Below are 57,671 nucleotides of genomic sequence, written 5' to 3'. Positions count from 1 at the left end.
GCTGAGACAGGCCGGGCGCATGCTGCTGGCATTCCTGATCCTGAGTCTGCTGGCCTTGCCTGCGGCGGCAAGCGCCGCCCAAGGGGAGACGACGATCACGATCGTCCACGTGAACGATGTCCATTCCCGGGTTGAGCAGACGGATGCGAACATCGGCTATGCGAAGCTGGCCGCTTTCGTGAAGCAACTGAAAGCCGAGAACCCGAACACGCTGCTGCTCGATGCGGGCGATTCGCTGCACGGGCAGACGATCGCGAATCTGGAGCGCGGCGGCAGCATCGTCCGCATGATGAACGCCGTCGGCTTCGACGCGATGGCGACGGGCAATCACGATTACAACTACGGTTACGGCCGGCTGCTCGAACTGGCCGGCGAAGCGTCATTCCCGATGCTCGCGGCCAACGTATACAAGCCGGACGGGACGAGGCTGCTCGAGCCGTACGTCGTGCTGGATGCCGGCGGCGTGCGGGTCGCCGTCTTCGGGCTCGCGACGCCCGAGACGACCTACAAGACGCACCCGGACAATGTCGCGGGGCTGACCTTCGCCGATCCGGTCGAGGAAGCGAAACGGGTCGTCGCGGAGCTTGAGGGCAAGGCGGATGCCGTCATTGCACTGGCCCATCTCGGCCTGGACGAAGCGAGCACCGACACCAGCCGGAAACTTGCCGAAGAAGTGCCGGGCATTGATCTCATTGTCGACGGACACAGCCACACGGCGCTGCCCGAAGGCCTGGAGGCCGGCGGCACGCTGATCGTGCAGGCCGGGGAATACGGCGAGCATGTCGGCGTCGTCGAACTGACCGTCGGACCGGCGGGCGTGAAAGCGCGGAATGCCCGGCTCATCCCGGCCGAAGAGACAACCGGCATCGAACCGGACCCGGGCGTGCTCGCCGTGATTGAAGAAGTGAAGGCGAATCAGGAGCCCCTGCTGTCCGAGATCGTCGGCAAGAGCCTCGTCGATCTCGACGGCGAGCGCGAGCATGTGCGGGCGGGTGAGACGAATCTCGGCAATCTGATCGCCGACGCCATGCTGTTCGAGACCGGCGCGGACGTTGCGCTGACGAACGGCGGCGGCATCCGTGCGTCCATCCCGGCCGGAGACATCACGAAGGGTCAAGTGATCACCGTGCTGCCGTTCGGCAACTACATCCAGACGAAGGAGGTCACCGGAGTCCAGCTGCTGGCGGCGCTTGAACACGGCGTGTCCGCGTACCCCGAACCGCTGGGCGGGTTCCCGCACGTCGCCGGGATGACATTCAAAATCGATCCCGGCAAACCGGCGGGAGAGCGGGTTTACGACGTCCGGGTGGGCGGCAAACCGCTCAACCTTCAGGCGGTGTACACGCTGGCGACGAACGATTTCCTCGCCGCCGGCGGCGATCAGTATGCCATGTTAGCGGAACAGCCGGTGACCGGTGATTTCGCTTCGCTGGAGGAAGCGGTCATCCGCTACTTGCAGGCAGAGGGCGAAGTCGCGCCCAAGGCGGAAGGACGCATCCGCGTTGAGCCTGCCGTAGCTCCCGGCACGATTCCGGAAGGCGCGCCATCGCCGCAGCAACCGGCGCCGGCACCGCAACAGCCCGCTCCTGCACCGCAGCAGCCCGCACCGGCTCCGCAGCCGGCGCCTGCGCCGCAGCAGCAGCCGTCATCCGAGCAGCGCGTGTACATCGTGAAACGGGGCGATACGCTCTGGGCCATTGCCCGCAAATACGGCACCACCTGGCAGAAGCTGGCCGAGCTGAACCGACTGGAGAACCCCGACCTCATCTTCCCCGGTCAGCGCATCCTGCTGCCCTGAAGCATGACAGAACCCCGCACACGGAACGCATCGCTCCGCCGTGCGGGGTTCTCTGTCATTCTTTTATTCCTGGAACAACTCGATGATCTCGCCGTCCGGCCCCTTGAAGAACGCGATCCGCGCCGGCACCGTTCCGAGCGAGACATCCTTCGGCTCGACCGTCACTTCCATGCCGGCTGCGCGCGCAACCTCAATCGCCTTGTCGACATTGTCGGTGCGAAGCGCCAGATGCAGGAACGCCCCTTCCGGCTTCGGGCCGGGCGCGCCTCCCGCAAAGATTTCAAGGTAATTGCCGTCTCCGGTATCGAGCAGGATGCCCCGCCCGTTCCCTTCGCCCCACCGCACGCGCTCGGTGAACCCGAGCACCTCGGTGTAAAACTTCACGGACGCGTCAAAATCGTGCACCCGAATCGCCACGTGATGAAATCCGCCGCCGCCGATCACCCGATTGTTGCCCATGACTTGTCTCTCCTCTCCGGCATCTGTTGCCGCGCATCAAATTTTGCAATGTCCTGTATTACAATGTCCTGGCCCGGTCGAGCGCGATGCCCATCTTCCGGATGTACGCCGGATCGCCGCCGGTGCACATGAGCCGCACATCGCCGCTGCCGTCATTCTCCGAGATGCCGTAGCGGGTCAGGAGCGCCGCCAGCCGCCGAACCGTGCCGGCGTTGCCGTCGACGATCTCGATCGATTCCGGCAGCACGCGCCGCAGCGCGTCCCGGTAATAGATAAAATGCGTGCACCCGAGCACGATGATGCCGTACCGGTCAAGATCGAACGGTTCCAGCTTCCGCCGGAAATACGCCGCGAGTTCTTCCCCGTCAAACACGAGACGCTCGCAATAGTCGACCAGTTCGGGCAGCGGCAGCGAATCGACGATGCCGTTTTCGTCCACGCGGGAGACCAGCGCGTAATACTTCGGCATGGAGAGCGTCAGCGGCGTCGCGCACACCAGCACGCGCTTGCCCGTCGCCCGGTTCATCTCCACCGCGGGCTTGACGGCAGGCTCCATGCCGACGATCGGCATGCTGTAGATCTCCCGCAGCTCATTGATCGCGATGCTCGTGGCCGTGTTGCAGGCAACGACCAGTGCGTCAATGCCCTGACCGACCATGGTCTCGACGGCTTCCAGAACGTAGCGCCTGACGTCCTCTTTCGTCTTCGTTCCGTACGGCACGTGCAGCGTGTCCGCCATGTACAGATAATCTTTGGCCGGAAGCCGGCGAAGCGATTCGGCAAGCACGGTCAGTCCGCCCAGCCCCGAGTCAAAAAATCCGATCCTCATCTGCACCCGATTCCCGTCTGTTGTGGTAAAAGCCGCGATTGCCCATCCAATAACCTTTTTCATTTTACCTTATCCGCCCGCGGTTTGAATACCGTCAAATGTCCCGGCCGCATCCGCAGCCGGAACAATGGCGCTTTCCGCCCCGTTCTGTTATTGTGGGGGAAGATACACCAGCAGGAAATGGGGTTGAGCGCAATGTTGACGTATCAGGCGGAATGTGTCGTTGCCGCCGGCAACCGGCTCGGCGAAGGACCGGTGTGGGACGAGCGGCTCGGCGAGCTGTTCTGGGTCGATATCGAAGAGCGCAAGCTGCAGCGCTTCCGGCCGCGGGACGGACGCGTTGCCGTCCACGGGTTCGATCAGAAGATCGGCTGCGCTGTGCCGGCCGAGGACGGCTCGTGGATTCTCGGTCTGGCCGACGGCTTCTACCGGTTCGATCCGGATACGGAGCAGACCGGACTCATCGTCCATACGGACGAGCCCGATGCGGACAACCGGGTGAACGACGGCAAATGCGATCCCGAAGGCCGGTTCTGGGCCGGCACGATCAGCGCGAAATGGACGCGGAACGCCTCGCTGTACATGCTGGAGGCGGGCGGCAAGCTGACGCGGAAACTGACGGACGTCATCTGCTCGAACGGCCTGGCCTGGACGGCGGACGGGCGGACGATGTACTACATCGATACGGGCGAGCGGATCGTCTGGGCGTTCGACTTCGATCCGGAGACCGGCGCGATCGCGAACCGGCGGGTCGCCATCGAATATCCGGCGGACGAGCCGGGCGATCCCGACGGCATGTGCATCGACGCGGAAGGCAAGCTGTGGATCGGCCATTGGGGCGGCCGGCAGGCCGGACGGTGGGATCCCGTGACGGGCAGGAAGCTGGCGTCGGTGCCGATCCCGGTCGAAAATGTGACCTCCTGCGCGTTCGGCGGGGAGCATTTCGACGAGCTGTACATTACGACGGCGGGCGGCGGCAGCGGGCAGAACACCGGGAAGCAGCCGCTGGCGGGCGGCCTGTTCCGCGTGAAGGTGGACGTGCCCGGGCTGCCGGTCCAACGCGCGCGCGTATGAACGCCGAAGTCATGCCGATCCAACGGGGAGCAACCCGCCTTCTGGCCGGCGCGCCGGGCGGGCTGCTTCTATCATTGGCAGGCTCAGGGCACCATCGGCGTCCAATGGTCCAGCTTCCTCCTGATATAATCCTCTTTGGATTCGGGACGCATCCCGCGTTCCGCTTCTGCCCCGGGGTTCTCCTTCCACACCATGACAACCGTCAAAAGGACAATGGCCGCAAGAAACAGCGCAAGAATTCCTTTAAATCCCCGCATGGCATTTACCTCCCGTTTCTTTAAAGTTATACTGAAATCAATGAATTTACGGCCAATATAGCCATAACACCGTATAACAGTAAAGAAACGTGTATAACAGTCGGAGGCGGCAAGCCATGCATATTGAATTGAAACGTCATGCCGGTACGCCATTGTCGAAACAGATCGCCCAAACATTGTCCGATCGCATTCGTTCCGGTTTGTTGAAGACGGGAATCCGGCTGCCTTCGGTGCGTGAACTGGCGAGGAGCCTCAAGGTCAGCCAGGTGACCGTCAGCAAGGCGTATGCCGAGCTGGAACGAATGGAGCTGATTCACTGCACGCAGGGGAAAGGCTGCTTCGTCGGCCCGGATCCGGAAGATGGCGGCGGAACGCCGGAATTGTCCGCGTCATGGCAATTGTCTCTCATTGATTATTTGCCCCGGGCGCACACGTGGCGGCATTTCCAGGGATCTTCATCGGACTGCCGGTATCGGCTTCATGTCGCAATGGTGGACCCCGATTTGCTGCCCAACCGGGAAATCTGCAGGAATATCCATCAGCTCGTGACGGAGAACCCGGCGATTATCGCGAACTACGGGCCGTTTCAGGGAGATGCGGAACTGCGGCAAGCCTTGTCCGTCTACTTTCGGGAACGCGGCATTGCCGCCGGCGCGGAGGAGGTGCTGATTGCGAGCGGGTCCCAGCAGGCGATTGATTTGGTGGCCCGCACGTTTACGGGGCCGGGGGATACGGTGTACATGGAAGGGCCCTCCTACTCCGGGGCCATCGACGTATTCGCGGCACGGGGCGCGCGCATTGTCACCGTTCCGGTCGATCATGAGGGGATGCGAATCGATATCCTGAGTCAATTGTGCGATGCCAATCCGCCGAAGCTGATCTATACGGTTCCGACCTTCCACAATCCGACCGGCACGGTGATGAGCGTCTCCCGCAGAGCCCGGCTGCTGGAGCTGGCCCAAAGCTACAATGCGATCATTCTGGAGGATGACGCGTTCAGCGATACGTATTTTCGGACGGAGCCGCCCCGCACGATCAAATCGTTGGACCGGTTCGGACATGTCATACTCGTAAAAGGATTCAGCAAAATTTTGTCGCCCGGCTGCCGCGTATCGGCGATTGTCGCTTCCGGCACCATCCTGAATCGACTGATCGCGGCCAAGACGATCGCGGATCTCGGGAGTCCCATGCTCAATCAGAAGGCCATTCTGCCGGTTCTCCAATCCAACCTGTTCCAGCGGCATCTGAAACGGCTAAGGGCGGCTTTGAAATCCCGCCGCAATATCGCCCTGGAACTGCTGAAGCGCCATGCGCCGCGTGGCGTGACCTGGACGGAGCCCGAGGGAGGGTTCAACATCTGGGTGACCCTGCCGGAATGGGCCAGGGCAACCGACCTGTACGCGCTCGCGCAGCGCGAAGGGGTTGCGATCCTGCCGGGCATCACCTGTTATGCCAACGAGCCCGAGCACCATCGCTTCCGGATCAGCTATTCGTTCATGGACGAGAACTCCCTCCGTGAAGCGATGATCCTCCTGTGCGATGTGCTTCGCAGGTATCTGGCCAATCCGGTGCCGAGGGAAACCCCCTCCCGGCCGACCCTGTAATATGGATCGGGCCCGCTTCGGGCGGGCTCTGCAATGAGGTGAAGAAACCGATGAAACTGATCTCATGGAATGTCAACGGCCTGCGCTCCTGCGTCGGCAAAGGCTTTCTCCACTACTTCCGGCGCGCGGACGCCGACATCGTCTGCGTACAGGAGACGAAGCTGCAGGAAGGCCAGCTCGAGCTGGAACTGCCGGAGGGTTACCGGCAGTATTGGAACTGCGCCGAGAAGAAAGGCTACTCCGGCACCGCCGTGTTCACGCGGATCGAACCGGAGGCGGTCCGGAAGGGCCTGTCCGACGGGGACGATCCGGAGGGACGCGTGCTGACGCTCGAATTTCCCGCGTTCTTCCTCGTCAACGTGTACACGCCGAACGCGCGGCGCGACTTGTCGAGGCTTGAATACCGCATCGCGTGGGAGGAGCGGTTCCGCGCGTACCTGAAGGAGCTGGATGCGCGCAAGCCGGTCGTCGTCTGCGGCGATCTGAACGTCGCCCATCGGGAAATCGATCTCAAGAATTTCAAATCCAACCGGGGAAACGCCGGCTTCACCGACGAGGAACGCGAGGCGATGACCCGGCTGCTCGAGGCGGGATTCATCGACACGTTCCGCCATTTCTACCCGGACCGGACGGACGCGTACACCTGGTGGTCCTTCATGCCGAAGGTGCGCGAGCGGAACATCGGCTGGCGGATCGACTATTTCCTCGTCTCCGCCCGCCTCGCGCCGTATCTGGAGGACGCGCTGATCGACAGCGGCATCATGGGCAGCGACCATTGCCCGGTCGGCCTCCTGATGCGCGATCCCGGCGAACAGCCGGAAGCTTGACCGCGCGGGAACCTTTCCGCATCCGGCGACAACAACGACAGCCGCATGCCGGCCCCTCTTCGGGGCGCAAGGCATGCGGCTGCGCGTTTTTCCTCACCTGCGCAGCGCGGACGCCGCCAGCCGCGCGCCGGCGCGCAGCCGGGATTCCCGGCCGTGCTTCCGGATGAAGCGGTAGTCGACCACCGTCACGCCCGCGTCGCGGATCGCGTAGCGGAAGTCGTCGTCCATCATCAGCCGGAACTCCCACACCCTTTTCTCCCAATGCGGAATCGCCCTGCGCATCCACGGGTCGTCGACGCCGGGATGAATATACGTCTCGCAGATGCCGAAGGGCAGGCGGTACAGCTTGTCAATCAGCATCTGCTTGAACGATTCGTAGGTTTCACCGTCCCGCTTCTCGAACGGGTGCGAGAGCAGGTAGTCGGGCAGCGCGACGCCGAGCACGCCCGCCAGCGCCGACGCCTTCGCGGCCGCGCGCTCCACCCCCGGCATCGGGCCGAGCAGCGGATCGGCGGGGTCGACCTTGCGGAACAGCCGGAACGGCAGGCTCCGCCGCGCGCACCAGCGCAGCACGTGCGGAATATGGCTGCGGCCGGTCGCCATGCCGTACAGGCTGCCCATATGGTTGTCGGCATGGGTGATCTGCACGCCGCTCGCCCGGACCGCCTCGTACTGCGCGGTCAATTCGCGCATCACGTCCGCGGTGTCCGCGCCCCGCTCGAATTCCTCCACCGTCCGGTACATATGGCCGCTGTCGTCGTGCAGCGACGCTCCGCCCGTCAGGCTCGGGAAGCGGAGCGCCTCGAACTCGCTCGTCAGCGTCAGATGGAGACCGATGTTCGGCTGCTCCCGCTTCCGGCACCACTCGGCCGCTTCGCGGAAAGCCGGCGCCGGCGCCATGATCGTTGCCGACGAGACGAGCCCTTCCTCGAGCAGATGCATGATCGCCGCGTTCATGGCCGGACTTTGGCCGAAGTCGTCGCAATTGATGACCAGATATTTACCCGTCATGCCGCTCCCCTTTTCCCCCTTCCAGCTTCACGAACAGCGAGATCGCGAAGGCGATCAGCAGCAGGATGAACGGAATGTAGCTGCTCAGCCAACGGAATGCCGCTTCGGGATTCGGCCCCGGATTTTCCCCGCTCACATAGCCGAAAATGTCGCCGACAATCAGGAACGCGAGCGCGGAAATGAGGCCGCTGGACCGCGTGATGAAACCGGAGACCGCCGTATAGACGCCTTCGCGCCGCCGTCCGGTCGCTTCGAAGTCGAGGTCGATGATGCGGCTGCCGACGACCGGCGGCGTGACGAGGAAACCGGAGAGTCCGAAGCCGACGAGCACGCCCGCCGCGATGCCGGTCGCCAGGTCGCCGGCGAGACTGAGCGGCAGCACGCTTGCCGCATAGGCGGCGAGCGACAGCCGCCAGCATTTCACCGGATCCATGTTCCGCGCGATCCGGTACCAGACGAAGACGAGCGGAATGACCGAGACGAAGATCGAAGCGAGCAGCCAGGTGACCTGCGCCTCGGGGATGCGCAGCACATACTTCGCATAGAAAGGGATGATCAAGCCGATCAGGCCGTTCACGGTCTGCGCGAAGGAGTTGGCGATGTTGTGCAGCCAGAACGGGATGTTGCGCAGCGTCGTGCGGAACGATTCCTGCAAGCTGAGCCGCGGGCCTTGCCGCGCTTCTTCCTGCTCGCGGATGCCGGCGATGCAGGCGAGCATCAGGACGCCGAAGAGAAAGGCGTAGATCAGCGCCATATTGCCGTAGCCGAGAGAAGTGTAAAGCAGCGGCGTCGCGGCGGTGCCGACCAGGAGGGCGGCGATCTGAAAGCCCTGCTGTACGGCCGACGCCCGGGCGCGCAGCCGGTTGCCCCGGAACAACTCCGGGAAAAGTGCCCCGTAGTTCACCCAGATGATCGTCGCGACCGCTTCGATCAGGATGAGCGCGGCGAGGAACCATGCGAACAGGCCGGCTTTGCCGAGTCCCGGCGGGACGGCGAACACCATCACGAACGTCAGCATGTACGCGGGCACGGCGCCGAGCAGCCATGGCCTCCGCCGCCCGAGCCGCGTGGACGTCCGGTCGGACAGCCAGCCGGCGAGCGGCTGGTTGACCGCGTCCCATACAAGGTAGATCGTGCGCGCAATCGTCGCCAGCCAGACGGCGAGTCCCAGTTCATCGACGTAAAAGTAGAAATAAAACGAGCTGAACGCCTGCGTCGGCACCATCATTGCGAACATCCCGAGCGCATACGCGGCAGGCGAATTGATCCACCGGTTTCTCACGCATCCCCCTCCTTTTCCATCCTTTTCCTAACCCGTAAGTGTTATCGCTTACATCATAGCACGGGCGGACGTTTTGCGTCAGCTTTTTCCCGCTTCCCGGCGGCTTTCGCCGCAAAACGTCCCGGCCTTCATAAATTGACGGCGTTTGCCGTTTTTCTTGTATCCCCACACGACGAAATCCATGATAATATAACAATCGTAATTCACCCATCGGCAGAATCGGACAAGCGGCCGTGCTCGGCTTCATGATTCGGCAGAATGAAAAGGAGGGTTAAAGCAGTTGGCGGATGACGTGATCATTCGGTTCGACCGCGTGACAAAACGTTATGAGGACGGCGTCACCGTACTGGACGAGGTCAGCTTCGACATCGAGCGGGGCAAATTCTACACGCTGCTCGGTCCCTCGGGCTGCGGCAAGACAACCATTCTGCGGCTCATTGCGGGGTTTATGGAGCCGACGGAAGGAAACATTTACATCAACGGAAAGCTTGTGAACCGGGTTCCGGCGAACAAGCGCCAGGTGAACACCGTTTTTCAGGATTACGCTTTGTTCCCTCATCTGAACGTATACGAGAACGTTGCGTTCGGCCTGCGGATCAAGAAGCTGGACCGCTTGAGCATTGATACCAAGGTGAAAGAAGCGCTGCGGTTCGTAAACCTTGAAGGCTACGAGAACCGTGACATCGCCGGCATGTCCGGCGGCCAGCGGCAGCGGGTCGCGATCGCCCGGGCGATCGTGAACGAGCCGGAGGTGCTGCTGCTGGACGAGCCGCTGTCGGCGCTCGACCTGAAGCTGCGCACGGAGATGCAGTACGAGCTGCGCGAGCTGCAGCGGCGGCTCGGCATCACGTTCGTCTTCGTTACGCACGACCAGGAAGAGGCGCTTGCGATGTCGGACGAGATCTTCGTCCTCAACAAGGGGAGGATCCAGCAGTCCGGCACGCCGACCGACATCTACGACGAACCGATCAACCGCTTCGTGGCGGATTTCATCGGCGAATCGAACATCATTCCGGGCCGGATGATCCGCGACTATCTGGTCGAATTCGCCGGCAAGCCGTTCGAGTGCGTTGACGGCGGATTCCGCGAAGGCGAGCCGGTCGAGATCGTCATTCGTCCGGAAGACCTCGAGATCACCGAGCCGGAGAGCGGCAAGCTGCGCATCCGCGTCGAGTCGCAATTGTTCCGCGGCGTCCACTACGAGATCAAGGGACGCGACGAGTCCGGCAACACGTGGCTGGTCCACTCGACGCGCAAAGCGGAGGTGGACGAGCACATCGGCCTGACCTTCGGCCCGGAAGCGATCCATGTCATGCGTTTCGGCGAGACGGAAGAAGAATTCGACAGACGGCTCGAGACCTACGGAGAGGGCAGCCATGGCTAGGACGCGAAACTTCTACCTCATCCCTTATGTCGCATGGATCGTCCTGTTTGTCGCGGCGCCGATCATCCTGGTCGCGTACTATTCGTTCTTCGATGTCGAAGGACAGTTCACGCTGGACAATTACGCGAAGTTCTTCACGCCGATCTACCTGCGCATGACGCTCGGCTCGTTCTGGTATGCCTTCCTGATCACGGCGTTCTCGCTGCTCGTGGCATACCCGACGGCGCTCATCCTGACGCGGCTCAAGCACAAGCAGCTGTGGCTGCTGCTCATCATCCTGCCGAGCTGGATCAACCTGCTGCTGAAGGCGTACGCCTTCATCGGACTGTTCGGCAAATACGGCCTGGTGAACGCGGTGTTCGAGATGGTCGGCATCGGGGGCCGGCAGCTGCTGTTCAACGACTTCAGCTTCGTGTTCGTGTCGGTGTACATTTTCATCCCGTTCATGATCCTGCCGATCTACAACGCGCTGGAAGAGCTGAATCCCGCCCTGATCGACGCGTCCCGCGATCTGGGCGCTTCGGCATGGACGACGTTCCGGCGGGTCATTTTCCCGCTGACGCTGGACGGAGTCAAGGCCGGCTGCCAGGCCGTGTTCATTCCGTCGCTGTCGCTGTTCATGATCACCCGGCTCATCGCCGGCAACCGGGTCATTACGCTCGGCACGGCGATCGAGCAGCATTTCCTCGTGACGCAGGACTGGGGAATGGGCGCGACGATCGCCGTGTTCCTGATCATCGCCATGGCCCTCATCATGTTCGCGACCGGCATCGGAAAGCGGGGTGCGCTCCGTGGATAGAAGGTGGCGCTGGTCGAATCTGTATCTCACGGCCGTCTTCGTCATCTTGTATGCGCCCATCGCTTATCTGATCGTCTACTCGTTCAACAGCGGCGGGACGATGCAAGGTTTCGAAGGGTTTACGCTCGAATGGTACGGGGAAGTGCTGCAGGATACGCGGCTGCTCATCATCGTGCTGAACACGGTCGTCATCGCGCTGCTCTCGGCCCTCGTCTCGACGATTCTCGGAACGATCGGCGCGCTGGCGATCTATGAGGTGAAGCGCCGCAGCCGGAAGAACGCGCTGCTCGCGCTGAACAACGTCCTGATCGTCAGCCCGGACGTCATCATCGGCGCGTCGTTCCTGATCCTGTTCACGATCATCGGCATCCAGCTCGGCTTCGTGTCGGTGCTGCTGTCCCACATCGCGTTCAGCGTGCCGATCGTCGTCCTGATGGTGCTGCCGAAGCTGCAGGAAATGCGCACGAGCATGCTCGACGCCGCGCGCGACCTGGGCGCCAACGCGTGGCAGGTGCTGACACGGGTCGTCGTGCCGTACATGAAACCCGGCATTTTCGCCGGCTTCTTCATGGCGCTCACCTACTCGCTGGACGACTTCGCCGTGACGTTCTTCGTCACCGGGAACGGCTTCTCGACCTTGTCCGTCGAGATCTACTCGCGGGCGCGGCAGGGCATCTCGCTCTCGATCAACGCGCTCTCGACGCTGCTGTTCCTGTTCACCGTCGCGCTCGTCATCGGGTATTACTTCATCAACCGCCGCAACGCGCGGCTCGCAGAAAGCGGTGAACGCCGATGAGACAGCTCGTGCAACTGTTCGCGGTTATCCTCGTCGCGTCGCTGGGCCTCATGGCGTGGACGAACGCGCTCAACCGGAGCGCGGGCTACGCGGGGGCGGACACGATCACCGTCTTCAACTGGGGCGATTACATCGATCCGGAACTGCTCAAGGAGTTCCAGGAGCAGACGGGCATCACCGTCATCTACGAGACGTTCGATTCGAACGAAGCGATGATGACGAAGATCGCCCAAGGCGGAACGACATTCGATGTCGCGATGCCGTCCGAATACGCCGTCGAGCGCTTGATGGAAGACGGCCTGCTGGTGCCGCTCGACCATTCCAAGCTGCCCAACATGGCGCATATCGATCCGCGGTTCATGGACATGTCCTATGATCCGGGCAACGTCTATTCCGTGCCGTATTTCTGGGGTACGGTCGGCATCCTCTACAACCCCGAAGCGTTCGACGAGCCGCCTGTCAGCTGGGACGCGCTCTGGGATCCGTCCCTGAGGAACGACATCCTGCTCGTCGACGGCGCCCGTGAGATTATCGGCATGGGGCTGAACAGTCTGGGCTATTCGCTGAACGACACGGACGAGGAGCACCTGCAGGAAGCGCTGGCCAAGCTGAAGCGGCTCACGCCGAACGTGAAAGCCATTGTCGGCGATGAGATCAAGATGCTGATGACCGGCAATGAAGCTTCGGCGGCGGTCGTCTGGTCCGGTGACGCGGCGGAAATCATGTGGGAGAACGAAGACCTGGACTACGTCGTGCCGGAGGAAGGGTCAAACCTCTGGTTCGACTCGATGGTCATTCCGAAGACGGCGCGCAACATCGAAGGGGCGCACCTGTTCATCAACTTCATGCTCGATCCGGAGAACGCGGCGCGGAATGCCGAATATGTCGGCTACTCGACGCCGAACGCCACGGCGCTGGAGATGCTGCCCGAAGAGATCCGGGAGGACGAGCGGTTCTATCCGGGCGACGAACTGATCGCCCGGCTGGAGGTCTACGAAAATCTGGGCAAGCGGATGCTCGCCTACTACAACGACCTGTTCCTCGAGTTCAAGATGCACGCGAAATGATACAAAGCCGGGAGCCTGCGGCGGTTCCCGGCTTTCGGCGTTTCGGACTGTTGGCATATTTGATCGGTTAAGCTGTAGGGGATCATGTTCCGGAAGCGAAGGAGTGAACGGCATTGACGAAGACTGTCGATTACAAGAAAGATTTCAAGCATCTTTATGTGCCGCCCGCGGAGCCCGTGGTCGTGGAAGTGCCGCAGCTGCCGTTTATCATGCTCGGCGGCTCCGGGGACCCGAACGGCGAGGCGTTCGTCAAACAGACGGAGGCGCTGTACAGCATCAGCTATGCGGTCAAAATGTCGTACCGCAGCGGCGATGCGCCGGCCGGCTATTACGCGTACAAGGTGTTTCCGCTGGAGGGGGTATGGGATCTGGTGGACTACACCAGGCCTTCGACGGACAAAAGCAATTTCAAATACACCCTCATGATCCGGCAGCCGGATTTCCTGACCGAAGACGGGTTCCGGCGCTTCCTGGAGCAGACGAAACGGAAAAAGTCCAATCCGTATCTGGATCATGTCCGGTTCGAACGGATGGAAGAAGGGCTGTGCTGCCAGATGCTGCACATCGGTCCGTATGACGATGAACCCGCAAGCTTCGCGCGCATGGAAGCGTATTGCGCTGAACAGGGTTATGTCCGGGCGTCCAAGACGCATCGGGAAATCTACCTGTCCGATCCCCGCAAGACCGAACCGGCGAAATTGAAAACGGTGCTCCGATTCCAGGTGCATAAGCGCTAATCGCCCCGGATGGAGTCTCCAAAGCTTTTCCGCCAACCCCGACCAAAGTCTGGCGCCCGATCCTTCCGCGGCCGGTACCTGGAGCGCAGGGTGCTGGTGTACACTTTGATCAACCACAGATGAGCGGAAAGGGTGTATTTGTCTGTCATGAGCCGGTTGGCAAGAACGATCGTTGGCGTCATCCTGGTCGCAGTCGGAATTATTGCGTTGGTGAAATATGTCTTCGGCTACGAATTGCGCGAGACCTATGAGCATGCGTTGGCGCTCGGGGATCACGTGCGGGAGATCCGGATTGAGAGCGACAGCTACGCGCTGGAGATCGATTTTACGGTCAGCCAAGAGAATGTCGTCCGGATCGAGGGAAAGGCGGCGCCGAAAACGGTGAAGCAGATCCGGTCGGCCGAAGTCAAGAACGGCATCCTCTATCTGCAGTTCAAAGACCAAGATCCATGGTACTGGGGCTTCTTCCCTGACTTCACTTGGAACGAGAGGCAATCCATCACCATCTCGCTGACGGAAGAATCGCTGGAATCGTTCGAGACGCTCAAGGTCAGCAGCGATGCAGGATCGGTAAGCGTGGATGGCGCCAAGGCCCGGGATCTCGTCATCGGATCCGATTCCGGCAGCATCCGGCTGGGCCGTCTGCAAGGCGGCACCTTGACGGTGACGTCCAACTACGGCGGAATCCGGCTGGAAAGCTACGAGGGCAAAAGCCTGGCGCTCCGTTCCGAGTCCGGAAGCATCCATGCGGACGAGATACACGCCGGCGTGACGGCCGTATCCGATTCCGGCAGCATTACCATCAATCATTTGAAAGGCGCCGGCAATATCGAGACCGACTCCGGTTCGATCCGCATCGTGAAAAAAGACGAGATGGGCGCCGTCGTATCCTCCGATTCCGGCAGTGTCCACATTATCGTGCCTCTCTCGTACAGCGGCTCCTATGATTTGAAATCCGACTCCGGCTCGATCCACCATCCGGATGCCGCCGGCACGTCGGGGGAAGTCATCAAAGTGCGAACCGGGAGCGGCAGCATCCGGATTGAGCAATAACCTGATTTCAAAAGGCCGGAAATGCCCACAAACAGGGCATTTCCGGCCTTTATTCTTGTTGTGACGTGCCTAAGAATGTCGTTCCGGGCATAAGAAACTATTACGACGCATAACAAGGAAGGGGGTATTGCGCTTCCGAAGATCTTTGCAAGCGTTTACTACTTACTTGCCGAGCGCAATAAATTTTACAGAAAATTGGAACTTGATTAATTCTCCGCTGACAAAATGACAGTACGCTGATTTTGTCGAATTCGATCAACATTGCACAAGACGCAGCCTTGTTCGCTTTCCCAATCAGCTGAAGGAGGATACGGATATGGACAGAGACGATCACCGGCCGCTTGTCATCGCCCACCGGGGGGCCGCGGGGCAGGCACCGGAAAACACGCCGGCCGCCTTCCGGCTGGCGGTCGAGCAAGGGTGCGACATGATCGAGCTGGATGTGCAGCTGTCTGCCGACGAAGAAATCGTGGTCTGCCATGATTTCGAAGCGGACCGCACAACGAACGGGTCCGGCCTCATTCGGGAAATGACGCTTGAAGAGCTGCGGCGGCTGGACGCCGGCGCCTGGTTTTCACCGGAGTATGCCGGTGAACGGATCCCGACACTGCGTGAAGTGTTCGATCTCGTCCCCTCCTCCGTCGGGATCAACATTGAATTGAAGTGCAGCGACAACCGGATCATCCATCTTTTGTCTTCGCTGATTCGGGCGTGCGGACGAACGGAGTCGGTCGTCATTTCTTCCTTCGACCATCGGCTTTTGCACCGGTTGAAAACGGCCTCGCCTGATCTGCGCATCGGTCTGCTGTACTCGGCCAATTTGCTGGATCCCGTGAAGCTTGTGCGCGATTTCGGTCTGGACGTTTACTCCATGCATCCGCATTTTGCCTTGATTGAACCGGAAGACATCGCGGCGCTGCGCGCAAACGGACAACAAGTCTATCCATGGACGGTCAATGATCCGGAGGCCATGAAGCGGCTGCTGGCCCGGGGCGTCTCGGGCATCATTACCGACTATCCGGACAGACTGCGTCGGCTGGCCGGATCGTCGATAGAGAGGAGTCTGCAGGATGGCTGAAGCCCAATCCATGAGGGCAGTGAAGCGGAGAGAGAACCTGCTGGGCTATTTGTTCCTGCTGCCCTGCCTCCTGTTCTTCGGAACGTTCCTGTTCTATCCGTTGTTCAAGTCCATCGTGCTCAGTTTCCAGCTGACGAATCCGCGGGGCGAGGCGGTGGCGTTCGCGGGATTGGACAATTACGCGAGCATGTTCACGTCCGGAACGTTCCTCTCGACGTTGAAAGCGACGGTGCTCTTCACGTTGTACACGGTTCCTCCCGGCATCCTGATCGCTTTCGCGCTGGCCTGCATGACCAACGCCAGGCTTCCGGCGATGAAGTCCTTTCAATTCATCTTCTCGATGCCGATCGCCATTTCGGCCGCTACCGGCGCGGTCATCTGGGCGCTCTTGTTCCACCCCAGCACCGGCATGCTGAATTACGCTCTCGGCCTGCTCGGCATCTCGCCGATCCCCTGGCTGGTCGACCCGAAATGGGCGCTCATCTCGGTATCGCTGATGACGGTGTGGATGAATCTGGGGTTCAATTTCATCGTGTTGACCGCCGGGTTGCAGGGCATTTCGGAAGATATTTACGACAGCATGAAAATCGACGGAGCCGGACCGATCCGGAGCGCCTTCAGCGTGCTCATCCCGCTCTTGTCGCCGACCCTGTTCTTTCTGCTCATCGTTTCGGTCATCAATGCGTTTCAAACGTTCGGGCAAATCCACATCATGACGAAAGGCGGCCCCATGAACGCCACGAACGTGATGGTCTACCAGATCTACCAGGAAGCCTTTGTGAACTGGCGCTTCGGTTCGGCCAGCGCGCAAGCGCTCGTCTTGTTTGCGATCATTCTGCTGCTGACGCTGCTGCAGTTTTTCTGGCTGGAGAAGAAGGTGCATTATCAATGATCATTCGCACGATCAAGCATCTTCCCTTGTATGCGGCGCTTGCGGTGTGCGCGTTGGCGGTGTTGTACCCGATTATCTACACGTTCTCATACGCCCTGATGACGCCCTCGGAAGCGCAGGCCTATCCGCCGAACATCCTGCCTTCCGGCATTTACTTGAAAAATTTCTCCGACGTGCTGAACCTGGTGCCGATTGACCGGTTTCTGCTCAACAGTTTTATCGTCTCGATCGCGGTTGTGGCCGGACAGCTGATCACGTCCAGCCTGGCGGCTTATGCCTTCGCCTTCATTCCGTTTCGCGGCAAAAGCCTGGTGTTCTCGCTGTTCCTGTCCACGATGATGATTCCTTGGGAAGTGACGATCATCCCCAACTACATCACCATTCGCACCTGGGGATGGATGGACAGTTATGCCGGGCTCACCGTTCCGTTCATGGCCAGTGCCTTCGGCATCTTTCTGCTGCGGCAACATTTCCTGCAGCTGCCGAGGGAACTGCTGGAAGCGGCGCGAATCGACGGCTGCGGCCACTTCCGCATTTTCGCCGGCATCGTGCTGCCGACCGCCAGGCCGGCTCTGGCGACGCTCGCCGTCTACCAGTTCCTCAACACCTGGAACATGTACTTCTGGCCGCTGCTGATCACGAACCGGGATACGATGCGAACCGTGCAGATCGGCATCAGCATGCTGAAATGGGAGGAAGCGATGTCCCACAACCTCGTGCTGGGCGGTGTCACGCTCGTGCTGCTGCCATCCCTGCTTACCCTGGTATTCGGGCTCAAGCAGCTCGTCCGGGGCATTACGGCAGGCGCCGTGAAAGGTTGAAATTTGTTTTTATCAGAAAGGGAGGATTCCATCATCATGAATCGGTCGCTCAAGTCGATCAGCAAGAAAAAATCCGTCGTGATCGTACTTCTTGTTCTGCTCCTGGCATTCATGACGGCATGCAGTTCCGGCGGGAACACTGACAGCAACTCGGGCGGAGGTTCGTCTTCCGACTCTTCCGCAAGCCCGGATTCGAACGGATCTTCCGGCGGCAACCGTTCAAATCCGATCAAAGTGACGTTCTGGCATTCCATGGGCGGCGAAGTGGGCCAAGCGGTGGACCATTTGGTAGCGGAATTCAACAAGTCCCGCTCGGACATCCAGGTTGAAGCGATCTATCAGGGCTCTTACGACGAAAGTCTGAGCAAAATGAAAACCGCCATGGGCAGCGGCACCGGTCCCACCATCGTCCAGGTCTACGAAATCGGAAGCCGGTTCATGATCGATTCCAAGGCGATCACGCCGATGCAGAAGTTTATCGATGCGGACAACTTCGATCTCAGTGAGCTGGAAGAAAACATCCTGGGGTACTACACATTCGACGGCCAGCTCTATTCGATGCCGTTCAACACGTCGAACCCGATTCTGTACTACAACAAAACGCTGTTCCGGGAGGCGGGACTGGATCCGGAAAATCCGCCGAGGACATTCAGCGAGGTGAAGAAAGCGGCGGAAGCGCTGACGAAGGACGGCGTGTACGGTGCATCCTTCGCCATTTACGGGTGGTTCATGGAGCAGCTGTTCGCGGTGCAGGGTCAGGAGTATGTGGATAACGGCAACGGACGCGAAGGGTTTGCCACCCGGTCGCTGCTCGCCGGCGAAGCCGGCACCACCGTCATGAATTGGTGGAAAGACATGATCGACAGCAAGGTGATGCTCAATCTGGGCCGCTCGACGGCGGATACGAAGACGGCCTTCAACGCGGGGCAAGTGGCGATGATTCTGGACTCGACGGCGGCGCTGCGCGGCATTGTGGACACCGTAGGCGGCAGCTTTGAAGTCGGCACGGGATTCCTGCCCCGCCCGGACGGAGCCGAAGACGGAGGCGTCATCGTCGGCGGCGCGAGTCTGTACATCCTGAACGATCGGCCGGAAGAAGAACAGCAAGCGGCCTGGGAGTTCATCAAATTTGTCGTATCGCCCGAGCAGCAGGCGTATTGGCATGTGAACTCCGGTTATTTCCCGATCACCAAAGCCGCGTATGACCAGCCGCTGGTGAAGGAAAATATGGAGAAATTCCCGCAGTTCAAAACGGCCGTCGACCAGCTGCACCAATCGAAGCTGAACAACGCAACCAAGGGCGCCGTGATGGGCATCTTTCCGGAAGCCCGCCAAATCGTGGAGCAGGCGATGGAGGAAATCATCAACGGGGCCAAATCAGTGGAACAAGCGCTGGCCGACGCCGAAAAAGAAATTACGGAAAAAATCCAGGCCTACAACAAGACCGTGCAGTAAAGCGCAGAAAGGGGCTTCCCCGAAAGGGAAGCCCCTCATGTCATGAATTCAATACGCTTACCAGTTGTTCACCACTGTAGTCGCCGTGGGCATTTACTCGATAAATCATAGGATTGCCGTCGCGCAGATTTTTGTCTGTTTTTATCGTGACATGCAGTTTAAATCCGGCTTCTTTGGCTAATTGGATGACCGTTTTATCGTAAACACCGTATGGATATGAAAGGGCAATTGATTCTTTGCCGACATGCTGCCGGATGAGATCCCGCGATGTTTTAAGATCATTTAGAATTCTGTTTTTATAGGATCGTTCATCCTCATTGGCATTTCTGGCCAAAATTGCGGCTTTTTGCTTCTTTCCCTGCTGCACATAGTAGTGCAAATCATGCGTATGGCTTTCGATATTGATGACCCCGGAATCATACATTTCTTTGGCCTCTTCCCAAGTGAAGTGCCGTGAAAATCCTGGTTGCTTGCCTCTGTAACTCGTAATGATATAAATGGTTGCCCTCAAGCCTTTCTCCTTTAGAATCGGATAAGCGATCGAGTAATTGTTTGCATAGCCATCGTCTATGGTGATCAGCAGCGGCTTCTTTGGAAGTTTATAATGAGCGTTCGTTTTATACTGGTATAAATCTTCTTCCGTAATGGTTTCATAACCTGCCTGAATTAATTTATCCAAATGTTCACGAAATCTCTCGGGTGTAACGGTCAAGGAATCCGATCGGTTCGGATCAAAATGGTGGTACATGATGACATCAATTTTTTTCGGATGATATAAATATGCGCTTGTGATGGGTTTGATATGGATCAGCAACTTCTTTGTGTCCAGCAAAAGCTCCATCATACTTTTATCCAGGTGGTCAAATTTTATGTTAAATAGTTTGGCAACATCCCTGACAGAGGCGTATACTGTATTCTGAATTTTTTTGGTTGGATTGGATAAGGTAATGGTCTCCCCATTTATTTCACCAATGGCAGATTGAAACCCCAATGTAATAGCACCTTGATTTGTGGAGAAAAAAATTTTTTGTTCATTGACATCAAAGGATAATTGATTACCGAACTGGCGCCATATTTCGCCTATGGGGATATAGGTAACGCCATTTTCCAAGTATCCGTAGATGACTCTGGTGTTATCATAGGATTCGAAAATGTTGTTGTTTTCTGCATTCACAGGAGCGTTCATCATGAAAATGCAAAAAATGAAACAAAACGATAATAATTGCAATTTCAGCTTCATAGAATGCTGCCTCCGGATTTATCTTCAATGAATAATATGGTTTTGCTTGATATATCGGGAATGACAACCATTTAATAAAGATTTGCTGGTTCTATACGGAGACCGCATCACGAAAAAAAAAGAACGGGCCGCAACAGGTCTCCAACTTTCAACCTGTCACAACCCGTCTTTCGAATCTTACACAGCTCTCGACTTCTACTCCCCGCCTTTCGCCACCGGATTCTCCTCGTACGAGATCCAGTCGCTCCAGCTTCCCGCGTACAGCTTTACATCGCGGTATCCCGCTTCCATCAGCGCCAGCACGTTCGGGCAGGCGGTCACGCCCGAGCCGCAATAGACGATGACCGGCTTGTCCTGCGGCAGCGCCGCGAACCGCTTCGCCAGTTCTTCCGGGCTGCGCCAGCGGCCCGCTTCGTCCAGGTTCTCTTTCCAGAAGCGGTTGACGGCGCCGGGGATGTGGCCGGCGGCCCGGTCGATCGGCTCCGTCTCGCCGCGATAGCGGGCGGGCTCGCGCGAATCGACAAGCGCGCTCTCCCCGGTCCGGACGGCGTGACGCACCGCTTCGACATCCGCCAGCAGTTCCTGCCGCACGTCCGGCACATACGTCTTCGGCACGCGGATCGGCGGCGGCGCGTCCGTCACCGGGAACCCGGCCTTCTTCCAGGCGGAGAAGCCTTCGTCCATCACATAGACCCGCTCGTGCCCCATGTAGCGCAGCAGCCACCAGAACCGCGCGGCCATCGCGCCGCCCTGGTCGTCGTAGGCGACGACCCGCATGCCGCGGTCGATGCCGGCCTTGCCGAGCTTCGCCGAAAGTTCCCGGATGTCCGGCAGCGGATGCCGTCCGCCGTGCTTCCCGACGGGTCCGGACAGGTCGCGCTCCAGATCCATGTAGATCGCGCCGGGGATGTACGACTCCTCGTAGCTGCGCCGGCCTGCCTCCGGATCGCTCAGCAGAAACCGGCAGTCGACGATGGCCAGATCCGGCTCATACATCCGCGCAAGCACCCAGCGCATGCTGACGATCGCTCTCATCCGAATACGCCTCCCGTCTCCTGTTCAGGCGTCATGCGTTCGCTTTTGTCCCGGTTGTTTAATGTCGGCCGGCGTCCAGGACATTAGGCTGCATCTTGCCCTGATGGATCGCCCGGACCGTGAGCGCCATGACGCCCAGCAGCGCAATGAGCAGCGATGCCGCGGCCGCGATCATCCACAGCGTGCCGACGGCTCCGTAATGATCCATGATCCACCCGGTCGTCCGCGGCAGCAGGGCGCCGCCGACGCCGCCCGACGCGATCAGCAGGCTCGTCGTCCGCTCCGTCATGCCGGGAATGTATTGATTCACGTACAGCAGCGCGACCGCGAACACGCCCGACCAGAGCAGTCCCGCCAGCCCGATCCAGAGCAGCGAAGCGCCGGCGCTGCCCGTCAGCGCCAGCATGACGAGCATGCCCGTCCCCGCCGCGGTGGAAATCAGCAGGTAGCGGAAATAACCGCTGCGGTCCGCAATGCGCCCCGCGAACATCCGTCCGACGACCATCAGCCCCCAGAAGACGCTCAGCGAGGCCGAGGCGGCCGCCTCGCTCATGTCGGTCCGCTCGAGCAGAATGGCCGGCAGATAGTTGCTGTAGCTCATCTCCATGCCGACATAGAGCGCGAAGTAGAGCGTGCCCGCCAGCAGCAGCGGCCAGGCGGCCGGCGCATAGCGGGCCGGCTTCAAGGCCGGCCGGTCTGCCGCCGCGGCTGCCCGGTAGGCGACCAGTTCGTCCACCTTCCCGAACGACATGGTCAACCAGAGCAGCATGGTGATGCCCGAGAGGGCGGTCACGATCGGGAACGCCATCTGCCAGACGTCCGCACGGATCAGCAGCCCCGCCAGAATCGGCATGACGAGCGCCCCGATGCCGAAGAACGTCTCCAGCTTCGCCATGGCCGAAGCTTTGCCGTCCGTTACGAATTCAATAATGATTGCGCCAAGCACCGCTTCCGTCATGCCGAACCCGAACCCCGCCAGCGGCGCGGATGCGAGCATCCAGCCCCACGGCAGCAGCAGACTGTAGGCCGCCTCCGCGACGGTCAGGCAGCCGAGCGCCAGAATGAGCGCGCTCCGGCGGCCCAGCCGTCTGGTGACCAGCGGCGCGCCAAGCACGCCAACCAGAAATCCGACAAATTGATTCATGATGAATTGGCCGCCGTCCCCGTACTCAACGCCGTATGCGCCGATCAGCGGCACAAGCACGGCGCCCGCCACGACGTGCGCCATGCCGATGACCATATAGGACAGGCAGCCGAGCCATATCAAACGATTCATACCCAGCTCCTGATCATCTCCGTGTCCGGACAAGATTGCAATAGTTATGCCAATTACCCTTTATCATAACACGGCTGCTCGGCAATGTTATAATCAATTCGTGAAGTTTTCGTTGAAATTGGCTGCTGCCGCAAGGAGGGTTCCGGGGATGACGGGTATGATGGCAGAGCACGATGGAGACGGCGGACTCCCCGTGGAGCTGCGCGGCATGCGCATCGTGCCGATGTCGGCCGCCCATGCCGAAGCGATCTGCAGCTGGCGCTATCCCCCGCCGTACGACCGGTTCAACTGGCCATCCTGGGAAGAAATGAGCGCCCGCGGCATCGAGTTCGGCGACCCGTGGCTGCGGAAAACGCAGTACGCCGCCGTGCTGAACGTTAGGGATGAGCTGATTGGCTACGTCCAATTTTTTCCCCTGCTGAAGGTTACCCGACTCGGCCTCGGTCTGCGCCCGGACCTGTGCGGCAAAGGCGCGGGCGCCGTCCTGACCCGGCTCGCCGCGGAAGAAGCGCTCCGGCGCTCTCCCGGCGACGAAGTCGATCTGGAGGTGCTCGCCTGGAATACCCGCGCCATCCGCGCCTACGAGAAGGCCGGCTTCGTTCTGGACGACACTTACTGCCGCCAGACCTCCGCCGGCCCTGAAATGTTCCATTGCATGGTCTACCGGCCCGCTATTCCGCAAGCCCCGAACCATCCGTTTTGACCGCCGCTTCTTCATCCATGATATCGAAGAGCACGATGAGACCCGGCGCAAGCGAAGCGGAGATCGTGCGGATCCATCGGCGCGTGCCGAGATCCGCGTAACTCCGCGAAATGTTCGCGTTCACGCCGACCGCGGGGTGCAGCATGTCGGCCACAAAATACGGCCGCCAGCTCCAGTTCGAGCCGCGGTACTCAGGCTGCCTCACCCAACGGCCGCCCTCGCGCTGGAAGTTGGACGACAGCTGCTCGCCGTCCTCCCGGCACAGATAGACGCGGATGCAGGTATCCGGCAGCTTCTCCGCCAGTCCTTCGACAAGCCGGTCGTACCGGTCGGCATCGTCTGCCGAACCGCCGGCGCTGCCCAGGCCGCTCCGGACGGACTGCAGGCAGCCGGACAGCATCTCGCCGGTTTCCCGCCAGCGGGCTTCCGACCGCCGGACGCTCCGGCGATGCTCCGCCAGTCCCCTGTCCACGATGCCGGCATACCGATCCTTCGGCTGAAAATCCGGCTCGGCCGGCGCGAACAGATACCCTTGCACATACCGGGCGCCCAGCTGGATGGCCCGCTGCAGATCGTCCTCGGTCTCGACGCCCTCGATCAGGAGCGACGCCCCGATCTGCTCGGCGAGGACCGAGTAGCTGCGGAGCACGGCCAGATAGCCGCTGTGGCTTGCGCTGCGCTTCATGAGGTGAATGTCCACCTTCAGAATATCCGGGTGGAGTTCGGCGATCCGATCCGCCGAATTGAACCCGGTGCCGGTATCGTCGATGGCGATCCGGCAGCCGGCGCGGCGATAGATGCCCACGATCTCGCTCAGCCGCTGCATGGAGCCGGCATAACGGTCTTCCGTAATCTCGATGACCACCCGGTCCGGATGGATCCCGTGCCGCTCCAGCATGCGGAGCGTCTGCAGCTTCCCTTCATCCTGGTAGGTCCGGTCGATCCAGGAAGGCTTGACGTTCAGGAACAACAGCGGACGCTGCGTTTCCGACGCCTGAGCCAGACGGGCGATGGCGCGTTCCCGTATGATGCGGTCGACCCGGACCTGCTCCCGGACATCCACGTTTGCATCCGCAAAGAACGGACCAAGGCTGGCCGCTCCTTCATTCGTCCGGTACCGGCCCAACACTTCATAACCGATCACGAACCGGCTGTCCAATGCCAGGATGGGCTGAAAATAAGGCATCAGATCGCGTTCGTCCAGCATGAAGGGCTGCACCGTATATTTCAGCGACATGGTTTTGAACTCCTTGAGGCGTTAATGTCACATATTTTCACATGCTTACATTACCTCGATTGTACGGATTCTGTAATTCTTTGTAAAGCATGCGTTCAAATGAGCCGGACGATGCGGCTTTCCCTGTTATTAATGGAAACTTCGATTACATGGAACTTCGGATGGTAGACGACTTTGCCGGCGCCGACGGCAATGACCGGCTGCGCGCCGAGTCCGTAGAACACGTCATCCGCAATGGCTTCCAGCGTCTCGCGCCGCTCCTGTTCCCCCAGCCCGGCCCATTCTTCGGCCTCCATGCCGCACAACCGGTAGCTGTCCTCGATGCCGCCGACCGCTTCGGTCAACTCCCGCAAAATGTCCCCGTACGCCCGACCGTGCCTGACTCCCATAGACATCCATCCTTTCGAAGCCGCAGCATTTTATCCGCGGGAAGAACGCGTTTCCCCGCGGCATTGGCCGGCCGTCGGCCTGCACGGCTGATTTTGTCGGCTCAAAATCTAATAATCTCCACAAGAATGACGATAAATACTATATGGCATGTGTCGATCGGACCCGATTCATGCCGCAAGGCGTATCCCAGTCCTACCATCATCTCTTAAAGTCAGTGCGAGGTGTCTTATGGAGAAATCGACCATTACCGGCATCATTCTCGGCATTGTGGCGATCATCGGAGGCATGTTGTTGAAACACGCGCCTCTGGCACAATTGATCAACCCCGCCGCGTACGTCATCATTCTCATCGGTACGGCCGCATCCTTGTTCATGGCGTTTCCGATGTCCGAACTGAAGAAGTTTCCCGCACTGATCCGAATTCTCTTCAAGAAGCAGGAGCTGGTCTCGCGAGAAGAGTTGATCCGGCTGTTCATGGAATGGGCGACGATCACCCGCCGCGAAGGTCTGCTTGCGCTGGAGTCGCGGGTGGATGACATCGAGGATCCGTTCCTTCGCAACGGCATGCGGATGATCATCGACGGCCAGGACCAGGACTTCGTGCGCGATGTTCTGCTGGAAGAAATCCATGCGACCGAACAGCGGCACAAAGCGGGAGCGCAGATCTTCTCCCAGGCCGGCATGTACGCTCCGGCGCTCGGCGTGCTCGGCGCCGTCATCGGCCTGATCGCCGCGCTTTCGGATATGACTGACATGGCCCAGCTTGCGTACTCCATCGCCGCCGCGTTCATTGCCACAATGCTTGGTATTTTTACCGGGTATGTGCTCTGGCATCCGATTTCCAACAAGCTGAGGCGGCTCTCCCAGCGGGAAACCGAACTTCGGCTCATGATGGTTGAAGGCTTGCTGTCGATTCAATCCGGCGTCTCCACGATTGCCATCAACCAGAAGCTGTCCGTCTTCCTGACGCCGCAAGAACGGCAAGCGCTGCATGAACGCGAGGAACGCGAAAGGGAGGCGAGAGGCGTTGAGCAGACGGCATAGACACGAGGATCACGAAGAGCATCCCAATGAGACCTGGCTCGTACCTTACGCGGATCTGCTCACGCTGCTGCTTGCGCTGTTCATCGTGCTGTACGCCATGAGCTCCGTCGATGCGCAGAAGTTCCAGGAGATGAGCCGGGCGTTCAGCGTGGCGTTCAATTCCGGCATCGGCGTTCTGGATCAATCGGCCGTCGTCGTGTCCGTGGATCAAATGACGAACTCGACCGACATGGTTCGGTTGTCCGGCGGGAAAGAAGGCGTTGCCTCCAGCGAAGCGGCGCGCCGGGCGGAACAGGAGCTTCGGGAGTTCGAGCAGCTGCGCGACCAGCTCAGTCAGTATATCCAGGAAAACAATTTGACGACACAGCTCGATATCCAATTGAATCATTCGTCCCTGCTCATTACGATCAGTGACAATGCGCTGTTCGCTTCCGGCAAAGCGGACCTCACGCCGGAAGCCAAGAAGCTCGGCGTTGCGATCGGCACGATGCTGAAAAATTATCCGGGCTACGAGATCGCCGTCGAAGGGCATACCGACAACCAGCCGATCAACACCGCCGAATTTGAATCCAACTACGAACTCAGCGCGAAACGCGCGATCAACTTCATGAGGGTGCTGATCGAGGCAGGCGGTCTCGATCCCCGGCTGGTCAGCTCGACCGGATACGGAGAATTCCGGCCCGTGGCGGACAACGACACGCCCGAAGGCCGCGCGAAGAACCGGCGCGTCGAGGTTTCCATCCTCCGCAAGTTTGCGGATGTGTCCGCCGTCGAGTCGCTCCAGGTGTCCGACAATAACGCGGCAGCAACGACGGATTCATAGGCTGCCGCAACATGAAACCCCCTGTGCGAAGCGCAGGGGGTTCTTCATTGCCCGCCGGCTTATTCCACCGCGGGCAGGTTGATCGTGACGGTCGTGCCCTTGCCGACGGTGCTGCGAATCTCCATCGTCCCTTGATGGCTCTGGATGATGCGCTGGCTGATCATGATGCCAAGCCCGGTCCCCGACTCCTTGCTGGTCACGAACGGATCGCCCAGCTTCGGAATCATGTCCTCCGGTATGCCGACGCCGTGATCCCGAATCGTGATCACGATCCAGCCCGGCTGTTTCCGGGCATCGATCTCGATCTCGCCGCCCTTGGGCATCGCCTCGATCGCATTTTTCAATACATTGATGAATACCTGTTTCAGATGATTCTCCTCGCAGGCCACCTCGCAGGGCTCGCTGTCGAAAGAAGTGGTGAATACAATATTGCACAGATGCGCCTGACTGTCGAGCAGCGAGATGACATCGCCCAGGATGAACCGCACATCCTGAATCCGGAATTTCGTCGCCTGCGGTTTCGCCAGAATCAGAAATTCGCTGACAATCAGATTGATCCGGTCGAGCTCTGACAGCATGATATCGATGTGCCGCTGATTCAGCTTGTTCGTCTGCTGCTGGAGCTGCAGGAATCCGCGCAGTGTCGTGAGCGGATTGCGGATCTCGTGGGCCACCCCCGCGGCAAGCTGGCCGACGGTATTCAGTTTCTCCGCGCGGCGCAGAAGCTCATCCATTTTGTTCCGATTCGTCATGTCGCGCGTAATGCTGGCGAACGCCTGGATGACGCCGTTCCTGTCGCGGATTGCCGAGGTGGTGACGCTGACTTCGAAGCAGGAGCCGTCTTTCCGGCGGCGGATCGTCTCGCGCGCCGGCAGCATCTGGCCGGCAAGCAGCGCTTCCCGGGCTTCGAGCTCCTCTTTCATGCCGCTCTCGGGAACGATCGGCAGATTGCGTCCGATCGCCTCCTCCTCGCTCCATCCGAACATCTGCTCGAATGCCGGATTGACGCGGATGAGCACACCGTTCACATCTTCAATATGGATCGCGTCCGTCGTATGGTGGATAATGGACTCGAGGTGTTCCTTCATCGACCGGTTTTCTTCAAACGCCTTCTTGAGCTTGGCCGTGTAGACGTCCAGGTTCTTCGCCATCGCATTGATCCGTTCGGCCAGTTGGCCGGTCTCGTCTTTGCGGTTCACGGCAAGCGGCGTATCGAATCGTCCGGATGCCACTTCATCCACCTTGCCCAGAATTTGGCGCAGCGGACGGATCAGCACATAAGCAAGCCCGTAATTGATGGCGACCGCTGCCGGGAGAAGGAGAACGGACAGGGAGATCTGATAATTTCGCGTCTCCCTGATCATGCCGTACATGGGCGACAGGTCCGCCGCGATGCGCACGGCAAGCCCCGATTCGGGAAATCCGAACGTGCCGGCAAGCAAGGTCTTTCCTCCGCTTCTGAGCGAGCGGTAAACCTCGCCGCTTCGCATGGCCTCGGCCAGATCGGCCGAATCCGTCCCGCTCGCATGGATGTCGTAGCTGCCGTACAGCAGACGTCCGGTGAGTTCCTGCGATGCAGCGTTCCCCGCTTCCTGCGCGGATGAGGAGCCGGCCCCCCCTTCTTCCGCCGGACGGAATACCGCGATTTCCATGATGTTGCGGTGCAGGGACTGAAATTCCTGAATGAGTGCTGCCGGATCCAGGCCGGGCGAGTCTTCATCCGTCCCGCCTGCAGGGCGCATCTTCCGGGCGGCATGCTCCGAGACGCTTGCGGATATGTTGTGCATCAATTCCTGCACTTCGCGCTTCAGGTTGACCCGCATCGCATAATCGTTCACAATGACGGTGAGTGTCTGGAAAATCATGACGACGGTCGAGAGGATCAAGGTCAACCTGATCTTGAATGACAACACGGGCACCTCCTTCCATACGGCAAAATCTTGTGGATAACATCGGTGTCTTGATTTTTGGTTGTGGACAACTGTGGATAAACCTTTTTGTTATCCACCGATTTATTCACAACGTGTTAACAACGAATATCTGTTCGCGGTATAGACAGTCACAAGTGCAGGATCGAACAGCGGAGGAGGCAGATGAATGAGCTTTGCAGAGGACGATGTGCGCTTCATGCGCGAAGCCATTGAGGAAGCGAAGAAGGCAGAATCGTTGCGGGAAGTCCCGATCGGCGCAATTATTGTGAAAAACGGGGAGATCATCGGCAGAGGCCACAATCTGCGCGAGTCGATGCGCGATCCGACCGCCCATGCCGAAATTCTGGCCATCCGTCAGGCCAGCGAGCATCTGAATGCCTGGCGGCTGCTCGATTGCACGCTGTATGTCACGCTGGAACCTTGCCCAATGTGCGCCGGCGCCATCCTGCAGTCCCGGATCGCTCGCGTCGTCTACGGGACGGACGATCCGAAAGCAGGCTGTGCAGGCACGCTGATGAATTTGTTGCAGGACAGGCGGTTCAATCATCGTACCGAGGTCACATCCGATGTGCTGCGCAGCGAATGCTCCGAACTGCTTACCGGCTTCTTCCGGGCGCTGCGCAATCGTTCATAAGCGGGGGGCTTTTTTGTCGGGAATGGTCAACTCGTCCCGTTGCAGCTGCTGCAGTGCGACGATAAGCCTGTCCGCCTCTTCGCTCAGGGCGAGGACTTCCGGGTCGGTTAGACTTCCTCTTGCTTCCGCAAGTGCGTGCAGACGAAAGCGAAGCGTTTGCAGCTGACCCAGCAAGCGATCTTTCTTCATCTGCCTCAGTCTCCCCCGATAGAAATTATGGATTGTGCTTCCATTATACACTTCTTGATCCACAGAATTTGTAAGTTTTTGTCGATTGGACTCCACTTTTTTCTGCCGCTTTTCGACATGAATCTAGTACCAAGGCTGCATGACATGCGGCTCTGTCCTATGAAACTTGGCATTGCCATTTCAATACAATTTAAAGTATAATGAACTTTGCAGATTCTTGAAATATTACTGAAATACATATCGGCATCGAATCAGAAAAGGGCAAACTTGTCGAAAGGCAAGGACGCAAAGCTAAGGGTCTACGGCTCCGCACGAGCTATGATCGCCTGGTTACCGGGATTCGGATGTACCTGTCGCTGCATGTAACGGTAGACCATCCCTGCTAATCAGGGGTGGTTTTTTTGTCATACTGGAGTCCCATACAGAAAGGAGCTGTGGAAAAGGACCATGCCGTTATCCAACACTTCCCCGTCGACGGGAAATTCGTCGACCGGTTCGATGGGATACGACATCACGGTGCTGGTGGACTCGAAAGCCGTCGTCGAAAAAAAAGGATTTGTATCGACTGGCACGCTGACCTATGTCGCCGGTGAGCTGTTGGAGATTGAATTCCCGCAATACGACCAGTTCATGCTCGGCGAAAAGGTCAAGGTCATGATTTACGCCAAGGGCGGCATCTATGTGTTCGAATCAACGGTGCTTGCGAAGGATCAGGGCGCGCTGGTCGTGCTGAACCCTCCCGAGAATCGCCGCAAATTCCAGGACAAGCGGCAGGATCCGCGGGTGCCGGTCAGAGAGCAGGCCCGGGTGCTCAGTCTGTATGAACATGCGCGCAAGGTGGAACGCAAGTTCCCGGATCCGCCGACCGTTCTGCTGGACAACATCAGCATGTCCGGAATCGGCTTGCTGTTCAATATCGATCTTCCGCTGCAGACGCGGAACCAGCTTCACCTTGAATTGGATCTCGGCAACCGCTTTGAATGCAGGACGGAGATCGTTCATCTGCAGCGCACCGAGGAAGGCACCCGGTGCGGAACGCGCATTATCGAGCTGAAAGATGACCACGCGAATTGGCTGCGTTCCTACATCCTGAGATCGCAGATCGAGGCCTACTACCGCGAGAAGGCGGAGAAACTGCACAAAGAGATGGTCGGCGAAGAAGGAGAGGCCGAATTCGACGCCCAGGCCGATCAGCCGGAGACGGTCAACACGGATCGCGCGCCGCAGACCTACCTGTTCAACGATTCCAAGTACGAAGGTTGAAGAGACAACGATTATCAGGTCGCCGTCCCTTCCGTCGCCAGTCGCAATATGGTATAATACATCTTGCTGCGCGCCCGTAGCTCAGCCGGATAGAGCGACAGTTTCCTAAACTGTGCGTCGTGGGTTCGAGTCCCACCGGGGCGCGCCAGTACATAAAAGGCTTGTCCCGCAAGGGATTGCGGGAATGGTGCTATCGGGACTGTGCGCTTGACAGGCGCACAGTCTCGGTCTTTTCCAACCGGGAACTGTCGGTCATGGCTCGGTTTGTCGGCCTGTATGGCAATGGGACCGGTTGCGCCCTCCTGCAGAACACCATCTGCCGGGAGGGCTTTGTTTATGCTTGTATCCGCAGATCCAAGAAAAGGGCGAAGAATCGTAAGAGGCAGGACGAGGGAACCGGACCAGACCGCGAGCGAAAACCCGGTGACGCTGGACCACGCGTTCCAAGTGTTTTACTCCTCCAAAAAAGCCGAAGGGATGAGGGAACGAACACTCGGGGAGTACGTGAATAGTTGGCGGTATTTTCGGGAATGGTTGAACCAGTACGATCCGGAGTCCGGTTCATTCAGCAAATCGGTGCGGAACACTTGCGCGCTTATGTCAACCTGAATTTCGAAAGTAACAATCTCTGAAAATATGAAAAGTGCTCCAAATCTTTGGTAGAATGGTGTTTGTCCGAACAACATCACCCAAAGAGAGGAGCACCCTTAAGGTGAAGTTTACCACACCCATTCATAAAATCAAAACAGAATTTTCGTTGGAGTCTGAGTCAAGTCAGCGTGGGCACCTTATTGGGGATGCTGGATCACAACCGAAAAAAGAGCCAATCCCTTGTTAGCGATTTCAGTTTTTCTTCTTTCAGGAACTGCTTTAGGTCTCTGGTATCAGTATCCTCTAAGTCCTTTTAATGCCATTCCAGTCGGGCGACTTTGCCATTGGCTTCTGAGCAGTCGAATCATCCCTTCAACGCATCCTTTCGCCGGTCGTATGGCGTCGTGAAGCAACCTCCGTACACTCACCACACGTTGCGGGGACTCGCCTACGTGCTCCTCGACTTCTTCCAACCAGCCGGTCTGCCCGCGTCGCATGACGGCCTCCAGCATCGCCCGGGAGCCTCGTTCACTCCAACTATATCCTCCGCGCTTCGTCCGTTTGGCCAACACCCGCATCTGGGCTTCCGCACTCCCCATTGGCCTCATGCCAGTCGTGTCGATGCCGTTTGCTTCAAGTGTCTTCCGGTAATCCTCCAGATGCTTGCGGTGCCGCCTCAAGAACGACTTGTATGCGGTCCATTCATCCCGTTTGTCAGACGCAATCTCCTCGATCGCTACGCTCTCCACGGCCGCCATCAAGGCCGCCGGCTCCTGCCTGGCCAACGCCTGTCTGGCGTCTTTCCATATCTTCGGCAGGTGGCCCACATACCGTTTCAGATCGCGCGCCACATGAAAACGATCCAGCGTGTAGATGCACCTGTGAAAGTACGATTCGCATTCTCCGATCCACACGGCTCCGTCTCCGCCCACCACCAGCCAAGTGTCCTCGTCGATCTCATACCGTTCTGTCAGAAAGTCGCCAAACCCTTCCCAAAAGTCACCCTCGCCCCGATGCAGATAATGCTGCTTGTTCCTCAGCCGCACACGCTGGCCGACCTGCTCCCAGCCCTCATGCACCACGGCGATCGCATGCTCCATCCCTTGCCGCTTCCGCCGCTGAAGTTTCGTGTACAGACCATCCGCCTCCACGAATAACACCCTGGCCGGTCGTTTTTCCGTTGCTTTGACCGGCTTCTCCGCTTGCTCGATCAGTTTGGTTCGAATGGCCTCATGGCTGAGCACCGCGTAGCCCAACAACGCTCATCACGCATCGCAGCGTTATTCGCGTCGTCCGGAACATGAACTATGTCACGATCGGACCGGAGGACCGTCTGCTTCAGTTGTCCAATTACGCCTTCGACGGATCGGTGTTCGACATCTTCGGCGCCCTGCTGAACGGAGCCGGCCTCGTTCTCGTGAACCGATGGACGGTTCTGGAGATCGACGAGCTGGGCAAGTTGATAGAAGAGAAAGGCGTGACCGTGTTCTTCGTGACAACGTCGCTGTTCAACTTGCTGGTGGACGGTGCCCTGCCGCGCCTTCGCAAAGTCCGCCGCATTCTGTTCGGCGGTGAAGCGGCTTCTGTCCGCCATGCACGGAAAGCGCTCAACGCCCTCGGACCGGGCCGGCTAATCAACGTCTACGGGCCGACCGAAACGACCGTGTTCGCAACATACTATCCGATTTGCGAGATCCCTGCCGACGCGCCGTCTGTGCCGATCGGCAAGGCAATCTCGAACACGACGCTGTATGTGCTGGATCAGCAGGGTCAACCGGTGCCTCCCGGTGTGCCGGGCGAACTCTTTATCGGCGGAGACGGCGTGGGATCGGGCTATCTCAACCGCGACGATCTGACAAGGGACAAATTCGTCGTCCTTCCCGTCGCGCCGGGCGAACGGCTGTACCGCACCGGCGACCTTGTCCGCTACTTGCCTACCGGCGACCTGGACTATATCGGCCGGCTGGACTTCCAGGTCAAGATCAGGGGGTTCCGTATTGAACTCGGGGAAATCGAGGCACGGATTCTCCAACTTCCGGGCGTAAGGGAAGCAGCGGTCGTCGCCCGCCGAGATCAGAGCGGCAGCCTGTACCTCGCCGCCTTCTACAGCGGCGAAACACCGGACGCGCCATTGCCGGATGACATCCGGCGCATGCTGGCCGACATGCTGCCGGAATACATGGTGCCTGCCCGGATCGTGAAGCTGGATCAACTGCCGCTCAATCGCAACGGCAAGATCGATAGGCAGTCGCTGCCGGCCGATACAGAAGCTGCATCACCCGGGGAGGACGGCCGACTTTGCCCTACGACGCCTCCATCCGGCATGGATGCGGAGGAGATCATTCTGTCCAAGATGCGGGAAGTGCTGGACGACCCGCGGTTTGGAAGACAGGACAACTTCTTCCGTCACGGAGGCCATTCGATCAAGGCCATCGCGCTGGTGCAGGCACTGGCCAAAGAAGGCATCTTCCTGAAAGTCAACGAGGTGTTCCGCTATCCGACGGCCGCGGAATTGGCCGTTCTGCCCTCGGTTGCCGGGTCGAGGCAAGCGCCATCGAACGAGCCGGATGCGTTCGGGACTGTTCCGCAGACCGTCGCAGACCTCGAAGACGGACAAATCGAGGCCCTGATCCGACAGGTTCAGGCTTCCTGCGCAGCGGTCGGCGACCTGATCCGATCCGCACAGGTGAAATCCGAATTTCCGCTGTCGCCTGTGCAACGTGCGCACAGGGCAGCCAAGTCCAGAATCAGTGGATTTACGGCGGTCATCCGCGGCTTTCTGAATCAGCGGCAAATGCAGAAATTACTGGCCGACGTCATTCTGGAACATCAACTGCTGCACAGCGTGATGGAAGACAATGAACCATTGGAAACGCGATGGAGAGAGATGGATTTGTCCGGACTGGAAGGCTGGCTGGCCCAGCAGCTTCCTTATGCGGATCTTTCCATTACTCGAGGGAAATGTGAGGGAACGCGTCGTCAAGCGCATGTACGAAGTCCTGTTGCTGCAGCCGCACGAAGCGGAAGGCCTCCCGTGGCGGCTCGTCTGCCTGCGAATTGCCCGCGACCGTCATCTGGTCATATGGGGCTTTGATCACACCGCTTTCGACGGCATGAGCGCGGAGATCATCCGCCACCGGCTCGAGAGCGGCGCGGCGATCGTTGCCGGAGCGGGAGAAAGCCGCCATTCCAACGGCAGAGAGGAACCTCACCCGCAAAAGTATTCGGATTATGTCGATCTTCTGCGGCAAGGGCCGCAAGATCTGACGGAAAATGAGCTGATCCGCTTCTTCGCCCTGCGCAAGTGGACGAAGCTTAGTCGGGAACTTATGGACCGGCTGACGGAATCCGGCGGCGGCGCCGGACGATTCGAATTCATCGTTCCGCTCGCTGCAACCGGCGGAACAAATGCGTTGGCAGCGTCAATCCGGCTGGCTGTCCGTATGCTGTCCGAGTACACGGGAATGGCAGATATTCCGCTTGCAATCGTCAGTTACGGAAGGAGCTATCGCGGTCGTGACTTCTTCAACTGCGTAGGCGAGTTCCTCGACCTTGTTCCGCTCGTCATGAAGCGCGGCCGGTCGCCCGGAGAGACACTGTCCCTGCTGGAGAAATGCCGGGAACACGGCATCAACTTCATGTCGCTGCTGCTCGACTCCGAGCTTGCCCGGAAGTACGGACGCCTCGCAAGTCTGCTGGCGCCCTTCTATCAAGTTGCGGATGAACCGAAGCCGCTGGTGCTGTTTAACTTCCAGGGGGCGGTATCGGAGGAAGAGCTGAAGGCTTTTGCTGCAGCGGAAGCGACCGATGCTCCCGATAACGCTTTGGCGCGTTTTGCGGTGACGGCCAGGGTGGAAGGCTCCAATCTCGCCATCATCATGGAGAGCGTGGACGGCATTCGGGAAGAACGCATGCGGGAAATCGCCGATCGGTTGCTCTCCGGCGATGAAACCGTAGACGAATGACCAGACAAGGGAGGACGTCCTTAATGAAATTAGCCATACAGCATGGCAACCCGCTGCGGCTGCCGGAAGGATTCAACACGCTGTCCGGCATGCTGCTGCACATCGCGGAACGATATCCCGGACACGGCCTCCTGTTTCCTGACGCTTCGGGCACTGATGATTTCGTCTCCTACCCCGATCTGGTCGTCCTTGCGCGCAAATATCTGGATGGTCTGAAGCGTCACGGCATCCGGAAAGGGGACCGGGTTATCGTGGAAATCGAGAACCCGAAAATCTTCTATCGCGTGTTCTGGGCCTGCATGTTCGGGGGCGTCATCGCCGCCCCCGTCAGCCGGCCCCTGGCATGGGAACCCGGCTCACCCGGTCTGGCGAAATTCGCCAAAATATGGGAGGTCATGGACAGGCCGGTCGTTATTATTGAAGAAACACAGCGTTACCGCTACGAGTCGCTGCGGAGCGATCCATCATTCGCCGGATTGACCTTGCTGTCAACCGACGAACTCGAATCGGACAATCAGGCGGAGATCGTGCCAACCGATCCGGACGATCTCGTCTTCCTTCAATTCTCGTCCGGCAGCACGGGCATCCCGAAGGGTGTGAAGCTGACCAATCGCAACATTCTGGCGAATAACATGGCCAGCGTCCGCGCTCTTCACGCTTCCGATGAAGACATCGTCTTCACCTGGCTGCCGCACACGCATGACATGGGGCTGTTCGGCCAGCATCTGACGCCGATTGCCAGCGGAAGCCGCATCGTCGTTTTTACGCCGTACATGTTCATCCGGTCCCCGTACTTCTTCCTGAAGAAGCTGTCGGACCTTAAGGGGACCTGGTTCTGCTCCCCCAACTTCGGGTACGACCGGATGGTCCGGAAGGTGAGCGACGATCTTCTGCCGACCCTCGATCTATCGTCGCTTAGGTTCTCCCTCAACGGTGCGGAACCGATCTCGACGGCGGTTATGAACCGGTTCATCGAGAAGTTTTCGGTCTGCGGTTATCGCAAGGAGATGATGTTCCCCGCCTACGGCATGGCGGAAGCGACCGTCGCCGTCACGCTGTCCGGCATCGGCAAACAGCCGGTCATCGACCGCATCTCCCGCACCCGCATGAGCCGGGATCGCACCGCCGTCATCGTCAGTCCGGACGATTCCGATGGCGTGACGTTCACACGCGTCGGAACGCCTGTCGAAGGGATGAGCGTGCGCATTGCGGACGAACACGGCAACACCCTGCGGGAAGCGGAAATCGGCGAAATCCAGATTCAAGGCGACAGCGTCACATCAGGCTATTACAACCAGGAGCAACAAACGGCGGAACTGTTCCAGGAAGGCTGGCTCAGAACCGGCGATCTCGGCTACATAAAGGATGGCGAGCTGGTCATCACCGGCAGAATGAAAGACCTGATCATCGTCCGCGGCCAAAACTACTTTGCGCACGATCTGGAGGAAATTCTTTATGAAACGGGAGCGGTTCCCCACGGCAGCCTGATGCTGGTCGGTCTGTTTAACGCCCGCACCCAGCAAGAAGAATTGCTGGCCTTCGTCAAGCACAAGGGGGACATCCGCAAGCTGCTCCCGATCCGCCAAACAATGACGGACAGGCTTCGCGAAACGACCGGCATCGAGATTACGCATGTTATTCCGGTCAAGTCCATCCCGAAGACGACGAGCGGCAAGCTTCAGCGCTATATTATGGCCAATCAATACGAGTCGGGCCAATTTGACCGGGTCATTGAGGAGATCGGAAACCTGCTGGCTGATCGCCCCGATCCGGCTCCGGCAATCGCCGACGCGCCGGACACGAAAACCATGGCATTCCTGCGTCGGATATGGTCAGAGGTCCTGAACATTCCCGAACGTGACATCCGCCCGGATGACGCTTTTCTCAGGTTGGGCGGCAATTCCGTCAAGGCGTATCTCGTGCTCGACCGGGTGGAGCGGCATTACCGGCGAACGATCGGGCCGGAGATGTTCCTCAGGTGCAAAACCATCCGGGAAATGGCCGAATATTTGGAATCCGCGGCGCCAGATCCGGACAGCCCGAAAACATTCCAATCGGCCGCCGCGGATACGTCGTCGGACCGGAGAATCGCCGTAACAGGACTTGCTTTGCGCGTTCCCGGAGCCAAGACCCGGGAAGCGTTCTGGCACAATCTCGTCACCGGAACGGATACGATCCGCAAGGTCAGCGACAAGCGCAAGCGACTGGCCGGACGGCCTGACTGGGATGAATGGATAGGCGAACTGGAAGACGTGGAACGATTCGACAACGATTTCTTCGACATCTCCGACCAGGAAGCCGTATGCATGGATCCGCAAATCCGGCTGTTGCTCGAAGTCGCCTATGAAGCGCTCGAAGATGCGGGCGTGCTTGCGGAAACTGACGACCGCCGCAAGATCGGCGTTTACGCAGGGGGCAGCGAGAGTACCTATTATCACCTGGTGCTGGACCATGTCCGGAAACACGGCACGCCGGCTATTCATCCAAACGCCATGGTCGGCAATATGTCGAACATGCATGCCGCGTATCTTTCGCGCCAGTTCAACTTCTCCGGTCCGGCCGTCACCGTGCACACGGCATGCTCTTCTTTCCTCGCGGCGGTCCATCACGCGGTGACGGCCATTCGGCAAGGGCAGATTGCCGCGGCAGTGGTGGCGGGAGCCAACGTGCTGTCAACACCGGACATTCAGCATTTGTCCCGCATCGCCGGCATCTGCTCCTCGACACGGCATACCCGTGCTTTCGACAAGAACGCGGACGGATCGGTGATCGGCGAGGGCGCGATTGTCGTATTTCTGGAACCGCTGGCCGACGCGATTCGCGGCAACCGGAAGATCTACGGCGTGATCCGCGGCTCGGCGATCAATAATGACGGTTATTCCTTGAGCATGATGGCGCCCAACCCGACCGGCCAAGCCGAGGTGCTGGAAGAGGCATACCGAGACGCCGGAGTATCTCCGGAAGAGATCAGCTACATTGAAGCGCACGGATCGGGAACGGCAATCGGCGATCCGGTGGAGGTGAGCGCCCTGAACAGAGTGTTCGCCCCCCGATTGGGAGAAGCGCGCGGCCGCGTCGGTATCGGGTCAGTCAAGACGAACATCGGTCATCTGTTCCCGGCGGCCGGCGGCGCCGGTCTGGCCAAAGTGCTGCTCAGCCTCCGCCATCGCCAATTGCCGCCCAGCTTGCATGCGGATGAGGTCAATCCGGCTCTGCAGCTGGACAAGACCCCCTTCTACCTGGTGAAAGAGCTCCGGGATTGGCCGGCCGAAAACGGCAAGGCGCGGAAAGCCGGCATCAGCTCATTCGGCCTGGGCGGAACGAACGTCCACATCGTGCTGGAGGAATGGAACGGCGAAACGGGAATCACCGGCAAGAATCACCGTTTCGGAGACCGATTGCTGACATTCTCCGCCAAGAGCGAACAGGCGTTGTCCATGATCATCGAGCAGACCGCAAAAATGCTGGAATCGAACCCCAACCTCAGCATCGACGACTTGACCTTCACGCGCAACCGGTATCGCCGGCATTACGGATACCGCGCCGCATGCGTGTTGTCCCGCGAGCGGCCGCTGGAGGCGTTCTCCGATATGAGAAGCGGTGCATGGTTGAAGAACCGCACAGCGCGAGTCGCGCTGGTGGTCGGCGATCTGTTCCGCGTGGACGAGCGGAGGGGAAATGCGCCTGCCGCCGAAATCGAAGCGGAATTCGTGTACTGGCATGCATTGCTCACAGGACTGGGCCGCTTCGTTCGAAATATCGCCGAGAACGGAAGTCTCCGTTCGGGCAAGATGCTGACGGATGCGCTGAATCACAGGCTGGAACTCACGGAAGCGATCCGGCATGCAGCCGCCGGAACGGAAGCAACATCCGATGTTCCGACACAAGTGCTTCATGCGGACATTCTGATAGCGCTCCATGCATCCGACGACGAAATTACCGGTATTCTGCCGAAGGAACAGCAAGACCGGGTAACCGTCATTCGCATCGGTCCGGACTTGCGTCAGAAGTACGCCGATCCGCTTGCAGCACTCCATTCGGTTATGGCGGATCTCTATGTTGCGGGCGCCGAGCTCGATTGGCTGAAGCTGCACCCGGACGGCAGCGGCCGCATGATCGATCTCCCGCCCTATCCGTTCAGCGGAAAATCACTGTGGATCGGGCAAGAGAAAGGAGAATGAACGTGACGAAAGAGGAACTCGTGCGACTCATCAAGTCGGAAATTGCCGGCGTTATCGGTCAGGAGCCGGACGATCTGGACGAGGAGACGAACTTCTTCCGCCTCGGCATATCTTCTGTGCAGGCGCTCAAGATGATGAATCGGTTACGAAAGAATCTGGAAATCGACATCAGTCCCTGTCGCCCTGTTCGAATACAGGACGATCGCCGAATTTGCCGCATATTTGAGCGATTGTCTGAATGAGAAGGTGAGCTGATGGTCATCCCATTCGCGCCCGAATTGGTCAGTTCCGAGCACGCACAAATTCTGGAGGAAGCAGAGGGGTTCGTCAATGCGGAAATCCGCCCGTTCGTGCAGGAATGGGAACGTAAGGATGCCCTCCCGAAAGCCTTGATCCGGAAGATGGGCGAGCGCGGATATCTGGCCGCTTCCCTGCCGCGCAAATATGGCGGCTTGGAACTGGAACCCGTGGCATACGGCCTGTTCACAGAAATCTTCGGACGTGCTTGCCCGGCAGTGCGCAGTCTGATTACCGTCCACACGTCGCTCGTGTCCGAGACGCTGCTCCGCTTCGGCACCGATAAACAGAAGGAAGTCTGGCTGCCCCGCCTAGCGCAGGGTGAAGCCATCGCCGCCTTCGCCCTGACCGAGCCGGAAGTCGGAAGCGACGCGCGAAACGTGCGGACGACCTGGCGCGAAGAAGCAGACGCATACGTGCTGAAGGGCGTTAAGAAATGGATTACTTTTGGCGACATCGCCGACTTGTTCATCGTGATCGCCGCCCATGAGGGAAAATCCACGGCGTTCCTCGTCGAGCGGTCGTCGTCCGGATTGCAGACCAAGCACCTGAAAGGCCTGATGGCCGGCCATGCCACCCATATTGCGGAAATCCGGCTGGAAGAAGTCCGGGTCCCCCGTGACAACGTGCTCGGCAGATTGCATGGCGGGTTCGAGTACATCGTATCCGCCGCTCTCGATCAAGGGCGCTACAGCATCGCCTGGGCCGGCGTCGGTCTGGCCCAGGAAGCGCTGAACGCGATGGTCGCCTACGCGCGCAACCGCGAGCAATTCGGACGCAAGCTCAGCCAGCATCAATTGATCCGCGGTTTGATCGGGAACGCCGTGACCGATGTGCATGCGGCGCGGGCACTGTGCCTGAGGGCTGGCGAATTGCGCCGGAAGAAAAACCCCGAAGCCGTCATGGAGACGACCATCGCCAAATATTTCGCTTCCCGCGCCGCAGTCCGCGTGGCGAACGATGCTCTCCAGGTCCATGGAGCGAACGGATTTTCAAACCAATATCCGGTGGAGCGCTTGTACAGGGAAGCCAAGGTGCTGGAGATCATCGAAGGCACCTCGCAGATGCAACAGGAAGTGATCTCCCACTTCGGCCTCAAACATTATTACCAAAGGAGCCTGGTGCCATGAACATTGCCCTGCTCTTTCCCGGTCAGGGAAGCCAATATATCGGCATGTGCGGGGAGGCGATCCGCACATCCGTCGAAGTGCGGCGGGTGTTCGAGGAAGCCGCGGATATTTTGGCGTTCGACCTACGCCCGCTTATTCTTGAAGGCTCCATGGAAGCGTTGACCCGCTCCGATTATGCCCAACCCGCTGTATTGACGGCCAGCTATGCGCTGTACCGCCTGTTCCGGGAGCGGTTCGGCCCTGCGGTGCAAGGAGCGGCCGGGCATAGTCTGGGAGAGATCTCGGCTCTTGCCGCCGCGGGTGCCGTCTCCTTCGCTCAAGCCGTTGATTATGTCCGCAAACGGGGCAGGCTCATGCAACAAGCCCAGCAGGAGAAGCGGGGCGAGACCGGGCTGGCGCTGGACCTCGAACGAACAGTGCTGGAAGATCTGATCCGGCAGATTCGGCCGCACGGCTATGCCGCCATCAGCGGGTACAATTCGCCGCGCCAATTCGTAGTGGCGGGCGTCCCGTCCGCGCTCCGCATGCTGGACCGGCTGGCGGATGACCACGGCGGTGAGTGGATTCCGTTCCGCATGGTGCCCATGAAGGCCAATGCTCCCTATCACAGCGAACTGATGGAGGAATATCTGGCCGAATGGCGCGAAGCGATCTCGCAGCTTGCCTTCAAAGATCCGGAATTTCCTGTATGGTCCACCGTCACCGGCGAAGCCATCCGTCGGGCGGAGGATATCCCCGGCATCCTTGAGCGGCAGCTGACGTCTCCCGTCCTGTGGACACAAGCACTTCAGGGAATGGCAGAATCCGGAGCCTCTTTGTTCATCGACATCGGTCCGCAGCAGATTTCACGAAATCTGGTCCGGGAACATGCCGGACTTCCGGAATGCCTCGCCTTTGACGACGAAGGCGACCGCTTGCAAATTTTCGGTTTGCTTGGGAAGGAGCGCCTGGCCTGATGAAAACCGAATCCGCGAAAAGTGTCATGCAGGCTTACCAGCTACGCGTCAAGCGGCTGCTTCCCGGAGGCGTGCACTACAATTTCCATCTGCCCTGGGAAGAGACCCCTATTCACTTCGTGAAGACGAAAGACAGCCGGGTCTGGGACATGGACGGCAAGGAGTATCTCGACCTGTACGCCCGTTTCGGGGCGCTGATCGTCGGGCACGGCAACCGGGAATACAACGAGTGTCTGAAAGAGACAATCGACCGGACGCTCTCGGTCAGCCATTGCGACATGGATGCGGAGGCTCTGGAACTGATTGCCAAATTCGTCCCGTCAGCCGAAATGATTCGGTTCGGGCTGTCCGGAACCGAGATCGTGCAAAATGCACTTCGTCTGGCCCGCGCCTGGACCGGCAAGAATCGGTTCGTCCGGTTCGAAGGCCACTACCACGGCAACGCCGACAACATCATGGGCGGCCGAAGGGCGAAAACCGGCGAACCGGTGCCGAAGGATTTCCCCGGCGACTTGAAAGGAACGCTGGGCAGAGCCAGAGACTGCATGGAGAGCCAATCCTATCTGCTGCCATGGAATGACGCCGATGCACTGGAAGATCTGCTGATCCGGCATGGTGACGACATCGCCGCCGTCATTACCGAACCGGTGTGTGTGAACGGCGGCAGCGTCATGCCGGCTCCCGGCTACCTGCAACGTGTGCGGGAGTTATGCGACCGCTATCATGTCGTGCTGATTTTCGACGAAATTATCACCGGATTCCGCTTGGGGCTTGGCGGCGCACAGGCAGCCTTCGGCGTCACCCCGGATCTGACGACGCTCGGCAAGGCGCTTGGCGGCGGTGGCGTGCCGGTCTCCGCCCTTGTCGGCAAGAAAGAGATCATGCAGCTGCTCACGGAAAAGAAGGTGATTCACGCCGGTACTTTCAACGGGTATCCGCTTGGGCTGGCGGCCGTCAAAGCGACACTGGAGATCTTGAGCCGGAACAATGGAGCCGCAATCGACCGGATGAACAGCATTATGCAGCAGATGCACGCCATTTTGAAGGAAGAAGCCGACGCCGTCGGACTTCCGCTGGTCATCCAGGGTCCTCCCTCCTGTGCTTCGTTCCATCTGTGCAGCGAGCCGCTCGCCAATCCGGCTGATTATACGTTTGATCTTCTGGCGCTCGACATCATCCTGAACAACAATCTTGCGCGGCACGGCATTCTCGTATCGACCGTGTCGCGGCTGTATCCCAACATCTCCCTGAACGAAGAGGACGTGGAGTGGTTCAGGGAGCATGCGGGCAGAGCGATCGCGGATACGAAGGAAATCTATGACGAAATGATCTGACCAGCAGCAGAGGAGGGTTCGGACAATGATTCAACGCGTCGCCATCATCGGCGCCGGGGTCATGGGATGCGCCACAGCCCTGGACGTGGCAAAGCACGGCTATTCGGTCATCCTCAAGGACATCTCCTCGGCGGCAGCCGAACAAGCGGTGCCGAACATCCGCCGGGAATATCGAACAGCTTGTATGCTCAATCCAGAATACCGGAAAGTCGAACTGTCCGACATCCTGGACCGCATTCAGGTCCGGCTTGACTATGACGGGATTGGCGAGGCCGATCTCATCATTGAGAACATCAGCGAGAACGCGGAACTGAAGATGGAGGAATATGTCAGACTTGTGAAACATTGCAAACACGATGCGTTGTTCGCACTCAACACCAGCTGTATCTCTATCACGAAGCTCGCTGCCGGGATACCTGATCCGAGCCGTGTCATTGGCATTCATCTGATGAACCCTGTACCGCTCAAGTCGATGGTGGAAGTCATCCGGGGCTGGCATACATCACGTGAAACGGAAGAACGGGTTGTGCAATTTCTGGAGACGCTGGGCAAAAAGCCGATCGTCATCAACGATCTGCCCGGATTTGTCACCAATCGCCTGTCCCATCTGTTCATGAACGAAGCAGCGTTTCTGGTGCAAGACGGGGTCGCCTCCCCTGAGCAGATTGACAAGATCATTAAACACGGATTCGGTCACAAGATGGGGCCGCTGGAGACGGCTGATCTGATCGGGCTCGACACGGTCGTGCATTCCCTCGATGTCCTGTACGAAAGCTACCAGGACCCGAAGTTCCGCTGCTGCCCGCTGCTGCGAAAGATGGTGGATGCAGGTTTGCTGGGCCGCAAGAGTGGAAGGGGGTTCTATCAGTATTAGCACAAAGGGGGGGCTTGCAGATGAACAAACAGACGATTAAATGCGTCGTCTGGGACCTGGACAACACGATCTGGGACGGCGTTCTGCTGGAGAATAGCGATCTCAAACTCAAACCGGGCATCGAAGACATCATCAAGACATTGGATCGGCGGGGCATTCTCCAATCCATTTCCAGCAAGAACGATCACGATGCGGCGATGGCGGCACTCAAGTCATTTGGACTGGACGAATATTTCCTCTACCCGGAGATCAACTGGAACGCCAAATCTTACTCGCTGGCCCAAATCCAGAAAAATTTGAACATCAGCATGGACGCGATCTTGTTCATTGACGATCAGGAGTATGAGCTGCAGGAGGTCAAAAGCGTGCATTCGTCAGTCCACTGCATGAACGCTTGCGAATACCGTTCCTTGCTTGACGACCCGCGGCTCATCCCGAGATTCATAACAGAAGATTCAGCCATGCGACGCATGCTCTACAAGACCGACCAGTTGCGCAAACAGGCGGAGGCGGAATTCAACGGGCCTTCGGAAGCGTTTCTCGCGTCGCTGAACATGAGAATGATCATCGCACCGGCCGACGAGCATGATTTGCAGCGCGCCGAGGAACTGACGGTCCGCACGAACCAGCTGAACGCCACCGGCAAAGCTTACAGCTACGAAGAACTCGACCGTCTCCGGCAATCAGAAGACCACCAGCTGCTCATCACCGAGCTGGAAGACCGGTTCGGCACCTACGGCAAAATCGGTCTGGCACTGGTACACATGAACGAAACGTGCTGGAGGCTGAAAATGATGCTCATGTCCTGCCGAGTCGTCTCTCGGGGGGTGGGCACCGTACTGCTTACCCACATCATGCAGGAAGCGCACCGGGCAGGAAAGCCGCTGTTGGCTGATTTTCGCGATACCGGCCGCAACCGGATGATGAACATTACCTTCAGATTTGCGGGATTTCGCGACAAGTTCACGGAGCCTGACGGCACCATGGTGCTCGAGCACGATCTGCGCTCCATTCCGCAATTTCCACCCTATATTGACGTTGTGGTTCAACAATAACGTTCACTGGAGGTCGCCATGGATTATCGTCACGTGATTCGCGAGTTTATTCGCGACAATCTGTCGATCGAGCACGAGGGCGCTGCTTTCTCGGACGATGACAATTACTTCGAACTCCGGTTCGTCAACTCGCTGTTCGCCATGAAGCTGGTGCAGTTCGTGGAACAGCAATTCGGCATTGTGGTGGAAAACGACGAATTGGATTTGAACAATTTCTGCACGGTCAACAATCTGGTTAAATTTGTCGAGGCGAAGAAAGCGAAGGAGGCGGGCTGATGAAGAAGGACACCCGGTTTCTGGCCCTTTACCTTGGTATTTCATTTGGCGTCTGCTGGGGTATTGCCCTGATTTACATCCTGTTCGGTGAATATGTCACACCTATTACGGGCGAATTGCATTTGATGCATCCCATTGCGATTGCGGCCCTGTACTCGCCATCCATTGCCGGATTGATCACCTACTACGCCATGGGCGGCATGAAAGCGGTCGGCGGAATTCTGCTCAAACTGGTGCCGCGCAAGCAGGACTGGTTCTGGTTCCCCATCATTTTTGCGATCTTTACGCTGTTCGCTGCTTCGATGCATTTCGGTTCGAAGGCGCTCGGCTTTGAAGTGCCGGAGATCACGTACACCGTGCCCGAAATGGTGAAGGTTGGCGTGCTGAATTTATTCAAGGAGACCGGGCTGATCGGCGGCATTTTCGGCTGGATTGGTTTCCTGCTGCCCTACCTCCAGCGCAAGCTCAACAATCAAATTGCGGCAGGTCTTGCAACCGGCTTCCTATTCGGTCTGTGGGTGCTTCCCGGATATATCATCGCCTCGTTCGGCACCACCACATCTTACATTTACTACGTCATACAACTGATGTGCTTTGTCACGTTCCAGACGTATATCTTCAACGCAACGGGAGGCAATCTGCTGTTCTATCTGATCTCGTTCTGGCTGGCGGCAACCGGAAGCCAGATTCAGTTGTATTATTTCAACCCGCAAGTGCAGATCTTGCAAATTTCTTACTTTATCCTTGCAACAATAGTTATACATCTCGTATTCTGGAAGTGGAGAATAAATCACCCAATGAAAATATTTCCGGACTTTATCCTGACCCGTCGCGATGAGGCCGGCCATCCGCTCGGCCGTTCGCGCGAACAAGTATCGGGAGGGATCTGACCATCGAGTGGTTTCACAGATTGAAACCGGGAGCTGACAACGGACCGCAATTGATCTGCTTCCCCTATCTCGGCGGTTACGCGAACTCTTTCAACATCCTGGCGGACAGACTGGACGACAGCTTCGAACTTTGGGCACTCAATCCGCCAGGCCACGGTTCCTGCAAAAGGCTGCCTGTAGAGGATATGACCGTCCTGCTGAACCTGATCTTCGAAGAGGTGAATACCATCCTTCGGCCCGATAGCATACTGTTCGGCCACAGCATGGGAGGATTGGTCGCGTATTTTCTCGTGCAGCGTTTGACGGATTCGCATCGTCCAACGCTGGTCTTGTCTGCTTGCAACACACCGCCCGATATCCGGAAGGTATCTCATCTGCCCGATAACGGACTCATTGAACACCTGGCTTCCTACGGCGGCCTTCCGTCGGAGCTGATGGAGGAGAGAAGCTTGCTTGACTTCTTTCTTCCGGTATTCCGGGCGGATTTCAAGACGCTGGAATCCGCTTCGTTCATGGACTGGACGCCGCTGTCGAACCCCGCATACCTGCTGTGGGGAGATCGGGATCACATCGTCCCACTGTCCGCGATGCTGCGCTGGACCAACTATCTCTCCGGCGAAATCCGGTTTGTTCCGGTACGGGACGGCGGTCATATGTTCATTGCCGACATGCCGGAAGCGGTCGCGGATATTCTGGAACACATCGGCCAACAGCGCAGAATCGATGGCTGAAAGGAGCATTACGGCAACATGCTGCTGCACTTGCTTAAGCGGGACCTGTACAAGAAGAAAAGCGTTACCGCCATTCTCTTTATATTCATTTTGCTGTCGACGCTTCTCGCTTCCGCCGGCACCAACATGATTCGGGAACTGGTCTCTTCCATGAGTGACCTGCTTGTAAAATCGGCTGTACCGCACTATGTACAGATGCACAGCGGTACACTGGACGAGCGGGCGATCGAACGCTGGGCTTCGGACACCCAACTGGTCGATATGCACCAGATCGTCGAGATGGTCCCGGTGGAAGGGAGCCATCTCTATCTTGGTCATCAAGATACGCCCGAAAGCACGAGCGTCATGGATTTCTATTTCGTCCGGCAGAACGAGAAATTCGATTTCCTGCTGAATCTCTCGAACGAGCGTGTGGAAGTATCGGAAGGCGAAATTGCGGTTCCGGTCTTCTTCATGCAACAGCGGAACCTGTCCGTTGGGGACCGGGTCCGCATCGTGCACCCGAAATTCATCCGGGAATTCACGATCAGCGATTTCGTCCGCGACGCCCAGATGAACCCATCCATTATTCATTCCAAGCGTTTTGTCATTCATCCGGCGGACTATGATTTTCTGAAGCAGCAGGCGGGCGGTGTTGAGTATTTGATTGAATTCCGCTTGACGGATGCCGGCAAGCTTGGAGAATTTCACACCCTGTATCAGGCATCCGACATGCCCAAGGTCGGGCCTTCCATCGATCTGAATATGTTCCGCATGCTGAATGCGTTGACGGACGGCGTCATCGCGGTCGTGCTTCTTCTGGTCAGCCTGCTCTTGATCGTCATCGCGATGCTCTGCGTCCGCTTCACCCTGCTGTCCACGCTGGAGGAGGATTATCGCGAAATCGGCGTGCTGAAAGCGATCGGAGCTTCCCGTCGCCACATTCGCTCCATTTATCTGGTGAAGTATGTCGCGCTGTCGGCGGCGGCCGCCTTGTGCGGCTTTGCGGCGTCTTTTCCGGCCATGCAGCTGATGTCATCCAACATCACGCTGTATCTCGGCCAAGCGGAACGCGGTCTGCTGTACATTGTGCTCCCGCTTTTCTCCGCCGCCATGATGTTCGGTCTGCTGCTCCTTTTCTGCACGATGGTGCTTCGTCGGTTTCACCGGATTTCAGTGGTGGAAGCGCTCCGTTCGGGAAGCATCGGAGAGGCGAAGGTCAGCGGCCGCCGCTGGAGACTGAATCGCAACCGACTCCTGCCGATTCCGGTGTTTCTCGGCCTGAAGAATGTATTCCAGCGGCTCCGCATGTTCGGCCTGCTGTTTTTCGTTTTTGTCGCCAGCGCCTTTCTCTTGCTGGTGCCGATTCATTTTCTTAATACGATCAAGTCGCCCGACTTCGTCTCCTATCTGGGAATCGGGCGGAGCGATCTGCGCATCGATCTGCAGTATTCGGACCGGATGGACGAACGTTTCAAATCTACGGTTGACGCGATTCGAAATGACGAGGATGTCGAACGGTTCTCCCCGCTGGTCACCAGCCGGTTCCGTCTGCTGAACGATGACGGCACCGTGGACCAGTTGAATGTCGAGACGGGAGACTTCACGATCTTCCCGCTGGAATATGTGCAGGGCGGCGCGCCGATACGCGACAATGAAATCGCGCTGTCGGTACAGAACGCGCGGGAAATGGAGCGTAAAGTCGGCGATACGATCCGTCTGATTGTCGGCGGAAAGGAAAAAACCATGGTCATCAGCGGCATTTACCAGGATATTACCAACGGCGGACGCACGGCCAAGGCGGCAATTCCTCATGATCCGGAATCCGTGCTCTGGTATACGATCAGTCTGGATCTTAAGCCTGATGTGGATCTTCAGACGAAAATCGCGGAATACGAGAAAGCGTTCGAACCGGCCAAGGTCACCGATCTGCAAGGTTATATTCGGCAGACGTTGGGACAGACGATTGCCCAACTCCGCAACCTGGCGGTTGTCGCCTTCTTCGTCTCCATCTTCCTGTCCATGTTGATGACGGCATTGTTCCTGAGTCTGCTGATGGCGAAGGATCGGCCGCATACGGCGATTCTGCGGAGCATCGGTTTTGCGCATCGCCACATTCGGACTCAATACGTCACCATGTCGCTGACCGTGCTTATCGCCGGAATTGTGACTGGCACGATTCTGTCCAATACGATTGGGCAGACGCTTGTCGGAGCAATATGGTCACTCCTGGGGGCCTCGGGCATCCGGTTTGTCATCGAGCCGGTTCAGGCATACATCGTCTGCCCGCTGATCCTGATGCTGGCGGTTGTCGTGACCTCCTGGATCGGGACGGGATCGGCCCGCCGCATCAACATTGCCGAGATGATCAAGGAATAAGGAGTGTGGCACGATGGTTCTGCTTGAAGCGGTGAACGTATGCAAAACCTACAAGAACGGCAACCAGGAAACCCCGGTTCTCAAGGATATCAACCTTCAAATCCACAAAGGCGAGTTCATATCGGTCATGGGGCCATCCGGTTCCGGGAAGTCCACGTTGCTGTACGCGATTAGCGGCCTAGATCGGGTGACATCCGGACAGGTTCTGCTGAACGGCAAGGATCTGACCAGACTGAGCGAGGATGAGTTGGCGAGCGTCCGGCTGCACAACATCGGCTTTGTGTTTCAACACATTCACCTGATGCGCAACCTGACGCTGTTCGACAATATCGTCCTGTCCGCCTACTTGGCGGGACGGCAGGATCGGAAGAGCATTCGGCAGAGGGCCGGGGAGCTGATGGCCATGACGGGAATTGTCCATCTGGCGGATCATGATATCACCCAGGTCTCCGGAGGGCAGCTGCAGCGAGCGGCCATATGCCGGGCGCTTATCAATTCCCCGGATATCCTGTTCGGCGACGAGCCAACCGGCGCGTTGAACTCGCAGTCTGCCCAAGATATCATGCGGCTTCTGGCCGACATCAACCGCCAGGGCATGACCATCTTGCTGGTCACCCATGACCCCAGAGTCGCGGCTTGCACCGAACGGGTGCTGTTCATGCTGGATGGTCGCCTGGTGGCAGAGAAGAAGCTGGGTAAAATCATCCAGGACAACCCGGAAGAACGTCGAAACCGCGAGAACCAGCTATCTGAATGGCTTGTGCGGCAAGGGTTCTAGCCGCCGCATAATCATGGCTTCGGCGCAATATGGATGGTTATATCGGATATCACCTTAGAAAGGGATGAACTTGTTGGATCAAAACAAATCATTCCAGAGATTTCTGATTGTCTGGTTCGGACAGCTGCTGTCAATGGTCGGAAGCGGATTGACCGGCTTCGCGCTGGGCGTATACGCCTTCGAGCGCACGGAGATGGCCACGAATGCCGCATTGGTCACGTTGTTGTCGTTCCTGCCTTCCATTCTGCTCCGGCCGGTCGGAGGCATACTGGCGGACCGTTTTGACCGCAGATTGATGATGATCATCGGCGATCTCGGTTCCGCAGCCGGCATCGTGTTCATCCTGCTGTTCATGATGTTCGGCGAACCGGAACTGTGGCACATTTATGTCGGTGTGACGCTCAGCTCCATTTTCGTCGGCATTCAGAGTCCGGCATATAAAGCCTCGGCAACCGACCTGCTTACCGAGGACCAATATTCAAAGGGCAGCGGGCTCGTCCAACTCGCGGAGTCGTCGCGCTTCCTGTTGTCCCCGTTCCTGGCGGGCCTGATCATGTACTATTTCAGTATCGAGTCGGTGCTGATCATTGACATCGCCACGTTCTTGCTGGCGGTATTGACGGTATTTGTCATCAAGAAACAGATGAAACCTGAGCGGCGCGAAGAGGAGCGCGGCCATTGGTTGAAGGAACTGCAGGACGGCTGGCAAGCCATCGTGACCAATCGCGGCGTCCTCCTGCTCATTCTCATGATTTCGCTGGTGACGTTCTTCCTTGGATTCCTGCAGACGCTGATCGGTCCGATGGTGCTGTTCTTCACGGACGCCAAGACATTGGGAACCATCCAGTCGGTATGCGCGGTCGGGATGTTGATCAGCAGTCTCCTGCTCGGGGTGTTCAGCGTCGGACATCGTTACGTGGATATCCTGGTGGTCGGCCTGATTGTGGCGGGTATCGCCTTCTGTCTGCTTGGCACCACGACAAACATTTACTTCATTACCGGCGCTGGATTCCTGTTCTTGGCGGCACTGCCCTTCGTCAACATGAGCTGTGACGTGCTGGTCCGGACGAATATTCCCAACGAGAAGCAGGGACGGGTATGGGGAATTGTCGGCATCCTCTCCCAGCTCGGCTTTATCGTGGCGTACGGTATATCGGGACCGCTCGCCGACCATGTTTTTAATCCGATGTTGGAAGAGGGTGGACTGCTCGCTTCGTCCGTCGGCCAATTCATCGGCACGGGTCCGGGCAGAGGCATCGGATTCATGTTCGTCGTCTGCGGCATTCTGGTCGTCATCTCGGCGCTGTTCATATCCAGAATTCAATCCATTCGCAAACTGGCCCTGAATCTAAACATCGATACCGGCGCCGGACCGAATCGTGTAGGAGAACAATTTTGACCCTCATCATCGGTTTGGTGCGGCTGGAAGCCCCCGGCCTTTCGTCATCGCCGCTCTGGAGCGAGGCGGTGCGATACTTGTCACGGGAACGACAGGAAACCATCGGCCGCCTTCGGAATCCGGAAGACCGGCGGCGTTCCGCCGCGGCTGAAACCCTGTTTCGCTGGCTGCTGACGGAGAAGTTCGGTTGGGACATCCGGCAGCCGGTTCGATTCTTGCGGAATGCCGCCGGGAAGCCTTCTCTCCAAGGCGTTCATGATCTGGAGTTTAATTTGTCCCACGCCGGCCGCTGGGTTGCGTGCGCCATTGATTCGCAGCCGGTCGGAATCGATGTGGAGCAGATCCTGCCCATTGATGTTCAAGGTATCGCCGGCCGGTTCTTCTCACAGCGGGAATGCGAAGCGTTGATGAAGCAGCCGGCAGAAGAGCGCTTATCCTGCTTCTATCGTCTCTGGACATTGAAGGAAAGTTATCTCAAGGCCATCGGCACGGGATTACAGCTGCCTTTGGACTCGTTTACGGTCTCAAGGGATGACCGTCACGGGGAACAGTTCTTCAGGATCGAAGACAGCGAAGCCGAACCATTGCGCCTTGTATCCAAACGAATTGACGAAGACCATTGGCTGTCCGTCTGTGCATCGCACTCCCGGTTCCCGGAACCGCTGATCATGCACGAGTCGGAGCTGTATGAATCGTTCCTGAACCGGATGGCCCTCCGACATCCATGACGGAGATAACCAAAACCTTCCTGCGGATGTTCTCTGCCGGGAGGTTTTTTCATGCAGCGCGATTGGGGAAAATATTTTTGTGACTCCCCCTTTACAACGCGCCCTCCATGTGCTACAATCATCATTGCTTGTTTGATTCACAACACTTTGATACAGCACTTCGAGACGTGGCTCAGCTTGGTAGAGCGCTTGGTTCGGGACCAAGAGGTCGCAGGTTCAAATCCTGTCGTCTCGACCATTTTACACAACAACGAATTGCGGGTTCGCCCGCAATTTTTTATTGCCAGGCCGTTACAAGCTCCCCGCTTGCAACGGCTCTTTTTTGTTTCCTTTTTCCGTTATTGACAGCCGGTCAGCCGACAATGTAGCATCAAGATGAACGCGCGTTACAATGGAGGTTGCGCCGCATGGCCTCGAGACGGAACGAGATCAACAGCATCGAAATCGCGCGGTTGGCAGGGGTATCGCGCAGCACCGTCAGCCGCGTCGTCAACAATTACCCCAACGTCCCGCCCGAAACGCGGGAGAAGGTCATGCGCATCATCGAGGAATACAATTATTTCCCGAACATGTCCGCCCAGGTGCTGGCCGGCAAGAAGACGCGGACGATCGGACTTTTCCTCGTGGATGCAGGCCATGTCGCCGGCGATATTCTCGCGAACATGCTCATTTCCAGCGTCATCGAGAACGCGTCGGGCTGCGGCTACTATGTCCTGACGCATATTCTTCGCAGCACCGCCGACGGGGATGCAGTCAGACGCGTGAAAGAAATTTTCTATCAGCGCCGCATTGACGGGGGCATCTTCATCGGCGCGCCCAACGAGGAGCCGCTGATCGAATCGCTCATTGCCGAGGGGTTCGCCGTCGGCATCGTCGACCAGCATCTGCCCGGAAAGTCCGACCCGAACCGCCTTGTCGTGAACTTCGACAATGCGACCGGCATGGATCTGGCCGTCGGCTATCTGGCGGAGCTGAACCACCGCAACATCGGCATCATCAACGGCGCGATGAACCGTTTCTCGGGACCGGACAAATACGAATCGTTCCTCCGCGCGATGGAGCGCCGCGGGCTTGCGGTCAACCCGGATTGGGTGCTGCCCGGCGACTTCCACGAGTCGGCCGGGTACGAAGCCATCAGCCGGCTTCTGGCGAGCGGCAAGCCGCTGCCGACCGCGATCATCGCCGCGAACGACAGCGTTGCCTTCGGCGCCATGAAGGCGCTTAAAGCGCACGGCCTGCGCGTGCCCGATGATCTGTCGATCATCGGCTTCGACGATCATGTGTTGAGCGCCATGCAGCACCCCGCGCTCACAACGGTTCGCGTCGATTTCGACTTGCTGATGAAACAACTTACGGACGGATTGATCCGCTACATCGAGACGGGCGCCGCTTTCACCGAACCTTATGTCGCGCCCTCGGAGCTGATCATCCGCGATTCGTGCCGGAGTCTGTGAGCCCGGCTTTTTGTTGACCGCTGTGAACGCGCGTTTACAAGCCGTATGGACTCGCAAGATCCCGGGCACGGTATGAAGGCATGAGGTATGACAATGCTCGCCTGTCCCGCATTCGCAGCCAGGCCGCATTCTGATTCATACACCCATTTTGAACGAGAAGGAGTGTCATCATCCATGGCAGAAAACGTTCTGGGCACGAAAATCGTCACGCAAATCGGCATTCTCGTCCACGACATCGAGAAAACCGCGCAGGCATGGGCCGATTTCTTCGGCATCGAGAAGCCGAAGATCATCGTCACCGATACCGTCGATATCGCGCAGACGGAATACCGCGGCGCATCGACGCCCGCACGCGCGAAGCTTGCATTCATCGATGCCGGACAGCTGCAGATCGAGCTGATCGAGCCGGACCATGAGCCGAGCACCTGGCGCGAATATCTCGACCAGCACGGCGAAGGCCCGCACCATATCGCCTTCGTCATCGACGGCATGAAGGAGAAGGTGCTCAAGCTCGAGGGCCTCGGCATGCCGCTGATTCAGAAAGGCGAGTACACCGGCGGACGCTACGCGTACATGGACACGTTCCCGCAGCTCAAGGTGCTCGTCGAACTGCTCGAGAACGACAAGAAATAAGGCTCCGGCCGCACACCAAAAGGAGACATCATGGACCGCATCGACAACCACAACCTGGTCAAAATCGGCATTGTCGTGGACGACATCGAAGCCGCAGCCCGCAAGTACGCCGAACTGTTCGGCATCCCGATGCCGAAGATCAGCGTGCCGGATCCGGACGCGCCCGTCACCCATACGCCCGACAGCTATACGCTGTATCGGGGCGAATACGTCCCGGCGCGGACCAAATTCGCCAACCTGCAGATGGGACCGGTCACCGTCGAACTGCTCGAGCCTTATGATGAGCCGAGCCCGTGGAACGAGTTCAGACAGAAGCACGGACAGGGCGTCCACTTTATCACCTTCACGGTGAACGGCTTCGAGCGGCACATCGAATTCGTCGAGTCGAAAGGGTTGCCGCTCATTCACAAAGGCGAGTACGGCAGCGGACGCTACAGTTACTTCGATTCCGAAGACGTTCTCGGCGTTGTGCTCGGATTGCAGGAACTCGGCAAGAAGCAGGCCTGATCCTGTTCTGATCACCGCAAACAAGGGCCGATCCACCGGCGCAGCCGGCGGTTCGGCCCCTGTTGTCTTTTTACGGATTGTTCAGGATGCGAAAGCGGAGAAGAGCGACTGCAGGAGTTCCTCCATGGTCAGCGCATCCTCGGGGATCTCGTGCTCGAACTTAACATCCTTATTGATATTGTCGTACCGAATGTCGAACGAAAAGCCGATTTTCGTCGTTTCCCCGTTTTCCGTCGTTTCGAGGTTCCCCTTGAGCTTCTGGTAAACCAGCTTGTCGCCTTTGATTGCCGACGTCACGCTGATTTCATGAACCGTAAGGTTCTGCTTCAAGGCTTCCAGTTCGTTGCGCAGCGATTCCGGGTCTTTCGCCGCAAGCTCTTCCTTCGCCCGCTTCAGCTCTTCTTCCGTCAATTGCAGCTCGGAACGGTAGTCCTCGGACGCGAGCAACAGATCGATGATTTCGGGCATGATGTTCTCGGCAAACGCCTGCATGAAAGCGTCGAAATTGTCCTGCGCAATGCTGAATTTGATGAACCGGTCGGCCTTCAGATCGCCGGGCAGGCCCGGGACATCCTCCTTTTTCACTTCCCGGAAGAAGTGCTCTTCATCCAGATGCGAGAACACAATGCCGAGCGCCTCGCCCGCCAGCTTCCGCTGCACTTCGACATTAAAGGCCGGCAGCGCTGCGCCTTCCCCTTCCGCCAGTCCGGCGGGATCGATCTCGACAAATTTGCCTGCCGCGTCCCCGAGCGGCAGCATCGGGATGGCGGGAATCTTCGCATACACCTTGTCGTTCGCCCAAATGAGCGGCACTTCGAACGACACGGCCAGGTCGCCCGGGATCGTAAGCTTCAGAATCGCCTCCAACTTGAGCGGGTCCCGGGTGTATGCGCCGCGGATGGAGAGCGACGTATTCTCTATCATGTCAAGATACGGCAGAACCGCTTCGTTCTGCGCGCTCGGCGGCAATTCCAGTTCATCGATGGCGAGAGAACCGTCGAATGTGAAGGATTTCATCTCCATCGATGCCGCCCAGGCCTTCTGCAACGCTTCTTTCGGCGGCGTCTTCTTCCCGCAGGCCGTCACCGCCAGAGCGGCTGCCAGCAGGGCGACAAGCAGCACGGCCAGCCGGCTCTTGTTCATCTCCCCACAAACCCCTTTCCTTATCCACATAACTTCCTTATTGTAAACGATTCGCAGAGGCGCGGAAAGTGGGCGCTGCCGATCCGGAACCAATTTTTTTAAAGCATTTTCGGTTGACGGAGCTGTTTCTCTCTTCGCAAAAGGCATTCAGCAAGGTAGGATAATGAGAGAAGATCACGGAAAGGATGGTCAGGATGGCGCTCTCATTTCGGCTCGTCACAACAAGTGAGGATATTGAGGCCGCGGCGCAATTGGCCGATAAAATCTGGAGGGAGTATTACATCGGCATCATTTCGGCGGGACAGATCGATTATATGTTGGACAAGTTTCAGTCCGTCCGTGCGATTGCCGACCAGATTGAGCATCAGGGCTATGAGTATTATCTGATGCAGGCAGACGGCATCCATGCGGGTTATCTGGCGATCAAGCCGGAGGATTCGAAGCTGTTCCTGAGCAAGTTCTACCTGCTCAAAGAACATCGGGGTCGAGGTTACGGGAGCCGGGCGATCCGCTTCCTGGTGGACCTGTGCCGGGAGCGCAAGCTGCATGCGATCTGGCTGACCGTGAATCGGCACAATGCTTCTTCCATTGCAGTGTATGAGCGAAACGGCTTCCGGACCGTGCGGACGCAGGTGGCGGACATCGGCGGAGGCTATGTCATGGACGACTATGTGATGGAGAAAGAGGTCCCGCTGGTCGAAGCGTGACGAAATGAACCCGGCTTGGCCGGGTTCATTTGTTCAAGAACCTTCCCCTTGGTTCTGCCTGGAGTGGTTGCGGTTCTTCACCTTCTTGGAGCCGGACAACGGTTCATTCACCATGCTGTCCTGCGCATCATCCCGTTCGGCATGGCCTTGCCCCGGCCGGGGAACGGCCTGCGACTTCGGCTTCGTCAACGTCGGCCCTCCTTCCTCCTAGGCATGGGTCAGATCATGCAGCGACTGGGCGCACTCGTGCAGATGGCGCCGATAATCGGCAATCAGCTCCTGAATCGCATCGGCATGCTCATCAACCGATCGTCCGCCGCTTTCCACATCGACAAGCTCCACGTCGATTTCCCGGCTGTCCAGGTAACGGACGGCGAAATCAAACTCGTACATTTGATGGCCGGCCGCATGAATGGTAACGCGCAGCGATTTCGGATCGGCCTCATCCGCCCATACTTTGACCGAATCACCCGCATTCAGCCGCTCCGGCAGCGTGCGCTGCCAAGCCTCGACCAGCTCGTTTTGCGGCACGGACAATTGGTCTTTCCTTGTCATCGAAACACCTCCGCTTCTGACCACCGACGGGATCAAAGCTATTGTGCCCCGGGCTTCGGCATAAAAAACACCCCGCTCGCGCCACAATCGAGTAGGAGGGGGCGGCTAGCCCCCGACCTCTCACACCACCGTACATGCGGG

General features: G+C 58.5%; 54 protein-coding genes, 2 tRNA genes, 1 pseudogene and 1 riboswitch (1 of these 58 running past the window's edge). Of the genes and pseudogenes, 41 read left to right on the top strand and 16 right to left on the bottom strand.

The genetic code is table 11. The annotated features are described in order from the left end of the window. Nucleotides 1-1,798: the 3' portion of a 5'-nucleotidase C-terminal domain-containing protein gene (locus KJQ12_RS10675; RefSeq protein WP_213484681.1), read on the top strand. Its footprint begins 8 nt before the window's first position; 1,798 of the gene's 1,806 nt are visible here — the last part of the coding sequence; its start codon lies beyond the left edge, outside the window; the stop codon is at nt 1,796-1,798. 63 nt (nt 1,799-1,861) lie between these two features. Here KJQ12_RS10675 and KJQ12_RS10670 read toward each other — a convergent pair whose 3' ends face one another. After that, on the bottom strand, nt 1,862-2,257 hold the full coding sequence (locus KJQ12_RS10670) for a VOC family protein (protein WP_015256328.1): 396 nt from the start codon (nt 2,255-2,257) through the stop codon (nt 1,862-1,864). Nucleotides 2,258-2,315: 58 nt separating this feature from the next. Then, nucleotides 2,316-3,086 carry a glutamate racemase gene (gene murI / locus KJQ12_RS10665; protein ID WP_213484661.1) on the bottom strand — a complete coding sequence of 257 codons (771 nt, stop codon included), beginning with the start codon at nt 3,084-3,086 and terminating at the stop codon, nt 2,316-2,318. Between the two features lie 195 nt (nt 3,087-3,281). Between murI and KJQ12_RS10660 the strand changes: the two genes are divergently transcribed. Continuing rightward, nucleotides 3,282-4,160, top strand: coding sequence for an SMP-30/gluconolactonase/LRE family protein (locus KJQ12_RS10660; protein ID WP_244860566.1), 879 nt, complete (start codon nt 3,282-3,284; stop codon nt 4,158-4,160). Nucleotides 4,161-4,243: 83 nt separating this feature from the next. Here KJQ12_RS10660 and KJQ12_RS10655 read toward each other — a convergent pair whose 3' ends face one another. Then, complete coding sequence (locus tag KJQ12_RS10655) at nt 4,244-4,417, bottom strand: hypothetical protein (protein WP_015256331.1); 174 nt, start codon at nt 4,415-4,417, stop codon at nt 4,244-4,246. A gap of 116 nt (nt 4,418-4,533) precedes the next feature. Between KJQ12_RS10655 and pdxR the strand changes: the two genes are divergently transcribed. Next, complete coding sequence (pdxR, locus tag KJQ12_RS10650) at nt 4,534-6,021, top strand: MocR-like pyridoxine biosynthesis transcription factor PdxR (RefSeq protein WP_213484659.1); 1,488 nt, start codon at nt 4,534-4,536, stop codon at nt 6,019-6,021. 50 nt (nt 6,022-6,071) lie between these two features. After that, nucleotides 6,072-6,848: an exodeoxyribonuclease III gene (locus KJQ12_RS10645; RefSeq protein ID WP_213484658.1), complete on the top strand. Its 777-nt coding sequence runs from the start codon at nt 6,072-6,074 to the stop codon at nt 6,846-6,848. Nucleotides 6,849-6,941: 93 nt separating this feature from the next. Here the strand turns inward: KJQ12_RS10645 and KJQ12_RS10640 are convergent, their stop codons facing one another. Next, on the bottom strand, nt 6,942-7,859 hold the full coding sequence (locus KJQ12_RS10640; protein ID WP_213484657.1) for a polysaccharide deacetylase family protein: 918 nt from the start codon (nt 7,857-7,859) through the stop codon (nt 6,942-6,944). Next, the gene (locus tag KJQ12_RS10635) at nt 7,849-9,141 is read right to left on the bottom strand and encodes an MFS transporter (protein ID WP_213484656.1); all 1,293 of its coding nucleotides are present in this window, start codon (nt 9,139-9,141) and stop codon (nt 7,849-7,851) included. Before KJQ12_RS10635 ends, KJQ12_RS10640 begins: the two co-directional genes overlap by 11 nt. 280 nt (nt 9,142-9,421) lie before the next feature. Between KJQ12_RS10635 and KJQ12_RS10630 the strand changes: the two genes are divergently transcribed. The 10 genes from KJQ12_RS10630 to KJQ12_RS10585 all read left to right on the top strand — a co-directional run bounded on the left by KJQ12_RS10630 (nt 9,422) and on the right by KJQ12_RS10585 (nt 19,223). Then, nucleotides 9,422-10,525, top strand: a complete 1,104-nt coding sequence (locus KJQ12_RS10630) for an ABC transporter ATP-binding protein (RefSeq protein WP_015256336.1) — start codon at nt 9,422-9,424, stop codon at nt 10,523-10,525. Beyond that, nucleotides 10,518-11,324, top strand: a complete 807-nt coding sequence (locus KJQ12_RS10625) for an ABC transporter permease (protein WP_213484655.1) — start codon at nt 10,518-10,520, stop codon at nt 11,322-11,324. The genes KJQ12_RS10630 and KJQ12_RS10625 overlap by 8 nt, the downstream gene beginning before the upstream one ends. Continuing rightward, a complete protein-coding gene (locus KJQ12_RS10620; protein WP_213484654.1) occupies nt 11,317-12,120 on the top strand; it encodes an ABC transporter permease in 804 nt (267 codons plus the stop codon). Before KJQ12_RS10625 ends, KJQ12_RS10620 begins: the two co-directional genes overlap by 8 nt. After that, entirely contained in the window at nt 12,117-13,187 is a 1,071-nt protein-coding gene (locus KJQ12_RS10615; protein WP_015256339.1) for an ABC transporter substrate-binding protein, read from the top strand. The genes KJQ12_RS10620 and KJQ12_RS10615 overlap by 4 nt, the downstream gene beginning before the upstream one ends. Nucleotides 13,188-13,300: 113 nt before the next feature. Next, a complete protein-coding gene (locus KJQ12_RS10610; RefSeq protein ID WP_213484653.1) occupies nt 13,301-13,924 on the top strand; it encodes a GyrI-like domain-containing protein in 624 nt (207 codons plus the stop codon). A 210-nt stretch (nt 13,925-14,134) separates the two neighbouring features. Then, nucleotides 14,135-14,977: a DUF4097 family beta strand repeat-containing protein gene (locus tag KJQ12_RS10605; protein WP_244860564.1), complete on the top strand. Its 843-nt coding sequence runs from the start codon at nt 14,135-14,137 to the stop codon at nt 14,975-14,977. Nucleotides 14,978-15,293: 316 nt separating this feature from the next. Next, on the top strand, nt 15,294-16,055 hold the full coding sequence (locus KJQ12_RS10600) for a glycerophosphodiester phosphodiesterase (RefSeq protein WP_213484651.1): 762 nt from the start codon (nt 15,294-15,296) through the stop codon (nt 16,053-16,055). Then, nucleotides 16,048-16,947, top strand: a complete 900-nt coding sequence (locus tag KJQ12_RS10595; protein ID WP_015256343.1) for a carbohydrate ABC transporter permease — start codon at nt 16,048-16,050, stop codon at nt 16,945-16,947. Before KJQ12_RS10600 ends, KJQ12_RS10595 begins: the two co-directional genes overlap by 8 nt. Further along, nucleotides 16,944-17,768: a carbohydrate ABC transporter permease gene (locus KJQ12_RS10590; protein WP_213484650.1), complete on the top strand. Its 825-nt coding sequence runs from the start codon at nt 16,944-16,946 to the stop codon at nt 17,766-17,768. Before KJQ12_RS10595 ends, KJQ12_RS10590 begins: the two co-directional genes overlap by 4 nt. Nucleotides 17,769-17,804: 36 nt before the next feature. Beyond that, complete coding sequence (locus KJQ12_RS10585; protein WP_213484649.1) at nt 17,805-19,223, top strand: ABC transporter substrate-binding protein; 1,419 nt, start codon at nt 17,805-17,807, stop codon at nt 19,221-19,223. A gap of 40 nt (nt 19,224-19,263) precedes the next feature. On the opposite strand, the gene KJQ12_RS10580 is transcribed toward KJQ12_RS10585, so the two are convergent. From KJQ12_RS10580 to KJQ12_RS10570, 3 genes are all read right to left on the bottom strand, one after another. Continuing rightward, a complete protein-coding gene (locus KJQ12_RS10580) occupies nt 19,264-20,463 on the bottom strand; it encodes a polysaccharide deacetylase family protein (RefSeq protein WP_213484648.1) in 1,200 nt (399 codons plus the stop codon). 195 nt (nt 20,464-20,658) lie between these two features. Then, nucleotides 20,659-21,498, bottom strand: a complete 840-nt coding sequence (locus tag KJQ12_RS10575) for a sulfurtransferase (RefSeq protein ID WP_213484647.1) — start codon at nt 21,496-21,498, stop codon at nt 20,659-20,661. Between the two features lie 58 nt (nt 21,499-21,556). Further along, a complete protein-coding gene (locus KJQ12_RS10570) occupies nt 21,557-22,774 on the bottom strand; it encodes an MFS transporter (protein WP_213484646.1) in 1,218 nt (405 codons plus the stop codon). 148 nt (nt 22,775-22,922) lie between these two features. On the opposite strand from KJQ12_RS10570, the gene KJQ12_RS10565 reads away from it, so the two are divergent. Continuing rightward, on the top strand, nt 22,923-23,477 hold the full coding sequence (locus tag KJQ12_RS10565; protein WP_425315975.1) for a GNAT family N-acetyltransferase: 555 nt from the start codon (nt 22,923-22,925) through the stop codon (nt 23,475-23,477). On the opposite strand, the gene KJQ12_RS10560 is transcribed toward KJQ12_RS10565, so the two are convergent. Both KJQ12_RS10560 and KJQ12_RS10555 read right to left on the bottom strand, forming a co-directional pair. After that, on the bottom strand, nt 23,446-24,714 hold the full coding sequence (locus KJQ12_RS10560) for an EAL domain-containing protein (RefSeq protein ID WP_213484645.1): 1,269 nt from the start codon (nt 24,712-24,714) through the stop codon (nt 23,446-23,448). The genes KJQ12_RS10565 and KJQ12_RS10560 overlap by 32 nt on opposite strands. A 95-nt stretch (nt 24,715-24,809) precedes the next feature. Next, nucleotides 24,810-25,103, bottom strand: coding sequence for a hypothetical protein (locus tag KJQ12_RS10555; RefSeq protein ID WP_015256353.1), 294 nt, complete (start codon nt 25,101-25,103; stop codon nt 24,810-24,812). A 229-nt stretch (nt 25,104-25,332) separates the two neighbouring features. Here KJQ12_RS10555 and motA point away from each other — a divergent pair, with 229 nt between their 5' ends. Together motA and KJQ12_RS10545 are read left to right on the top strand one after the other, a co-directional pair. After that, a complete protein-coding gene (gene motA, locus KJQ12_RS10550) occupies nt 25,333-26,148 on the top strand; it encodes a flagellar motor stator protein MotA (RefSeq protein WP_213484644.1) in 816 nt (271 codons plus the stop codon). Then, nucleotides 26,132-26,971, top strand: a complete 840-nt coding sequence (locus KJQ12_RS10545) for a flagellar motor protein MotB (protein WP_213484643.1) — start codon at nt 26,132-26,134, stop codon at nt 26,969-26,971. Before motA ends, KJQ12_RS10545 begins: the two co-directional genes overlap by 17 nt. Before the next feature lie 59 nt (nt 26,972-27,030). On the opposite strand, the gene KJQ12_RS10540 is transcribed toward KJQ12_RS10545, so the two are convergent. Beyond that, the gene (locus KJQ12_RS10540; protein ID WP_213484642.1) at nt 27,031-28,884 is read right to left on the bottom strand and encodes an ATP-binding protein; all 1,854 of its coding nucleotides are present in this window, start codon (nt 28,882-28,884) and stop codon (nt 27,031-27,033) included. Nucleotides 28,885-29,068: 184 nt separating this feature from the next. Here KJQ12_RS10540 and tadA point away from each other — a divergent pair, with 184 nt between their 5' ends. Next, nucleotides 29,069-29,536, top strand: coding sequence for a tRNA adenosine(34) deaminase TadA (tadA, locus tag KJQ12_RS10535; protein ID WP_213484641.1), 468 nt, complete (start codon nt 29,069-29,071; stop codon nt 29,534-29,536). On the opposite strand, the gene KJQ12_RS10530 is transcribed toward tadA, so the two are convergent. Further along, nucleotides 29,531-29,725: an aspartyl-phosphate phosphatase Spo0E family protein gene (locus KJQ12_RS10530; protein WP_041854626.1), complete on the bottom strand. Its 195-nt coding sequence runs from the start codon at nt 29,723-29,725 to the stop codon at nt 29,531-29,533. The genes tadA and KJQ12_RS10530 overlap by 6 nt on opposite strands. A 250-nt stretch (nt 29,726-29,975) precedes the next feature. Further along, nucleotides 29,976-30,063, top strand: a riboswitch (cyclic di-GMP riboswitch). 109 nt (nt 30,064-30,172) lie between these two features. Between KJQ12_RS10530 and KJQ12_RS10525 the strand changes: the two genes are divergently transcribed. Together KJQ12_RS10525 and KJQ12_RS10520 are read left to right on the top strand one after the other, a co-directional pair. Next, nucleotides 30,173-30,988: a flagellar brake protein gene (locus KJQ12_RS10525; RefSeq protein ID WP_213484640.1), complete on the top strand. Its 816-nt coding sequence runs from the start codon at nt 30,173-30,175 to the stop codon at nt 30,986-30,988. Nucleotides 30,989-31,058: 70 nt separating this feature from the next. Further along, a tRNA-Arg gene (locus tag KJQ12_RS10520) sits at nt 31,059-31,136 on the top strand. A 736-nt stretch (nt 31,137-31,872) separates the two neighbouring features. Here the strand turns inward: KJQ12_RS10520 and KJQ12_RS10515 are convergent. Next, a pseudogene (locus tag KJQ12_RS10515) lies at nt 31,873-32,838 on the bottom strand (ISLre2 family transposase); the annotation flags it as partial. Between the two features lie 5 nt (nt 32,839-32,843). Here KJQ12_RS10515 and KJQ12_RS10510 point away from each other — a divergent pair. The 20 genes from KJQ12_RS10510 to KJQ12_RS10415 all read left to right on the top strand — a co-directional run bounded on the left by KJQ12_RS10510 (nt 32,844) and on the right by KJQ12_RS10415 (nt 55,125). Next, entirely contained in the window at nt 32,844-34,673 is a 1,830-nt protein-coding gene (locus KJQ12_RS10510; RefSeq protein ID WP_280529259.1) for a non-ribosomal peptide synthetase, read from the top strand. Beyond that, nucleotides 34,567-35,544 (top strand): condensation domain-containing protein, encoded by a 978-nt coding sequence (locus KJQ12_RS10505; RefSeq protein ID WP_213484638.1) that lies wholly within the window; start codon nt 34,567-34,569, stop codon nt 35,542-35,544. Before KJQ12_RS10510 ends, KJQ12_RS10505 begins: the two co-directional genes overlap by 107 nt. A 23-nt stretch (nt 35,545-35,567) precedes the next feature. Next, nucleotides 35,568-39,725 (top strand): beta-ketoacyl synthase N-terminal-like domain-containing protein, encoded by a 4,158-nt coding sequence (locus tag KJQ12_RS10500; RefSeq protein ID WP_213484637.1) that lies wholly within the window; start codon nt 35,568-35,570, stop codon nt 39,723-39,725. 2 nt (nt 39,726-39,727) lie between these two features. After that, nucleotides 39,728-39,967 (top strand): acyl carrier protein, encoded by a 240-nt coding sequence (locus tag KJQ12_RS10495; protein ID WP_213484636.1) that lies wholly within the window; start codon nt 39,728-39,730, stop codon nt 39,965-39,967. 12 nt (nt 39,968-39,979) lie between these two features. After that, entirely contained in the window at nt 39,980-41,152 is a 1,173-nt protein-coding gene (locus tag KJQ12_RS10490; protein WP_213484635.1) for an acyl-CoA dehydrogenase family protein, read from the top strand. Continuing rightward, nucleotides 41,149-42,108 (top strand): ACP S-malonyltransferase, encoded by a 960-nt coding sequence (locus KJQ12_RS10485; protein ID WP_213484634.1) that lies wholly within the window; start codon nt 41,149-41,151, stop codon nt 42,106-42,108. Before KJQ12_RS10490 ends, KJQ12_RS10485 begins: the two co-directional genes overlap by 4 nt. Next, nucleotides 42,108-43,442: an aspartate aminotransferase family protein gene (locus KJQ12_RS10480; protein ID WP_244860558.1), complete on the top strand. Its 1,335-nt coding sequence runs from the start codon at nt 42,108-42,110 to the stop codon at nt 43,440-43,442. The genes KJQ12_RS10485 and KJQ12_RS10480 overlap by 1 nt, the downstream gene beginning before the upstream one ends. Before the next feature lie 25 nt (nt 43,443-43,467). Next, the gene (locus KJQ12_RS10475; RefSeq protein WP_213484633.1) at nt 43,468-44,316 is read left to right on the top strand and encodes a 3-hydroxyacyl-CoA dehydrogenase family protein; all 849 of its coding nucleotides are present in this window, start codon (nt 43,468-43,470) and stop codon (nt 44,314-44,316) included. 20 nt (nt 44,317-44,336) lie between these two features. Then, on the top strand, nt 44,337-45,371 hold the full coding sequence (locus tag KJQ12_RS10470; protein ID WP_213484632.1) for an HAD-IIIC family phosphatase: 1,035 nt from the start codon (nt 44,337-44,339) through the stop codon (nt 45,369-45,371). An 18-nt stretch (nt 45,372-45,389) separates the two neighbouring features. After that, a complete protein-coding gene (locus KJQ12_RS10465; RefSeq protein ID WP_213484631.1) occupies nt 45,390-45,647 on the top strand; it encodes an acyl carrier protein in 258 nt (85 codons plus the stop codon). Next, nucleotides 45,647-46,537, top strand: a complete 891-nt coding sequence (locus KJQ12_RS10460) for a hypothetical protein (protein WP_213484630.1) — start codon at nt 45,647-45,649, stop codon at nt 46,535-46,537. Before KJQ12_RS10465 ends, KJQ12_RS10460 begins: the two co-directional genes overlap by 1 nt. 20 nt (nt 46,538-46,557) lie before the next feature. Then, the gene (locus KJQ12_RS10455; protein ID WP_213484629.1) at nt 46,558-47,268 is read left to right on the top strand and encodes a thioesterase II family protein; all 711 of its coding nucleotides are present in this window, start codon (nt 46,558-46,560) and stop codon (nt 47,266-47,268) included. An 18-nt stretch (nt 47,269-47,286) separates the two neighbouring features. Then, complete coding sequence (locus KJQ12_RS10450) at nt 47,287-49,626, top strand: ABC transporter permease (protein WP_213484628.1); 2,340 nt, start codon at nt 47,287-47,289, stop codon at nt 49,624-49,626. 13 nt (nt 49,627-49,639) lie between these two features. Then, the gene (locus KJQ12_RS10445) at nt 49,640-50,404 is read left to right on the top strand and encodes an ABC transporter ATP-binding protein (protein ID WP_213484627.1); all 765 of its coding nucleotides are present in this window, start codon (nt 49,640-49,642) and stop codon (nt 50,402-50,404) included. Between the two features lie 64 nt (nt 50,405-50,468). Then, nucleotides 50,469-51,803 (top strand): MFS transporter, encoded by a 1,335-nt coding sequence (locus KJQ12_RS10440; protein ID WP_213484626.1) that lies wholly within the window; start codon nt 50,469-50,471, stop codon nt 51,801-51,803. Next, nucleotides 51,800-52,531 (top strand): 4'-phosphopantetheinyl transferase family protein, encoded by a 732-nt coding sequence (locus KJQ12_RS10435; protein WP_213484625.1) that lies wholly within the window; start codon nt 51,800-51,802, stop codon nt 52,529-52,531. The genes KJQ12_RS10440 and KJQ12_RS10435 overlap by 4 nt, the downstream gene beginning before the upstream one ends. A 161-nt stretch (nt 52,532-52,692) precedes the next feature. Beyond that, nucleotides 52,693-52,769: transfer RNA gene (locus tag KJQ12_RS10430), tRNA-Pro, on the top strand. Between the two features lie 169 nt (nt 52,770-52,938). Next, on the top strand, nt 52,939-53,985 hold the full coding sequence (locus KJQ12_RS10425; protein WP_213484624.1) for a LacI family DNA-binding transcriptional regulator: 1,047 nt from the start codon (nt 52,939-52,941) through the stop codon (nt 53,983-53,985). Nucleotides 53,986-54,159: 174 nt separating this feature from the next. Further along, nucleotides 54,160-54,618, top strand: coding sequence for a VOC family protein (locus KJQ12_RS10420; RefSeq protein ID WP_213484623.1), 459 nt, complete (start codon nt 54,160-54,162; stop codon nt 54,616-54,618). A gap of 30 nt (nt 54,619-54,648) precedes the next feature. Next, a complete protein-coding gene (locus tag KJQ12_RS10415) occupies nt 54,649-55,125 on the top strand; it encodes a VOC family protein (protein ID WP_213484622.1) in 477 nt (158 codons plus the stop codon). 81 nt (nt 55,126-55,206) lie between these two features. Here KJQ12_RS10415 and KJQ12_RS10410 read toward each other — a convergent pair whose 3' ends face one another. Beyond that, nucleotides 55,207-56,268 carry a hypothetical protein gene (locus KJQ12_RS10410; protein ID WP_213484621.1) on the bottom strand — a complete coding sequence of 354 codons (1,062 nt, stop codon included), beginning with the start codon at nt 56,266-56,268 and terminating at the stop codon, nt 55,207-55,209. Nucleotides 56,269-56,462: 194 nt separating this feature from the next. Here KJQ12_RS10410 and KJQ12_RS10405 point away from each other — a divergent pair, with 194 nt between their 5' ends. Then, a complete protein-coding gene (locus KJQ12_RS10405; protein ID WP_213484620.1) occupies nt 56,463-56,975 on the top strand; it encodes a GNAT family N-acetyltransferase in 513 nt (170 codons plus the stop codon). 33 nt (nt 56,976-57,008) lie between these two features. Here the strand turns inward: KJQ12_RS10405 and KJQ12_RS10400 are convergent, their stop codons facing one another. Further along, on the bottom strand, nt 57,009-57,164 hold the full coding sequence (locus KJQ12_RS10400) for a small acid-soluble spore protein P (protein ID WP_213484619.1): 156 nt from the start codon (nt 57,162-57,164) through the stop codon (nt 57,009-57,011). 18 nt (nt 57,165-57,182) lie between these two features. Continuing rightward, complete coding sequence (locus tag KJQ12_RS10395; RefSeq protein ID WP_213484618.1) at nt 57,183-57,530, bottom strand: hypothetical protein; 348 nt, start codon at nt 57,528-57,530, stop codon at nt 57,183-57,185. Between the last annotated feature and the right edge of the window lie 141 nt (nt 57,531-57,671).

Source organism: Thermobacillus xylanilyticus (genome assembly GCF_907165215.1).
Classification (GTDB): domain Bacteria; phylum Bacillota; class Bacilli; order Paenibacillales; family Paenibacillaceae; genus Thermobacillus; species Thermobacillus xylanilyticus.
The sequence above is the reverse complement of the archived record's forward strand: the minus strand, read 5'-3'. Positions and strand labels throughout refer to the sequence as shown.

Excerpts from the sequence above, each read along its gene's own strand:
- KJQ12_RS10480 (WP_244860558.1), top strand. The coding sequence starts at position 42,108 with ATGAAAACCGAATCCGCGAAAAGTGTCATGCAGGCTTACCAGCTACGC.
- KJQ12_RS10440 (WP_213484626.1), top strand. The coding sequence starts at position 50,469 with ATGAACTTGTTGGATCAAAACAAATCATTCCAGAGATTTCTGATTGTC.
- motA (WP_213484644.1), top strand. The coding sequence starts at position 25,333 with ATGGAGAAATCGACCATTACCGGCATCATTCTCGGCATTGTGGCGATC.
- KJQ12_RS10595 (WP_015256343.1), top strand. The coding sequence starts at position 16,048 with ATGGCTGAAGCCCAATCCATGAGGGCAGTGAAGCGGAGAGAGAACCTG.
- KJQ12_RS10530 (WP_041854626.1), bottom strand. The coding sequence starts at position 29,725 with ATGAAGAAAGATCGCTTGCTGGGTCAGCTGCAAACGCTTCGCTTTCGT.
- KJQ12_RS10555 (WP_015256353.1), bottom strand. The coding sequence starts at position 25,103 with ATGGGAGTCAGGCACGGTCGGGCGTACGGGGACATTTTGCGGGAGTTG.
- KJQ12_RS10615 (WP_015256339.1), top strand. The coding sequence starts at position 12,117 with ATGAGACAGCTCGTGCAACTGTTCGCGGTTATCCTCGTCGCGTCGCTG.
- KJQ12_RS10405 (WP_213484620.1), top strand. The coding sequence starts at position 56,463 with ATGGCGCTCTCATTTCGGCTCGTCACAACAAGTGAGGATATTGAGGCC.
- KJQ12_RS10395 (WP_213484618.1), bottom strand. The coding sequence starts at position 57,530 with ATGACAAGGAAAGACCAATTGTCCGTGCCGCAAAACGAGCTGGTCGAG.
- KJQ12_RS10590 (WP_213484650.1), top strand. The coding sequence starts at position 16,944 with ATGATCATTCGCACGATCAAGCATCTTCCCTTGTATGCGGCGCTTGCG.
- KJQ12_RS10575 (WP_213484647.1), bottom strand. The coding sequence starts at position 21,498 with ATGAGAGCGATCGTCAGCATGCGCTGGGTGCTTGCGCGGATGTATGAG.
- KJQ12_RS10570 (WP_213484646.1), bottom strand. The coding sequence starts at position 22,774 with ATGAATCGTTTGATATGGCTCGGCTGCCTGTCCTATATGGTCATCGGC.
- KJQ12_RS10445 (WP_213484627.1), top strand. The coding sequence starts at position 49,640 with ATGGTTCTGCTTGAAGCGGTGAACGTATGCAAAACCTACAAGAACGGC.
- KJQ12_RS10460 (WP_213484630.1), top strand. The coding sequence starts at position 45,647 with ATGAAGAAGGACACCCGGTTTCTGGCCCTTTACCTTGGTATTTCATTT.
- KJQ12_RS10625 (WP_213484655.1), top strand. The coding sequence starts at position 10,518 with ATGGCTAGGACGCGAAACTTCTACCTCATCCCTTATGTCGCATGGATC.
- KJQ12_RS10505 (WP_213484638.1), top strand. The coding sequence starts at position 34,567 with ATGTACGAAGTCCTGTTGCTGCAGCCGCACGAAGCGGAAGGCCTCCCG.
- KJQ12_RS10475 (WP_213484633.1), top strand. The coding sequence starts at position 43,468 with ATGATTCAACGCGTCGCCATCATCGGCGCCGGGGTCATGGGATGCGCC.
- KJQ12_RS10580 (WP_213484648.1), bottom strand. The coding sequence starts at position 20,463 with ATGAAGCTGAAATTGCAATTATTATCGTTTTGTTTCATTTTTTGCATT.
- KJQ12_RS10415 (WP_213484622.1), top strand. The coding sequence starts at position 54,649 with ATGGACCGCATCGACAACCACAACCTGGTCAAAATCGGCATTGTCGTG.
- KJQ12_RS10490 (WP_213484635.1), top strand. The coding sequence starts at position 39,980 with ATGGTCATCCCATTCGCGCCCGAATTGGTCAGTTCCGAGCACGCACAA.
- KJQ12_RS10425 (WP_213484624.1), top strand. The coding sequence starts at position 52,939 with ATGGCCTCGAGACGGAACGAGATCAACAGCATCGAAATCGCGCGGTTG.
- KJQ12_RS10560 (WP_213484645.1), bottom strand. The coding sequence starts at position 24,714 with ATGTCGCTGAAATATACGGTGCAGCCCTTCATGCTGGACGAACGCGAT.
- murI (WP_213484661.1), bottom strand. The coding sequence starts at position 3,086 with ATGAGGATCGGATTTTTTGACTCGGGGCTGGGCGGACTGACCGTGCTT.
- KJQ12_RS10565 (WP_425315975.1), top strand. The coding sequence starts at position 22,923 with ATGACGGGTATGATGGCAGAGCACGATGGAGACGGCGGACTCCCCGTG.
- KJQ12_RS10525 (WP_213484640.1), top strand. The coding sequence starts at position 30,173 with ATGCCGTTATCCAACACTTCCCCGTCGACGGGAAATTCGTCGACCGGT.
- KJQ12_RS10470 (WP_213484632.1), top strand. The coding sequence starts at position 44,337 with ATGAACAAACAGACGATTAAATGCGTCGTCTGGGACCTGGACAACACG.
- KJQ12_RS10670 (WP_015256328.1), bottom strand. The coding sequence starts at position 2,257 with ATGGGCAACAATCGGGTGATCGGCGGCGGCGGATTTCATCACGTGGCG.
- KJQ12_RS10655 (WP_015256331.1), bottom strand. The coding sequence starts at position 4,417 with ATGCGGGGATTTAAAGGAATTCTTGCGCTGTTTCTTGCGGCCATTGTC.
- KJQ12_RS10450 (WP_213484628.1), top strand. The coding sequence starts at position 47,287 with ATGCTGCTGCACTTGCTTAAGCGGGACCTGTACAAGAAGAAAAGCGTT.
- KJQ12_RS10600 (WP_213484651.1), top strand. The coding sequence starts at position 15,294 with ATGGACAGAGACGATCACCGGCCGCTTGTCATCGCCCACCGGGGGGCC.
- KJQ12_RS10500 (WP_213484637.1), top strand. The coding sequence starts at position 35,568 with ATGAAATTAGCCATACAGCATGGCAACCCGCTGCGGCTGCCGGAAGGA.
- KJQ12_RS10660 (WP_244860566.1), top strand. The coding sequence starts at position 3,282 with ATGTTGACGTATCAGGCGGAATGTGTCGTTGCCGCCGGCAACCGGCTC.
- KJQ12_RS10420 (WP_213484623.1), top strand. The coding sequence starts at position 54,160 with ATGGCAGAAAACGTTCTGGGCACGAAAATCGTCACGCAAATCGGCATT.
- KJQ12_RS10640 (WP_213484657.1), bottom strand. The coding sequence starts at position 7,859 with ATGACGGGTAAATATCTGGTCATCAATTGCGACGACTTCGGCCAAAGT.
- tadA (WP_213484641.1), top strand. The coding sequence starts at position 29,069 with ATGAGCTTTGCAGAGGACGATGTGCGCTTCATGCGCGAAGCCATTGAG.
- KJQ12_RS10645 (WP_213484658.1), top strand. The coding sequence starts at position 6,072 with ATGAAACTGATCTCATGGAATGTCAACGGCCTGCGCTCCTGCGTCGGC.
- KJQ12_RS10465 (WP_213484631.1), top strand. The coding sequence starts at position 45,390 with ATGGATTATCGTCACGTGATTCGCGAGTTTATTCGCGACAATCTGTCG.
- KJQ12_RS10485 (WP_213484634.1), top strand. The coding sequence starts at position 41,149 with ATGAACATTGCCCTGCTCTTTCCCGGTCAGGGAAGCCAATATATCGGC.
- KJQ12_RS10410 (WP_213484621.1), bottom strand. The coding sequence starts at position 56,268 with ATGAACAAGAGCCGGCTGGCCGTGCTGCTTGTCGCCCTGCTGGCAGCC.
- KJQ12_RS10585 (WP_213484649.1), top strand. The coding sequence starts at position 17,805 with ATGAATCGGTCGCTCAAGTCGATCAGCAAGAAAAAATCCGTCGTGATC.
- pdxR (WP_213484659.1), top strand. The coding sequence starts at position 4,534 with ATGCATATTGAATTGAAACGTCATGCCGGTACGCCATTGTCGAAACAG.